Below are 56488 nucleotides of genomic sequence, written 5' to 3' on the forward strand. Positions count from 1 at the left end.
CGGCGAGCAGGATGAATCGGACGCCGAGTCGGACGAGCAGCGGGTAGAACAGGAGCTACTGGAAGAAGAGGCACACCCTGCTGCGGAGAGTGAGACTGTGCTCGACGAGCAGCACGAGCACGCTGGGCACGAGGGCGAAGGACACGACCACGGTTCCCATGAGGGCCACGGTGAGGGGCATGGCGGGATGCACGAGGGCCACGAGCAGATGTTCCGCCGGCGCTTCTTCGTCTCGACGCTCCTGTCGATCCCAGTCCTGCTATACAGCGAAATGCTGCAGGAGTGGCTCGGGTTCTCCGTCCCCGCGTTCCCGGGCAGCGAGTGGATCAACCCCGTCTTCGCGGTCATCGTCTTCGCGTACGGTGGGATGCCGTTCCTCCAGATGGCGGTACCGGAGCTGAAAGATCGGTCGCCGGGGATGATGACGCTCATCTCGATGGCGATCACCGTCGCGTTCGTCTACAGCCTCGCGAGCGTGGTCTTCCCGACGCAGTCGGCGTTCTTCTGGGAACTCGTCACCCTGATCGACATTATGCTGCTGGGGCACTGGATCGAGATGCGGTCGGTGCGACGGGCCTCGAGTGCGGTCGACGAACTGGCGAAGCTGATGCCGGACACCGCCGAGCGGATTACCGACGGCGGCGACACTGAGGAGGTCCCGGTGAGTGAACTCTCCGAGGGCGACCTCGTACTCGTCCGGCCGGGCGCAAGTGTCCCTGCTGACGGCACCGTCGAGGAAGGTGATTCGGACGTCAACGAGTCGATGATCACTGGCGAGTCCAAGCCCGTCTCGAAGGAGCCTGGCGACGAGGTCATCGGCGGCACCATCAACGGCGATGGTAGTCTCCGCGTGCGCGTCGGTGCGACGGGCGAGGAGACGACGCTCGCGGGAATCATGCGCCTCGTCGAGGAAGCCCAGCAGAGCAAATCCAAGACACAGGTACTGGCCGACAGAGCGGCAGGCTGGCTGTTCTACGTCGCCCTCGCGGCGGCAGTCGTGACAGCAATCGCGTGGACGCTCGCGGTCTCATTCGACGCAACGGTCATCGAGCGCGTCGTCACAGTGCTCGTCATCGCCTGCCCGCACGCACTCGGGCTCGCCATCCCCCTAGTGGTCGCAATCAACACGTCATTGGCGGCTCGCAACGGGATGCTGGTCCGGGACCGTATCGCGATGGAGGAGGCGCGGAACCTGGACGCCATCATCTTCGACAAGACGGGGACGCTCACCGAAGGCGAACACGGCGTCGTCGACATGGCGACCGTCGAGGGCGTGGAAGAGGACGACGCTCTCGCGCTGGCAGCAGCCGTCGAAAGCGACTCCGAACACATGATCGCGCGAGCCATACGCGAGGCCGCCGACGAGCAGGACCTCACCGCACCTGACGCGACCGACTTCGAGGCGATCAAAGGCCGGGGCGTCCGTGCGAACGTCGACGGAAATGAGGTGTACGTCGGCGGGCCAAACCTGTTAACCCAACTCGATAGCGAGATACCCGACCATCTCCGCCGCTTCGCTGACGAGGCGGGACAGAACGCTCAGACGGTGGTATACCTTGTTCGTGAAGGCGAGCTGATTGCCGCGTTCGCGATGGCTGACGTAATCCGTGAGGAGAGTTTCCGCGTCGTCGACGCGCTCCACGATCTAGGCATCGAGGTGGCGATGTTGACTGGGGACTCCCAGGATGTCGCCAACGCCGTCGCCGACGAACTGGGCATCGACACGGTGTTCGCGGAGGTCCTCCCCGAGGATAAGGACGAGAAAGTCCAGGAACTCCAAGACCAAGGGAAGCTCGTGGGGATGGTCGGCGATGGTGTGAACGACGCGCCGGCGCTGACGCGGGCCGACGTCGGTATCGCGATCGGGAGCGGCACCGACGTCGCCGTCCAGTCGGCGGACGTCATCCTCGTCCAGAACAACCCGATGGACGTCGTTCGGCTCGTGAAACTCAGCAAGGCGAGCTACCGGAAGATGCAGGAGAACATCGTCTGGGCGGCCGGCTACAACGTGTTCGCGATTCCGCTCGCAGCAGGCGTCTTGGCACCGATCGGGATTCTGCTCTCCCCCGCTGTGGGTGCGCTCCTGATGTCGTTGAGTACGGTCATCGTCGCCATCAACGCACAGTTGCTCCGACGCGTGGACCTGTCCATCCCCGAGCTTCCAAGCGGGACACCAGCGACCGACGCACAACCTGCAGACTGAAACGCTCTCGATCGCTTCGGAGCTACTTTCAATTGAGTTCGGTTGATGGACAGCAAATGGCGACACTGCGTAATTTCGGTGGGTATCGCTACGCGGTCACCGATTCCACAGTTTTCCCGAGGGGTACGTAGTTCGGTATACACAGACGCTTCCTCTGATGGGCGACATTGTTGCGCCAGCACTAGGTTTATACCGTTAGACGGACTTCATTCCGATATGAGCCTCGAAGAGACGGTTGACTACCTCGCCGAGGAACTCGACCTCGAGCGAAGTGAACACGTCCGTGAGGTTGGTCAGTCGGTCGCCGAGCTTCGCGACTGATCAAAACATTTCTCTGAAGTCTCGTTCGACCAGTCCGTTCTCCAGATACGTGATGAACTCTTGTTTCGTTGGTCCTTGACGGTCAAGTAGATCGTCCCGTCCTGCTCGTTCGAGAACTGCCTGCGCGAAGTCCGTACAGTGAGATTCGTGCTGCCCAGCATACTCTGTGAGGGCTTCTCGCCAGTGCATATCCAGCTCGAACTCGGCTAATCGGATTTGGATCCCATCTTTCCGTTCGACGAGGTCGACGTCCAGCTCTTCGAGTTGCTTGAAACGGAGGTTGTTTCGGCGGACAGTAATGAGCCGCTTGGAATCGACGATATAGGGATCGACCCACTCTCGCCAGGAATCGTCGTCGACGTGCGTTCGTGGCATCTCAAAATCCGGGTCCACACTCTCAATACAGAACTGCAGCATCGCGATGCCAGTTCGATGATTCGCATTCGGGAGGGAATGTCGGAGAATCAAATTCGACATCACCTCTCCAGCGACGTTCGGAAGTGAGGCTCCCCAGGATACGTGATCAAGTGCCTGCTGGATCTTTTGTGGTTCGAACTCCTTGTAAAGCCGAAACTCATCCTCATCTCGAACATCGACAGCAGCTTCGAGCAATTCCACTAACCGGAAAGCGACAACTTGCCCAGGACGGGGGAGGTCACGAATACGGTCGCTCAGCCATTCCTGATCAAAGTCAATATCTTGGGCTGATTCAATCTCTGAATCGCCCTCGTAGAGCACATATACCGGTGTTTCGAAGGGGTACCCGATGAGTTTTGTCGACTCGTCGGATTGCTCTCGCTGAGATTGGATTTCTGTAACCGATGCCGAGCTATATTTGAGTGAGAAATTCTCGGCCTGTGGGTGGTGATAGAAGACGAGCCGAGCCATCTCACTCGATCTTCGTGGGGAATCGGTAAAGCAGTCTTGCTTCTTCTATCGTAATCTACTGACTTGGCTCTATGTCGCCGTGGCTACTTGCTCATCCTCAAGATACTGATTTTCCCACTCTCGTCGTGCCTTGATCTCCCGTAGTCCACGTTTCGTGACCGTGTACACGTTTGTCCGTTTGTCGAGCTCTCCTTTTTCAAGAAGGCCTTTGTCGACGAGGTCGTCGAGATTCGGATAGAGCCGCCCGTGATTGATCTCTTGCTCGTAGTAGTCGTCAAGTTCATCCTTGACTGCGAGCCCGTGTGGCTCCTCGAGCCCGGCAATCACGTACAAGATGTCCCGCTGGAACCCAGTTAAATCGTGCATCCGTCTGTTCCCCTACTTTTGACGGGTCGCATATGTGCTCTCTGGTGCGCGTAGGCGGATTATCAGCTCCTATTAGCCAGATTCTTGCGTGAAAAGTTCGAACATTTATATGGTAAACAAGAGAAGTTCGCGATGGAATGTCTGACCTAATCGTCAAAGCAGCCGTGAAGGACGCACTCTCGGACCAGAACGTCTCGGCAGATTTCTACGACGCCCTCGACGAAGAGGTCGCCGACCTGCTCGACGACGCCGCAAAGCGTGCTGAGGCCAACGACCGGAAGACGGTCCAGCCCCGCGACCTCTAATTCGGAAGGTACCACACCGACGCTCGAAGTCACTCCCCGTTTTAAGGGGGTTGTGACTGGAAGGTACTCCTATGAGTGTCACAGCCGAATCAATTCAAGTCGAGAATGTGGTCGCGTCGTCCGATATCGGTCAAGAACTCGATCTGGAAACGCTTTCTGAGGATTTAGGAGCCACCGACTACGATCCCGATAACTTCCCTGGACTCGTATATCGGATGCACGATCCTAAAGCCGCAGCGCTCATTTTCCGCTCGGGGAAAGTCGTCTGTACGGGTGCAAAAAGCGTCGACGATGTGACGACTGCGTTGGAATACGTCTTCGACGAGCTCCGTGAATTGGGTGTCGATGTCGCTACCTCTCCAGATATCGAAATCCAGAATATTGTCTCAAGTGGGGACCTCGACCACACACTCAATTTGAATGCGATTGCGATCGGCCTAGGTCTCGAACACATCGAATACGAACCAGAGCAGTTCCCGGGGCTCGTCTACCGGCTTGACGACCCGGACGTCGTCGCACTCCTCTTCGGGAGTGGAAAGCTCGTCATCACGGGCGGAAAACAGCTTGACGATGCTGAACAAGCGCTTACAGTGATCGAAAACCGGCTCACTGACCTCGGGTTACTGGAGTAATTCAACGACACAGAACAGTTGGCAGGGTACACTGGCACTGGTGAGTACATTTTTGAATCTGCTCTCCCCGTGTTAAGTTAGTGCGATGGCTGATGCCGAACGGGAGGTAGATGATGTCCTGTCCGGGAATGTTCTTTCAGTCCAAGAGCTGAACGACCGAATTGCATCGGTCGTCCAGGACACGCCTGCCCTCAACGGCGTCCGCTGTATTGGCGAGGTCACGGATCTCCATCAGAACAGTACCGCCCTCTATTTCACCCTGACTGACGGCGACGCCGAGCTTCCCTGTATGCTCTGGGCGAACCGCTATCAGAAGATGGACGCTGACCTCGAGGACGGGACCGAGGTCATCCTCGAAGGCGATATCGACTACTGGACAGAGGGCGGGAAAATCGACCTCAAGCCGTGGGAGGTGATCGTCGTCGGCGACGGCGATCAAGCAGCTGCCGTCGAGCGACTACGAAGCGAACTCGAAGAGCGTGGCTGGTTCGACGACGAGCAGAAACAGCGCCCGCCGGCGTTCCCAGAGCGGGTTGGGGTCGTAACCTCCCTCCGTGGCGATGCCCGTTATGACATCCAGAACGCGATCCACGAACAGGACCCTACCGTCGACATCCTGGTGAAGGACGCCACCGTCCAAGGGTCGGAGGCGCCCACATCCATCGCGAACGGCATCCACCATCTGGACCGCTCCGAGGAAGTCGACTCGATCATCGTCGGCCGTGGCGGCGGGAGTGATTCGAACCTCCAGGCGTTCAACACCGAGCGGGTCGCGGAAGCTATCTTCACCGCGAACACCCCGACCGTCACGGCGATCGGGCATACTGACGACCGGTTAATCGCAGATCAGGTCGCAGATGTGGCAACGATCACGCCGACGGCCGCTGGCGAGTATATCGTGAATTCCCGCGAGGAGTTCTTCGCGGGCGAGGTCAAGCCGCTGGCACAGCAACTCGACGCTGCGTACGAAACCTTCCAGCAAGAGCTCGAACATGAACGGGAGCTTGCCGAAGCAGTCGACGAGGCGGCCGTACCCGAGGGCCTCCCGCCGGTCTATTACAAGGCCGCAATCGCTGTGCTGTTGTTGCTGTTGTTGGCTATCACTGGGCTTTGGTTGGGGGTGATCTGAGCGTGGCAAACGACCAAGAGATTCACGACCGGCTGACCCGTGTCGAAGAAATCATTGAGCAGCTCGATGCGGATGAGTGTGATCTCGATGAAGGGACAAGGCTCCACGAGGAGGGTCAGGAACGCTTGGCCGAGGTACGAGAAATCCTTGACAACGGGCGTGGAGAGGTCGTGGAACTCGAGTAGAGGCCATCCTAACCTTAACCAACAGACAACGGAATCTAGCCCCATTGTTGGTTAACCGTACCCTTGCGAGGTGAACGAGCTATCCGGTTATAATTTACTTTAGATTTTTGCGCCAGTTGGTGGCCAGAAAGCATATACCGATCTTCTAGCTATCGCACCACCATGGACCGGGGCTCAACCGGTGCATACCCACCCCGCACATATGATCACACGGGCAGTCACCATCGAAGACATCGATGACCTGTACCTGACGTGGAACAGCCATATCAACGGGTCCGCCCTCTACCGCCGCGCCCTCCGAGATGAGATGGAGCTTCGCGACGTTGACCCTGACGAGCTTCGAGATCTCTTCGAACGGGCTCGCGAACAGGGCTACACGAAAGACGAGATCGTCGACGAGACCAACCGCTACGCTGATCTGAAAGCACTCGTCGACGACGCAGAGGAGTAACCCGCTATGTCACAGGACAATACGCCCTCCGAGACGGCTTCGAATCGCCCCGACAGCCAGTCCACGGCATCGAGTAGGCTTCCCAGGCAAGCTATGTTCATCGTCGTCGCCCTGAGCCTGTTCGCTGTGGAACCCGCCGCCGCACAGACGAATGCCGTCTGTAGTGCGGACAACCTTCCCAGCATGATCGAGGGTTTCTTCCAGCTTACCACGGCGCTGGGCATTGTCGGCCTCGCAGTCGTGTGGCAGGCTGACTCCCTTATCGAGATGTTCACGATCACGCCCGAGCAGAAGAAGGGCCTCAAGCGGCACAAACGGTCGGCGATGAAGTCCGCGGTCGTCCTCGTCGCCCTCGGCCCACTCTACACCGTCGCTGGGTCGATGATGAACCTCCCGCTGGCGCAGTGCGTCGACCTCGCCCCCTGGTAGGCGACTACCACCCCCGTCGCGAGCCCCCATGAAACAACGAGAGCTCTCCGTGCTAATGGCCGCCCTGTTCGTGACGAGCCTAGTCACTGGTCTCGTCACTGCAAGCCCGCCACGGCCAGGCACGGAGGGGAATGGACTCACTGAGAATGAATCAGCGACGCTGTGGTCTCGTGACGCGGACAACTACATCACCCAGGAGGAGTACCAGCAGCGCTACGGCGAGAGCCGGACCGCGATGCACCAACTCGCAAACGGGACAGACATCACGTTCACGCGCCCGCCGGCGACAGCTGCAACGTGGACGCGAAACGATTTCGCTGATCTCGAACCCGGTGGGTCGGATACGTCCGTGCATCCGCGCCACGCGCCGCTCGAAAATGGGGTATTCATCGAGGACGCTCACGCCACAGTGTTCGCAGTGCAGCCGTCGACGCGAGGTCACTTGGAGTCGGGTGAAACCCCGCTCTATATTGCACCGAACGGCACGATGCGTGGGTTCGTTGACTATCGTGTTCGCGTCCCGAACGGAAGTTCTTCAGGGAACACGACGATCGAGTGGTCGCTCGCGAACAACGAGGTCGAGGAGGTTCGATTGCAGAAGGACGGCGAAACCATCGTCGAACGTGATGGCTCGCACACGCCGGCCCTCGACTACCAAATCGAGGATGACTGGAGTGCAAACCTCACGCTCGAAGCCGAGATCAGCGTCCGGTTGAAGAAGACCACGCGAATCGACCGAGGCGACGAGACCGATGTCGAGGTCACGTATCGTACCGAGTCGCTCAACGTCTCGGACTCGATCGCCGTCGAGATCTACGACCTCTCGGCGTACCCCTACTACGCCGAGTATCCCAATGGTGACGCCGGTGTGGCTATCTTCCAGTCCAGACCGTGGCAGGGGTACACGCTGACGGAGAATGGAAGCGCACGAGTGCGTGGCGTCTGGCGGTTCTACACCGCTCGGAACACCAACTGGGATACACTCGTCAGGTCGAACCGGACTGACAGCGCCACCGTCGAGTCTGACGCGATTCCTGTGTACGTCCACGCGTATCCGTCGCGAATCGGCCCGCGTGCTGAACCAGTTCGCGATGGCCCAGAGATCATCGACACCTGGGGCACTGACCGACCGTCTCCGGACGGAACGCTCGGTGAGAACATCAACATCGACATCGTCAACCAGTCGTACACGACAACGTACGGTGTTGCGGTTCGCGCGGAGACCGTCGACCGCAACGCGCTCCAGGTAGCGGGGATCGTACGGGGTGTGAACGCCTCGATTGTGGCACCTGACGCTGGCTCTGAGCGGCAGCTCCGGCGCAGTAATTTGACTGTTGAGGTGCTCCAGCAGAACGAAAGTCAGGCCACACTCCGCATCGAACTCCGGGATAACGAGACCGGCGCACCAATCGTGCTCAGCGATCCCGACCGACGATATCCAATCGGTGGGAACACTCGCAACGGGTACATCACCGTCGCGGAGCAACGCGTCGAGACCAACGCCTCCGGGGTGGCGATCGTGACGATCGACGAGCCGGGCATCTACACGGCTCGGTACCATCCGGGTTCGTGGCTCGGGCACGACCCCGCGTATGTGAGTGCGACGGCAACTGCTCGGTGGCATCCGCTCGGCACCATCGACGGTTGGTTCGCATTCATTTTCGAGGTCGGCTGGCAGCTCATCCCGTTTCTTGTGATGTTCTACGCTGGCAAGCGGCTCCTCCGAATGCTCGGTCCAGAAGACATCTTCCAACGGAACCCATAGTCCATGACTAGAAACCACCCACACATCAGTCGGCGAACCGCCCTCCGAACTGTCGCAGGTGCTGCCCTCATGAGCGTCGCTGGCTGTCTGAACGACAATGGCGGTTCTGGGACGCCTGGTGACGGAACGACCTCTCCAGATGGTAACGGCCCACTCACGCGTATCGCTGTCGAGGGGACAACACTCGTCGTCGAACTCTCCGGAGAGGCCGACATCGACCAAGTCAATCTTATCCAACCGAACGGCGAGCTATTCGGGAAGCGTGACGTAGCCGCAGGTGCTCAGCAGGTCTCATTCGAGATTGGCACCGCGTATGCGCCCGGTGAGTACCGCGTACTCGCGTTGAAAGGCGAGGAGACAGTAGTTGAGACCACGACTGAACTCCGTCCAGAGATTCAGATACAGGATGTTGGACTCTATCGGAATAATCCAGATAAGCCGTGGGACGAAGTCTATGGTGAGAGCGAGACAGACCGGATCAAGAATGGCGAGGCATTCGTCACGGTAGAGAACACAGGAAGCGGTCCGGAAGCGATAACTGAACTAATCTTCTCCGGGGACGTTCCCAATCCAATTGAGAACCCCAGAGGCAGTGGAATGCACGAAACCGACCGGGTAGTAGTCTCCCCTGGCGAGACGGCCGACCTGTTCAGTAATTCGTTCCCGTTCGGTTCTGAGAGTGAGGACGGAATGGGGTGTTCCCCAGATGGTAACAGCGGGCAGTTCACGGTTATCGTCGAGACTCAAGTCAGTGGCAATCGGGTCACGAGTACCTACGATGTCCAGTATTCCGGGTCTGACGAGATGACTGACTGTGAGGTCACGATCACGGAGGCCTGACGATGGTTGATCTCATTGACGTCGTCCTTGAGGGTATCAAAGGCGTCGTTGATTGGTTCATCGGGCTGTTCATGGACGGTCTCAGGTCGGGGTATGAGACTCTGACTGAGGGGATGTTCGGAACCCCGACCCCAGAGACGAACGGAGCATTTGTCTTCGGTGAACCAACCAACGCACCCTGGCCAGCGATTCACGATGCTCTCATCGGCGGCGAAATCATGCTGATTGCCCTTTTGCTCCTTGTAATGAGTGTTCAGGGCCGTCACACGGTTCGGATCTTCAATATTGGAAGTACCTACGAAGCCCGAAAAACGAAGAAGACGGCCTGGGTCGGGGCCTTTCTAATCATTACGTGGTATTGGGTTGGAACTCTTACGCTCTACCTCGTCGACGGGTTCACCATTGCACTGATGCCGGAGCTTTCCTCCGTAGCCTCGGCAATGCTTCAGTTCTTGGGTGCAGCCATCACAAACCCAGGGCTGGGGCTATTGTTCGCCGTGATTGGTGGAATCTCAATGTGGGCGTTGGAGGCGCTGTTCTACATCCGGATGATCCTGCTCTATGTCTACCTGTACGGAATGCCGATTGCATTTGCACTAGCCTACGGAAATATTCCGGTCGTATCCGATATCGCAATGGGATTCTGCAAACGGTTTGTCCCGTTGGCTGTCCTCCCGCTTCCCGCAGCGATGGTTCTCAAGGGATACGACTTGATCTACTCCGGTGGGACGCTCACACCAGGAACAGCGTTCCTCAAATATCTCGTCGCTGCGTCCCTCCCACTGGTCGCACTCTACATCACGTGGAAGACGTTCAAATACGCGACCCCGTTGACGGCCAAAGTCGTCGGCGGTGCAACGAAAGGCGCAGCACTCGTTGGCGGTGTCGCCGCTGGAGCCTACGTCGGTGGCGCCGGCGTCGCGACGACCGCCGCTCGGTGGGGGCCGAAAGCCGCCGCTGGCCACGCCGTCGCGCAAAAAGCGGCTGCCCGCGGTGGTCATGGAGGAGACGATGGCGGGACGCCATCGTACCGTCGAACAGAGAATGACCCTGGTGGAGCGACAGCCGAATCGGCGAGTGACGACCGTGGGATGGAGTTTGATCGAGGAATCCACTAACAATGTCAGCAGATCAAGACGCGGCCGCACGGCGCATCATGGATCAGTTCGGCGAGGAGAGTCGCATCCCGTATCTCAATATCGAGGAAGGAGACGTCGGCATGCTCATCGCCTTCCCCATTATTGGGCTGTTTATCGCTGGCCTCACCGGGATCGAGTCGCTTGCCCTCCCGTTCGTCGCTGGCGGGCTTGGCTTTGGCGTCGCCGTCATCTACGTCTCACCAACCCACCTGAACGCCTGGACGTGGACCAAAGACGTCTACCGCTACCTCAAACGGCCTCAGGTCACGTTCAGTGCGCCCGCCGACGCCGACACGAGTACCAACGAGTCAGAGCGGAACCAGGGCGGACTCGCGAACTACACGCCATTCAAGCCCGACGAGCGAACGCAAGACCTCACGAACATCAAGCGGGCGTGGCCGGGCGCTGGTGCTATCCAGCGTGAAGACGGCGCGATGGAGGCGTTTATCGAGATCGATCCGGCCAACATGGACTTTGCGATGTCCGACGACTGGGCGCAGCTCCAGGATGCTGGCGAAGAGTTCGCTAACAAAGAGCTGGACTCGAAGCTCAAACTCCACGCCACAACCTGTTCATTTCCGGTCGAGCAGATCACCGAGACCATTGAGGAGCGCCTCACTGACGAAGACGTCACGGAGAACCCGATTTTCCGGGAACTCCTCGAAGAGTACCGGGAGACACGGCCGAAGGAGATGCGTGACCGGGGCATCCAGCAGGTCCGGTACTACATCGGCGTTGAAGTTAGCCCGATAGAGGTCTACGACCGCTTCCGCGACGAGGGCACCCCCGCCGAGAAGCTGACCCAGTTCCCGGTCATCGGCTTCCTGTTCAACCCCTTTGTTACCCGCCGCGAGGACCTTACTGACGTCGAGCGCCGCGCGCAGATGTTCGAGAAGCTCGACAGTCGCGTGAACGACGTTCGATCCGAGTTCATCCAGCAGGCGTCTGGATGGTCCGCACGCCGCCTCAGCACGGTCGAGTTGTTCGTTCTGAATATGGACTTCTGGAACGGTCGCGAACACGACTACGACGAGGCGGAACGTGTCGTTCGAGACCAATCGATCATCGGCCACTCGCGCCGGGAGGATCCACACGATGCGTAATGTGATCCTCCAGACTGGTGGTGGTGCGCTTGGCTCCGTCGTCGGGTGGCTCCAGAACCTGACGCCAGCAGAGAGTGCAGTACTTGCCCTTGTGATGGGTCTCGGCCTTGGCGTCGGCAGTAAGTACCTCTGGGACCGCGTCACTGCGGATGATGAACCAGACGTGGACTTCACCGATGTCCTCGACGAGGAGACACTCGAAGAAGGCGAGGCCGAACGCAAGCTCCTCGACGACATCTCCGAGTCACACAAGACAGTGACCGCACCCGGAGCTGTCGAGTGGGAAACGCGAGCCGCACGGGTCGGCGAGCAGTGGACGACGACGCTGTACATCGCTAACTATGCCGACTATCCCAACGATGGGTATCTGAGCGACCTCTTCGAGATGACCGATGTCCAGTTCGATCTGACGGCCCACATCACGCCGAAGAATCAGGAGCGTGCCCGGAACGAACTGCAGGACATCGCTGACGACCTTCAGGTGGATGCTGACCTCGAACAGAGTATCCGGAGCGCGTATCTCCAAGAGCGCGCCAACGAGGCCGCAGCGACGTACAAGGCCGTCGAGAACGGCGCGAACGTCTTCGACCAGGGGATGTTCATCACGGTTAGAGCCGACGAGAAAGACAAGCTCAGAGATGCCGTCCAGACGGTCAAGAGCGCGCTCCGCGACGACCCGGCGAACCTCACGCCGAAGACGGCTATCTGTCGGCAGGATCTCGCTCTCCAGTCCGCCGCGCCCATCGGCGACAACAAGTTCGGCCGGACGTCGATCGCGCTCGGCGGCGCCGTCGGCGCGTTGCTGTCCTCGCCGCACAACGCGACGATTCTCGAGGAGGGCGGCGTCGAGTTCGGGATTCACAAGGACAACCAGAGCCCCGTGGTCATCGACCCGTTCGCCCGGGACAACGGGTACGCGATGTTCACCGTGGGCGATACCGGCTCGGGGAAGTCGTTCAGTTCCAAGCAGAACTTCATCCGCTCCATCGAGCAGAGCAAGGACCGTATCGGCATCATCCTCGAGCCGCTGAATAACTGGGCCGGCGTCTCAGAGGCACTCGACGCCAAGCGAATCACCGTCGGTGGGACGCTCGGCCTGAACCCCTTGGAGATCCGCGAGACGCCCGAACACGTCCAGCGCGCGATGGGCGAGGACGCGAGTCCGTTCAACGAGAAGCTCGACGACGCGATGAGCTTCCTCACGAACTTCTTCGCTCTCCGCGGCATCTCGCTGGGCGACCGCCGGACAACGCTCGAACTCGGGCTCAAGCGGGCGTACAAGCGCCAGGGCATCACCGACGACATCTCGACGCACGACAATCCGAGTCCGACCATCCGCGAGATGATGGACGTCTTCGAGGATATGGTCGACGACCCTGAGGAGTTCGTCGTTCGGTCCGACGAAGAGGCAGGGAAGATCAAAGAGGACGCGACGTGGCTGCTCGATCAGCTCCGCCCCTTCGAGGACGACGGTCGCCACGCCAACCTCGGCCAGGAGTCCGACTTCGACATTCGGGACGAGAAGGTCATCTACCTCGACCTCGCTCAGCAGGAGGGCAGCGTCGACAGCAGCACGGCACTGACGATGCAGTTGCTGATCTCGCTGGTGTACGAGCGGGCGAAGGTCTCGGAGAAGGAGGTCGTGTTCTACATCGACGAGGCGCGCTACATCATGCAGGACGCCGCGAGTCTGGCGTTCCTCGAGACGGTGTTCCGGCACCACCGCCACCACGACCTCTCGATCCGGCTGGTCACCCAGACCGTCGACGAGTTCTTCGAGCACGCCGAATCTGAGGCCATCCTGGACCAGTGTGCGGTCAAGCAGTTCCACCGCCTCGACGGGATGGATGATGAGTGGGCCGACGAGTTCGGGCTGAACTACGCACAGATGCGGTTCGTCCAAGACGCCGTCCCCGGCAACGAGGACGCCGGCTTCTCCGAGGCCCTCGTGGGCGTCGACGGCGAATGGCGTGGGATCCAGGTCAAAGCGATGCCCAAGGAGAAGCAGGTCATCGACTTCGAGCCAACCGAGCAACGGCGAGACTCACTCCCGGGGACTGGTGAGAATGCTGTGGACGCGGAGGTGCAGGCGTTCCAAGACGATATTGAAAGCCGAACGACCGACAACGGACAACGCCCACCTGAGCAGACGCCAGCAGAGACTGATGGTGGCGCAGCGGGAGGTGACGACGATGCGTGAGTACCTTCGCGTGACGCCAACCTCCGAACGGCTCAATTCGGAGCGTCTGCCGCAGGCACTGGAGAGCCTCCACAAACTGACCTCAACGGACTCGGCAGGGCTAGCTGACAAACTCAATCCGCTACATAGCGACACACCGCTACGATTCGAGTTCCTCGCGCTCAGCGAGGGGAAAGATGACCCCGTCGAATTCTACTACGGTGCCGACGACCATCTGGATACCCTTGAGAAACGGCTCCGGTCGGTCTATCCCGAGACGTTCGACATCGAGCGTACCGAGGTCGATATCGCATCCCGACTCGTACAGCCTGTCGAATTCGATCGCGAGACATTCGTCGAGCACTATGACTCAGGCGAGCTCACGTACGAGTTCGGCCCTGACGAGCAATACGAGTGTGGTACTGACGACAACAGTCAAGCGGGGCCAGGGGACGCCGAATCAGTCGCGGATGGAGGGACGGTCGGCGACCAGTCTCCCGACCACTTCATCGAGATCGGTGATACTGCCCTCGAACTCGCCCCACCAGATGCGATTCCCGAGGATGAGCCACTCACGACGCTTGCCAAACCAACGGTAACATCGGAGGGGACGATACTCGCCCGGCCAGCGACCGAGACCGTCTCCCCACTCGGCGTGCGGTGGCAGGGGTCGGCGACCCGGAAGCAGGACTGGATGACCTCACTCTCGCCATTTACTGCCAACGACGAAGCGGAGCTCCCAGCCGTCGATCAGCCAGGAGGTGCGCTCGCGTCGCTCGTCGACCACCTGATGGAGGCGACAGCACCAGTAGCGTTCCAAGTCGTCTTCCAACGACGCGAGAGCTGGCAGTCCGATGCCGACCTTCGCAAGGAGGACGTCATCGACGGACGGGACACACTCGCCCAGGAGATTATTGGCTCCCTCTTCGAACTCGATGATCAACCGGAGAGTCGGGATAGAAACCAGCTGAGCGACGCGGTTGCAAAACGTGTCGCGGCAATCGAGGCGAAAAATCCGAAGCGGTCGTTCACCGCGAACATCCGCGCAATCGGGATTCCATCCGGTAGTGACGGTCGCGATGATCTCGATGAGCGGATGCAATCACTGGTCCCGGTATTCGACCCGCTTGACGGGCCGTACTATGAGGTGGAGGCCGAACGGTTGCGCGACAGCGGCTTGCGGGCAGCCACGAAAGAACGGAATGCACGAGCGGCGCTGCAGCGGCTCTTGGATCGTGAGATCACGACCGGCCGTGGGAAGAGCCGACCGGAGTTCGTCCTGAGCGGCCGAGAACTCGCGCACTTCGTCCTCGTCCCCTCCTCGGAACAGCTTACTGTCGAAGGGGCACGGGGGACGCGTGCGGAACAGCAGAGTCGGAATCCGTTGCCCCGTCCGCACCAGGACCTCATGCGTGAGTTCCGAGACGGGATGGCAATCGGGTATGCTCTCGACGACACTGGCGAGGCCGAAGACGTGCCGACACACATTCCACCCGGACTGCTGCCCACTCATTACGGCCGGTTCGGAACAACCGGCTCTGGGAAGTCGAAAGCCCTCATCAACGATATGCTGTCGCTGTACGACAACACCGAGGGGCCGACGATCCTCATCATCCCGAAGAACGACGATATGGCCCAGAATTACATGCGGGCTCACGCGCGTCGGTTCGGAATGACCGACCTCGAAGAGAACGTCGTCCACTTCCCGATTCCGGACGTCCTCCCCGGGTTCTCGTTTTTCGATCTCGAACCGTCGATGGAGAGCGGACGACACCGCGAAGACGCCGTCCAACGGAAGGCCGACCACTACGAAGAGATTTTGAAGCTCGTGATGGGAACCGACCGCTACGAGCGGGCGACTGTGGCCCCGACTCTCATCAAGACACTCATCAAGGCCATGTTCGACGAGGAATACGGCCGTGAGAACGGGCTCTACCGAGCGTCGACGGACTACTTCGCCCACCGACAGCTCGAACACGTCGTCGACCAGCTCTGGGAGGCCGGGCCACCGAACGAGAACATCGCCGACGCCCCACGGTCGAGCGACGAGGAAGTCACGCGGACGATTCGACGGCAGCTCCAGTTAGATTCGAACACCTTCGCGAACGTGATGGGTGGTGTCGGAAACCGCCTTGCGTACATCTCACAGGATACGCACCTGCGGCAGATCTTCAACAATACCGAGAACCAGTTTGACTTTCGGGATGTCCTCGACGAGGATACGGTCATCCTCTTCGACCTCGGAGACCTCCGCGACGACGCCGCCCGGATTATGACCGGTGTGATCCTGACCAATCTCGATGCAGCCCTCAAGGACCACAAACAGGCCCTCTCCCAGCACCCGGACGACTACGTCGTGAACTTGCTCGTCGACGAGGCAGCATCGGTTGTGGTCTCCGACATCATGAATGATCTCCTCGAGAAAGGCCGGGGATTCCGGCTCTCTGTTGGCCTGTCGATGCAGTTCCCCGAACAGATGGAGGCTGAAGGTGGGCGGAAGATCTACCTGAATGCTCTGAACAACATCGGCAGTTCACTCATCGGGAAAATCAACGTCGACCGGGAACTGGCGCGAGCGATGGCCCACGAAGAGATGGACCCCGCGGATTTCGCCAATCGGATTCGTTCGTTGCCACGAGGGGAGTGGATCGCCAGCTTGCCAAGCCCGACGTTCGGTGAAACGGGGCCGTATCCGTTCAGTCTCGAACCACTCCCGATTCCACCGGGCCACCCCGAGAGTGAATCGCCCCTCACAGCGCGTGAAGAGGAGCAGTTCACTGAGACGCTCTCCTCGATGCACGAGCACATCAGTGACGAACACGGCGTGCCGGCTGCAACAGACGCCTCAACAACGAGAACACCGACCGACGGACACGAGGTGCTCGATATCGGGACCGATGACCTGGACGTCGCGATTGCGAAGGTGGTTCGGAGTCTGCAGCTTCGAGAGGGGTGCCGCGAGGAGAACGGCTGGGTGGCCGTTGAAGCAGTTGACGACGAACTCAGACGACTCTTTGACGACGTCGACGCCGAGCCGCCATCGTATGATGCACTCGCGGATATTCGAGAACGATCACGATACCTCGATACGACCGTCGATATCGACGCCGACGAGCTCCGCATCCGGCTCACTGAATCCGGAGAAAAGGTCGCGAGGCCCGATACTGGTGACGTGCAGGCCGCCGGTGGGAGTGCCCACGACGCAGCACTCCGCCAGATCGAAGAAGAACTCACTGCACTCGGTTTCACCGTCTCGATTCTCGCACAGGATGGCAGCGAGAAACCTGACGCGAGGGCGAGCCACCCCGACGTTGCCGATCGATTCGCCATCGAAGTCGAAACGACGACACCCGAGAATCCCGCGAAGGTACTCACGAATCTCCGGAAGGCCCAAGACGAAGGGGATATCCCGCTGTTTGTCGTTCGACCAGGAAACGACGAAACTGAGTGGGCCGAGCGCGTTGACGGCATTCTCACACCACCCGTCCGTACCCTCCAGAATGGTGAGACCCGGTTCTACACGACTGACTCGAATCTCACGTTCAACGGTGGAGCGACCGAAGAAGGTGGAGTGACGGCCGTGCGACCGGCGACCGACGACGAGAACGGGACCCAGAACATCTGGCAGCGTGATGGCGACGAGATCGTCCTTCGTGATACCAGCGGGACGGAACACATCCGCCTCCCGTCGCTTGGAACACTCTCGAAAGATCGTGTTCCAGCCATCTACAGCTACGACCACGCTGCCGACGAGTACGTCGTATACGAGCACGGTGAGCAACACATCTACGAGACGAAATCGGCGTTCGAGGACGACTGGGTACGTGTCAAGAAGCCATTCGTCCCCGAAGCCGACCTCCCCGTACCAGACTACACACGTTCGACGTACGGCATCCTTATCCTTCACGATGAGGCGAAATCGGTCGTGTATGAAGACGGTGAGAAGCGGCCACTCTCGGCAATCACTGACGGGGCATTCCGTCCCGCATCGCCTGAATCAGCGGCCGCTGACGAACCACCCAGTCAGACCGACCAGGCCGATGAGACAGTCGAGGAAGACCAATCGCCACCGTCGTTCGAAGCGTTTGTCGACGAATATCTCGTCGAAGACGCGGATGAAGCCGTGCCGAAAGACGATGTATTCGGTCTCTACAACGACTGGGCAGAGGCACACGGCATCGACGATCCGCTGAATAAGAGCTGGTTCACCCGGAAGCTCAACACCCACATCAAGGTGGACTCCACGAAGAAGCGAATCGACGGGGAACCCGTCCCGCATTACACTGGTGTCCGCATCCGGTCTGAAGAGGACTTTCAGCCATGAAATGGACGTACACGGTCCAATTCCCGATATCATCGGGACTTCTTGAGACCTGTTCCACCCAAGCTGAATCATGACCTCATCCAATCAAACTCGAAGGTCGGAAATCACCCGACTGCGGCATGTTCCACCCAAATCTTCAATGGGTGGAACAGCTACGAAACGGCCGAAATGGGTGGAACACGCTCACGTCCAGCGATTTTTAACCTGCTATAGCGGGTGTTCCACCCAACAACCAACTAGGATAGAACGGGGGGTCCCCGTTGGGACCAAGGGATTGGATCGCGACGTACAGCAGAGAGCGTTCTGTGCTGGCTCAGAGCCAGTGAGAGCTATGCGAGGTGCTACGTGAGGATGAGTGAACCTATGATCGACGAGCCGGAGGCGATTCCGGAGACGTTACGCGAACGCGACCAGTGGGTGTGCTGGCGGGAGAAGGAGCGGGACGGCAAACCGACGAAGATTCCGGTGACACCAGGGGCTGGGGGGTTCGCGTCAGCAACCGAGTCGGAGACTTGGTCAAGTTTCGAGGCAGCACTCGACTACACCGAGACGGAGCACGCCGATGGCGTCGGGTTCGTGTTTACCGACGACGACCCCATCGTCGGCGTCGACTTGGACGACTGCCGTGATCCCGAGACAGATGACGTCGACGACGCAGCGCTGGACATCATCGAACGGCTCGACTCCTATACGGAGGTGTCACCATCCGGCACCGGCTATCACGTCCTGATCACCGGCACACTCCCAGACGGGCGGAACCGTCGCGGGAGCGTCGAACTGTACGACACGGCACGCTTTTTCACCGTCACTGGCGATCACGTCGAGCGGACACCAACGTGCGTCGCACGCCGGCAGGACGCGCTCACAGCGATTCACCGTGAGTACGTCCAGGAGGCCGGTGACACAGCCTCCGAGTCCAAGCAGCATGAGGCCGCTGACGACGAGTCACCGACGACCGGTGCAGCCGACGTTGACGTCGACCTCAAAGACGAGGACCTCCTCGAGAAAGCGCGAAACGCATCGAACGGCGAGAAGTTCGAGCGGCTCTGGAACGGGAACACAGCCGGCTACGACAGTCAGTCCGAGGCCGACATGGCGCTGTGTTGTTTGCTGGCGTTCTGGACCGGCGGCGACCAGTCCCAAATGGAGCAGCTGTTCCGCCAGTCGGGACTCCACCGCGAGAAGTGGGACGAGGTCCACTACGCTGACGGGTCGACGTACGGCGAGAAGACCATCGAGCGAGCGATTGCGACCACGTCGGAGTTCTACGACCCGGACGCCGGCGGCGATACTGAAGATTCTCACGACCCACCTGACGGGGTCGCAACTGGCGGGACGCCTGACGAGGCAGACCGGAGTCGTGCGTATCTGGCGGAGAAAAACCGCTTGTTGAGCGAGCGCGTCGACGAACTCGAGGCAACACTTGAACAGAAGACTGAGCGGATCGAGACCCTCGAAACAGAGATCGAGCGCCTCACCGACGAACTCGCAGCCCGTGACAGGGAAACTGAGCAGTCCCACGAGGAAGGCTCCGGTACTGCGAGCGAGACCACTGATGACCCAGAGCCAGCCTCTCTGTTGAGTCGATTCTTCGGTGGCCAATCTTAGTAGCGGCGCCGCTTCACCGCCATCCGAAAAGCTCTCCCTCGAGCATTCTGTTTCCGTAAGCCAAGATGGTTAACCAACAAACTCGCCATATCACGCTATTTGTTGGTTAACTACGCTCAATCTCGCCACAAAACGGGGGCTACCGCAGGATACTGCAGTCAGGAAACTATTCCCCGAAGTAAGAACTATATCTTTCGCGCTGCAATCCTGAATATGTCCGAGACAGACGCCCCCGATGGGCCGCCCCTCTTCGAGGAGCCGTTCAGCAGCGACGACGTCGAACAGCGCATCTACGGCACCATCCTGCAGACCCGCGAGCCGACGACGGCGAGCGCGATCGCCGACAGCGCCGACTGTGACCCCAAGACCGCCCGGAAGTATCTGGGGTGGTTCGACGACCTCGGCATCGTCACCCGACACGATGGCCATCCAGCCACCTACGAGCGCAACGACGCGTACTTCGAGTGGCGACGCACCAACCAGCTCGCAGCCGACCATTCCGTCGAGGACCTGCAGGATCGCGTTCGTGAGCTGACGACGCGCATCACCGAGTATGAAGAGACGTACGACGCCGCGTCACCGGCCGCCGTCGATGCCGTCGCCGCCGCGGAGGGCAGCGACGAGCGGACCATCGACGACGTGTACAGCGACCTCGGCGACTGGGCGACCGCCCGCGAGGAGCGAGACCGCTACGAACGCGCACGCCAGCAACGCACGGGTGGCGAGCGCGAACAGGCATCCGGGTAGCCCGCTCGATGGTGCCACCGACAGGCGATGGCGGGAGCCCTGCCCCCATCGATCGTCCCATCCTCGAGTTCCTCCAGACGCGGCTCCAAGCGACGAGGCAGGTCTCCGAAGCGGTCATCACGGATGCAAGCGGCCATCTCGGGCTTCAGGTCGTCTTTGCCTCATCGTACTACCCAGCACCCGTCGACGACGCAACCCTGACTGTCCGCTGGTACACGAACGACGACTTCACAATCCACTATCGAGAGGTCCATTCGGAGCACACCTGGGAATGCCGATGGGATCGGCATCCGAACCCCCACAATACGCGCGACCACTTCCATCCCCCACCCACCGCCCCGACGCCCGGTGACGATGACTCCTGGCCGACCGATCATCGTGATGTCCTGCGACTCGTCCTCGACGAGATCGAAGACCGGATCGCAGTACTGTGGGACGACTAGACGACTCCCCCGCAGTGGCGTTTATCGCGCCGACCAAGGGTGACGGCGCTCAGCGCGATGGGCACCACCAGGAGAGTCGTCGTGGTGTCCAGCCTGGAGTCAGCTGAGTGCAGTCACAGGTGAATCCATGTCTACGTTTAGTAACTCCGAGACAGCGAGTGCATCGCCGTCAGAAAACCACACGAGCCCACCCCGAGAGACCGAGGACACAGAGCCACAGAGATCCTGGCCAGACGATACGAGCAGCGAGGATGGAACACCAACGCTCAGGATGGACCAATGTCCGGAGTGTGGGAACCGTCGCTTCGTCTCAAAACTCCTCGTGTACGAGATCACAGGCTACGACGAGGGCGGCGAGCAAGAGTTCCGCCGCCAGCACGTCCGGGCAGAGTTCGAATACACCTGCAGCGAGTGCCAGACGACACTCCGGACGCTTCCCGCAGATCGCCGCGATTACTACGACGAAGTCGCGGTCCTCGAAACAGAACGGCGGGCAGCCCTCCGTGATCAACTCCGCCAGCTGGGGCAGCGGTGCTGGCGGCGTCTCGCAGCGCGAACGACGTGGCTGGCACTCGGACTCGTAATATTCGTGACCGGCCTCGTGATCGCACTCTAACAGTCCGAAAGAAGAGAGCCTCCCCGCTATCGACTCTTGCAATCCGCCGAAATACGCAGTGTGCCATCGACGGTGGAGAGCTAGCCCATCAGCAGCAGGAGAGGAACGGGTTCGGCGTACGTGCCCGGGAAGAGCAGGACGCAAACGGCCGGGCGAGCTGGCCGCACGTGATCGTCGTTCGCGCCCGCAAAGGGGCGAGGCGCGCTCGAAGCGCGTCCAGTGAGAGCTTCCATGACTGGACCTGATATCCTCGACGATACGACAGACGACTACGAACGACTCGAAACCGAACTCGTTGCCCAGGACCGGGATGGGGCCCGGGTCTCGACGGCGGACGTCGACGAGCGGAGTGCCCGCCGTCTCGTGGGTGATCTCATTGAAGACGATGTGGTGACGCCGGTCCCCGACCAGCGGGTCCTCGTTCACGGGCCGAGTGGCGAGGCCTTCGACTCGATCACCCAGCTCGCCGTGTTCCATCGCGGATGGAGAGCCGCCAGAGACGCGGAGGACAACTGATGCAACAGACGCTTTCCGGGTGTGCGTTCTGCGAGACGCTGCCAGGGTCAGAAATGGGCGAGGCGCATACGTGGGGGCAGGACGAACGGGTCACCCACCCAATCTGTGTCGACTGTGCCGTCCAAGAACGGCCGGATCCCGAGGAGCACGATCACCACGCCTGCGACGGGTGTGGGCTCGTCGTTGACACGCTCGCAGCGCTCACCCGGTTCCGTGTGGAACTGGGGCACCTCGAAGGCCCGTTGCAACTGTGCGAGCACTGTAGTCCAGGGGGGCTCGCAACGTACTGGACGCGTGATCTCGAGGAGCATCTCGTAGCCGAGTGACGCTCGACCGAGTGACGCTCACATCGTACACACGAAAACGACTAAGTGCGTTGGCTCACAATGTACACATCATGAGCACCGATAAGAAGCGCGTGCAGTTTCGGGCCCCCGATCGGCTCATCGACCGGGCCGACGCACTGGCCGCAGTCCTCGGGGAAGACCGAACAGACGTCCTCGTGACCGCGCTTCGGGAGTACCTCCAAGACGCCGCTCACGACGACGCACTCACCCAGGAGATCGCTGCCGCCTATTACGACGATGAGATCACCTTCGAGCAACTCAAAGTGCTCGTCGGCGCCGAGGAGGCGGCAAACCTCCGCGTGTTGAAACAGCAACTGGACGAGGACTTCATCGACGGGGTCGCCGACGCATAGATGTCGCGGCTTATCGCAGACGCCTCCGCCCTCGTGAGTCTCGGGATCGTTACTGACGACGACCCCGATCCACTCGCACTCTGTCTCTCCCGGTACGAGGTCGTCGTCCCAACGGCGGTCATCGATGAACTCCGAGAGATTGCATCCTACGAGGACGTCCATGGACACGCCGCGTCCGCCGTCCTCGACCAAGCGGAGTCATTCACGACACAGTCGGTCGACCTCGATGCCGAGTTCCCCCTCGACGACGGTGAGAACGCGGCGGTCACGCTCGCGAACGATCTCGATGCTGCGCTCTTCCTCTGTGACGAGTTCAACCAACTTGGCTTGATCCACGCCTCACTCGCAGATACCCGACTCGTCACGACACCGACGCTACTCTCAGTTCTCGTTCGAACTGAACACCTATCAGCTGCCGACGCGCGGTTGCTCCTCGATGCGATCAGTGACGCCCGTAGCTGGGGCGCGAACAGGTACGTGCAGCGAGCTCGCTCGTTGCTCGAGGGGACCTAACACCGTGGAGGATCCTTCGAAGTGAACAGAAATGCCCGATAACGACGCTCTCTACGACGTTCGTGAACGAACCAAGACTCCCGAGCACGCATCAGTTGATGACGTGGTCGAACTCATCCTCGAGCGCGCACAGCATCCCCGGACGGAGCACCGGGACGCGCATCTCGACGAGATGATGGCTACCGTCGTCGACAGATACGGGACCGACTCCGTCAAAACCGTTATCCATCGTATCCTCGTCGACCACTACCCCTTTCGGACTGCCACGCACGACCTCGAGATGCGCAACGTAGATGGCATTCGTATCGGGACGGCAGCCGGCCAGTTCCTGACAGAATTGAACGCACAGGACGACGGTTGAGACCGGTGTGAGCGATTCGTGTCTCCAAGAGCGACACCGCACCCGCCCGGTTTACACCGATCGAGCTTGTTCATGCGACCGATGACTGCCTCCAGACCCTACACTGGGACGCTAGAACAGCTATGGCGTCCAAAACAACTCGGCTTAGTTAATACGGAACCGGAGGAGCGCTCCAAGGCCTCCGAATGCAGTATCGAACTGGGCACCTCGATCGGTGTCAGTCGACACAACGAGACACTCACCGCCTTGGTCGGTCGTCGTTTCCTCGAGCTCACGAATCTCCGCTGGTGGCCGTGCGTCGGAAACGAGAAGGACGTCGACTGCTCCATAGTCGAGGGCGGTTTGCGTTTCATCAGCTCCGTAGGCGACATCTCCACCCTGTCCCAGCGCCGTGAAGAACCGATCGAGGGCTTCCCGTTCCCGTCGGCGCTCAGCATCAGACAGTACGTCCTCGGCACGCTCAACGAGCTGCGAGAGTCCCTGCTTGGTTGCGTACTCAATCGGATAGACGCCTAGTATGTGGTCCCGCAACTCGTGGTGGAGATAGTCACCCTGCTGGAACTCGTCGACGGTGATCGTCGTCCCGCCGAGGATGACGCCATCGACGGTGGGCTCATCGAGGAACGTCTGTTCGGCAGCGTCGGCGACCTGCTCGAAGAACTCGTGTTTCTGTCGGTCGCGCTCGCGTTCGAATCGTTGCGCACTCTGGCCGCCAGCACGGGATTTTCCCATCACTTGGCTCTCGAAAGTCCGGCTGGAAACGATGCGTTCGCCGGCGAGGCGACCGAGGGCGGCACGGCCCCGTTCGAGGACGACCAGACCGTACACCTCTGACGGGGTGAGCGCCTGCTCGACGGGGGCGGTCTCGAATTCAGCCGCACAGCGATACAGCGAGACGTCGACGTGGATGTCGAGATCGTCGAAGACGGCGTCCTGCAACTCACCGTCGACGACACCAGCGTAGATGACGAGGCCGCTTGGTGGTGTCTCTTCGTACGCTTGGAGGAGGCGTCGGATGCGTCCGAGAGCGTCCTGGACGTGAGTTCGTGTCTGATCGGATTTGATGTTCGCAGCCTGTGCATATTCTCGGTCAATACGCTCACGAACCGCATGGAGTGATTTGTCTGGCGGGATGGCCACGGTGATGAGCTCGGTGCCCTCGCCACGGTAGTTTGTGAGCTGGTCGATTCGATCGCGGAGTTCGTACTCGGTAGTCTGCATTTGTCTCGGTGAAAGCGGCGTCGCTGCTCGATGAGAAGGCGATACACCCGCCGGCGCTGCTACTAACTACGAAAGAACAGAGCAAGCGCTCATCGTCCGCACGTTCACCCGTTGCACCGGCGGTGTGTGGTGCATACTATGTAGTTCGTGACGGTGCAGGATAATGCTTACGTCGAGACGGCAGGGGGTGGCCGAGAACGAATAGAAAGCCCTCGGCCGCTCGGCATCCCGCGACCCACACTGCGCTCCTCGTGCCTGTGGTGCTTGCGGGGTCGGGGGACGACCGAGACGACCTCGCCCTTTCTGAGTCCACCAGGATATCGGCTGTGTCACTGAGCGTCGAGTCCGGTTGAACAGGTTCTTTGTTACGGCACGCCCCGCTCGCCGCTTCCGCCCTCCGCGTCGCTCGCGACCGACCATTCCGGGCGTGCGGGCGCTCTCCGCACCGCGAGCGCCCGTTCCGGGCTAAAATGAATCTGGTCTCGACGCCAGCGGGTATCCCCGTCGGTTGCGCCCCTTGCGGGCTTTCGCGTTCCAGGGCTTGGTGCCGCCTGCGCTGGCGCGCGCCACACCGCGGCGCGCGTTCGCGGCGACAGTCGCCCTGGACACGGGCCCGCGCATCGGGCCGGACACGAGCGGGCATATCGGCACACCTCTGCACTGACTACGTCGCCGGTGGTTCTTTTTGCGCCTGCAATGGGTGCAGGCGCGAAGCGATCGTGCCTGCATGGTAATACAGGTGATATCTGATGGAACAACGCCACCAGCGACAGGTGTATCGTCAATCAGCGGGGGACTGGCCGGATGTCCGTTGACCTTAACGAGATTGAGCAGGCCGAAGACGAACTGGAAGACTGGCTGGTCAACCAAGCCGAATCCGGCGTTCCCGAAGTCGTCCTCATCGGACTCCTTCGTGACTACGCTGACGACATCGAGCATCTCGGCTATGTCCCGCGGGTGTGGGGCCACAGCAACCGATGATGTGACCCCAACTCGACTTTCTTGTGTTGGTTTTTCGCGCCCGGAACGGGCGGAGGCGCGACGTGATCGGGCCTTCACCAGAGAGGAATTGAAAATGAGACGACGTTGCCAGACCAAATCTGACAGTAGTTTTCCGAGAATCGTGCAGTCAACCGGAATCGGCGAAGGCGTGCCCTGGATGCAATATCGTTCAGAGTCATGAAACGAACGAATACGTTTGATATCGCTCCCGACTCTGAAACAACAGAAGAGATCCTTACGCGGGTGCTGGACGCGTCGGCAAGCCTCTGGAATAAACTCACCTACGACCGCCGCCAGCAGTTCTTCGACGGCGAAAGTGTCTGGGAGTGCGATGGCTACTACGACGAGTACGTCGACGTGCTAAGCGGAGCGACGACCCAACAGATCGCTCGCGTGAACGATACCGCGTGGCGATCCTTCTTCGAACTTCTCGACAAGCCAGAATACGACCCGAGTCCTCCCGGCTACTGGGGGAATCAAGACGATGGCCGAGAGCTCCGAACCTACATTCGAAACGATTCGTACACCATTCAGTGGAATAGGCGGTCACGACTGGAAATCCGCATCGGCATGGATCTCAAAGACGAGTACGGATTCGGAATGTACGAACGGCTTCGGTTACCGGTTCGGGGCAATCCGAAATGGCATGGGGACAGTGGTCGACTCGAAATCTCGTACGACTCGGTCGAAGAGACGTACCGCGTGCATCAATCCGTAACCATCGACGATGTCGAAGAGAGCAGATTAGATGGCTTTGAGGCCGCTGCACTCGATCTCGGCGCAAACGTGCTCGTTGCCTGTACGACAACAACCGGTAGGCAGTATCTCTACAGTGGCCACCAACCGTTCGAGCAGTTTCGAGAGACGACTAACGCTATCGCCAACGCCCAAGCGAAACTCCCCGACGGACAACACTCCAGTCAGCGAATCAAGCGTCTCTATCGCAAGCGCTCTCGACGGCGCGATCATGCGGTGAACGCGCTCCTCCGTGACGTAGTTGAACGGTTAGACGAAGCTGGTGTTACAACGCTCTACCACGGCGATCTCACCGGAGTGCTCGGTGAGTACTGGTCGGTGGAGGCGAACCTCAAGGCAAGGTCGTTCTGGGCTCACCGACAGTGCATTGATCGACTCTCATCCGTCTGCGAAGAGTACGGGATCGACGTAGAAACAATATCCGAGGCGTGGACGTCCCAGACCTGTCCGAAGTGTGGCGAGCGGGACCGAACACGCCGGCATCAAGAGACACTCACCTGCCCGTGTGGCTTCGAGGGACACGCCGACCTCGTTGCTTCGAGAACATTGCTCGAACGAGCAACGAACACAACAGTCAGGCCGACGGCACGGCCCGTGCGGTTCCAGTGGGACGATCACCAGTGGTTTCCCGTGGAGGGTGCCGCAGTGTCGCCCAACGAATAGCGCACAGACCCGCGAGGTGTCGCCGTAGCGTCCTTGACGCTAGCGAACGGACGCTTCCATTGTGTGGAGTGGATGTCGACCCGCTGGACGCTCGCATTACTCGGACGTACTCTAAGTACAGCTCTATCTCCAGAATAAGGCTACTGACTAGAGAACACCGAACTGCAAGCGCGTGATACTGGCCTCCTCGGAAACGACGCGCCGTCGTGTCCGATAGCGCTCCCCAACGGTCTATGTTTGGTTCTTTGACGGAAGGGTGGCACCGATATTTAGTGAATTGCTTAAACCCGCGGCCTTGAGGATTCAGCCTGGATGACCCGAAGGAATATAGTCATACGAGTGGAATCTTTGGTATATGAGCGCCCTGAAAAACCTCCACAAGCCAGGCAAACCCCCTCAAATTGGTTATCGTGGTCTCTCTGCAATCATGGGAGTTGTAACGCTAGCAACATTCGGGATCGACCGATTTCTGTTTGAAACGGCTGGTCAATCACTTGGAGAACTACCGGCGTATGTGATGGGTGGTGTCCTCCTCGTCGTCGGGATGAGTGCCTTCTACGCGTCAGCAACCGGTCACGACATCAGAACGGCAATTCTCGTCTCGTTAGGGCCGGTTGTCGGACTCTTCGTGTATTTAATCGGGTATCACCTCGTCTTGCCTCCGAGTACTGACTCTCCGACATGGCTCATATTCCTCGCTTTTACCGGGGGGCTCCTTGCGATTGGGACTGTCGCACACCTTTGTGGTCGTTTAGTTAAACGAGTATTCTAAACCTGTTTGGAGCGTCCTCCTTCCGTACGCCGGCAAGATTCATCGTCGTCAGCGACACAACATGGCCCCTCCGAAGTTGGTCTAAAGGGAGATCACGTATATCTCCCAATCAGCCAATCGTACTAGTCTGCGAGAATTCACGACCACGGAGCCAGTATTCTACCGACGCTAGAATCCCATAGGCAACGAGATAAAATGGTGCCCACACAAACACAAAGAGGAACCCGGGCGAATCCCCTTGTCCACTTCCAATTGGTGGGATATACACGAGTATATGCCAGAAAACGAGGATACCTACCAATAGTGCCCCCGGGCTACGGATTTTATATCGAAGCCAGAGAAAAACGGGAATCCCTATTGTTACCAACCCAAACGCCATAGATAGCACAAGTGCGTCCCAAAGCGTTCCTGAGATTGAAACATTCGAGGTTGGGAGGAGGCTATACGCGAACACACCGAGTGAATAGAGGACGGTGACTGCGATACTGATAGCGAGAGGACGCTTCCATGTTTCCGACACCGAGAACCACCGATGGAGGACCGACATACGGCACTATAGTGCTTGACCTAACATTACTCTTTACCAGTAGGCCAACGTTTGATTCTTTGACGGATAAGTCGGAGTGAGATTTAGAACCCTATGACAGTAGTTGGCAGTACGGATTCTTTATCCAGAACGCTGGCTGAAACGACCGTTACCACAGGTTCTTCTGGAGAGACAAACAGTTGCTAGCGTTTGGTGCGATCACCTCGAAAGCCTCCGAACGCTCGCCGGCCGCGACTCGCTGTGCGCCTCATGCCTTCGGTGCTTGCGTCGTCGGGGGACGACGAGCGCCCGGCCCCTTTCAGTCCCGCCCGGGGGTTGTTGTGGCTCTACCTCTTCGGAGCAGTCCTCCTCGATCAGCCTGCTGTCGTCAGAAATACGTCGCGCTGGACGACGAGCGTCGTCCAGTACACGTCGCCCTGGTACCGAACCAGATATGTGCCGCTCAGGTCGCCTTCGCCGTCCTCGTCGAGTCCATGAGCCTGTTCGTGCCCTCGGAACCGGTCGGCGAGCGCTACAAGTGCATCAGACGGCGGCTCGTCAGGGCCGACAATGTACTGTCCGTCTGCAATTGCCGTCTCAACGATCTCTCGCTGAGCCTCCGGAAGCCCTGAAAGTTCGAACGTAAACCGCTCGCGCATCTGTTGGCCGTAGTCGGCGGCCGTCGCTACTTGTTCAGCAGTGTATCGATAGGTGTTCAACGTCGTGTCGTAGGCGTCGTCGACGACCCATTCGGCTTCAGTCCCGTCGTCCCAGGTGATATACGAGTACTCCGACTCGGGGACGAGGACAGACTGCTCGCGCTCGGTGTCCGTATAGAGGAACGTCGTTCCGATACCGACCGGATCACCATCAGCGAGCCCATGTTCAGCAAATTCTTGTTGATCAAGCTCGGGGAGATCGGCGAACTGAATGGCTTCTGCCTCGATTACTGAGTCTGTGACGATATCTACTTTCACGGAATATCTGGTGGCCGGCGTTTCCTCGACCACTTCGTATGATAGCTCGTAGACCCCCTCTTGGTAGGCAATATGTTGCTGTTTGGGGAGTGGCGGCCGGGTTGCCTTCGTTTTCGTGCCGCCATCAAGGATACGGTCGAACAGTTGGGCCGTTGCGTCGTTGCCTTCCGCTGGACGGACGGTATAGAGGACTTTCGTCGGGAGTTTCGCGTCTGCGATCGTCGTCAGTTCGAGCCGCGCTGTTGGGGCTTCTGCGGCGGCGTTGCTACCACTGAACCCACCGGGGCTGGTGCAGCCAGCGACTATTGCGGGGAGAGACGAGGCAGCGGCCGCGAGGAGGGCGCGTCGGCGCATAGTCATAACCTATCAGAGATGCTCGAAAAGCTTTGTGTCGCACAGAAGAGGGCAGCCAAAGCTCCGGAAGTGGTGGAGTAAGTCAGATGAGTAACCAACAGAACCGAGGTTAAACCCGGGGTGTTGGTTAAGGATGGATACTGGAGGCGAGTGCGCTCGAGAACACCGCGTATCAGCTCTCCGGTTACGTCGATGTCGAAGCGCTCAAGCAGTTGACTACCTCATCAGATGGGAACATCACGGTCAAGTTCATCATCCAGAGGATTCGGCTCGATGTGTCACCGAAAGGTGTGGACGTCCTCATGGGGAATAACCCGACGTTGTCGGTGGGTGGCAATTTTCGTCTCGCAGGCATAGACCCTTCTCGAAATCCCTCGGTCGCTCGGCATCCCGCGACCCACGCTGCGCGCCTCGTTTCACTCGGTGCTAGCGGGGTCGGGGGACGACCGAGGCGGCCTCGCCCTTTCTGAGTCCGCCAGGACGTCAGCTGTGTCACTGAGCGTCGAGCCCGGTTGAGCGGTGTTTCTTAACGGCACGCCCCGCTCGCCGCTACCGCCCTCCGCGTCGCTCGCGACCGACCATTCCGGGCATGCGGGCGCTCTCCGCACCGCCCGCGCCCGTTCCGGGCTAAAGTGCATGTGCCCTCGGCGCCAGCATTAAGCGCGTTTTCGGTTGCGCCCCTCGCGGGCTTTCGCGTTCCAGCGCTTTGGGCCGTTCCGCGCGGCGAGTCACACAACGACTCGCCGTGCTCACGACCGTCGCCCTGGACACGGACCCGCAGTTCGGGCCGGACGCGAGAAACGGCTTAAAGCTGGCCGCTCGCTCCGGGCGGGTCGGCGCGCGGTTCTGGTTGGGTGACCTTCCTTTGGCGCTCTCGCTCGCGCCCCAGGGGGCGCTCACGAAGGCGCGAGCGAGAGCGCGTAGATGGTTCTGTCGGGCGTTGTCGTCGAAGAACCGCGATGTAGCAGCATCGCGGTGTCGGGCGCGTGAGCGCCTTCGGAATCAGGTCGATTCCAATGTCAAGTAAGAACGTCTCCAGTGAAGTAGTTTCGGTCGATGAACAGGCTTTCGAGAAACACGAGGAAACGCAGGTCGACGAGGACGGATTCGAGGTCGTCGATGAAACCCCGGAGTTCCGGGCGACGGTCGACATGGAAGTGCAGGCGAAAGTCGATTCCAATCATCCAGATGCGCGGATCGAGGAAGGCCCGGATCACCTGTACGGGAAGACCCTCGAACAGGAGGAGCGCATCGAGGCCCGGGAAGCCGAGTTGGAGCACATCAGTGTCCAGGCGGAACTCAGTCAGCAGGAGGGACGCGCAAAGCGGACGCGGGAGGTCGTCGTCGAGCAGTGTGGCCGGGACGAACCCGAACCGGTGGAGCGCACGGATCCCCGAGAGAAGCTGACGCAGGAGGAACTCGCGGCGGTGAACAAGCAGGCGATGCGGATCAGCGACGAAGTGCAGGGCGGCTGGTCGAGAGCGGTCGTCGCGAAGCAACTGGCCGAGAAGGTGCAGCGCGGCCAGGACGTGACCAAGGCGGTGCTGGAAACGTTGGAGGAGCAGAAGGCGGTCCCCGGTGCAATCGTGCCCATCGCAGATGTGCCGGACGTGCCCGTCGGGGAAGTGACGGTCCAGGGTGAAATTACCGAACTCTGGACCCCAAGTGACAACTCAATTCAACAAGTCGGGCTCATCGAAGATGAGAGCGGGCGCACGAAATTCACGGTCTGGGAGAAGAGCGGGAAAACGGTGGTTCGGGAGGGGCAGACGGTCAGGTTCAGAGCGGTCAAAAAGAACTGGTACCAAGGTCGGTGCAGTCTCGCGATCACGGGCTGGAGCAGGATCGAGTTCCCGGAGCGCGGTCGGTGGTGGGAAGAATAGCCAGTTAGCGCAGCCTTCTTTTTTGCTGTGTGCCGGACCGACCCAGACCCCGCCACCCCACCCTCCGCTCCCGGCCTCCCGCTGGTCGGCCGGCAGCCACGACCGGGCTCCCACGCTTGAGAGGAGCGCAGTGAGACGGCTGTCCAGGGTTGAGAGAGTGGTGTTTGTGTGTACCCAGAGGAGCAGTGGGGGCACAGACAACGTGCCCTGAGCAACGATGTCCAAGGAACATACTCTCACAGCCCGCGAACGGCTTCACATTCCACCTCCGCGAAGCTCACCGGACGACCGACTCACCGATCGTCGAAGCACAGTTAGCCGCCGCACTGGACGCCTGAGAAGACCTACCGCTGATGCACCTGCAGGAGGGGATCTCGGTCATAGACTATGCAGGACACCTAACACCACCAGACACTGAATGGGCTCGACGGGTCGGGACACAGGAGGTGCACAACGTCTCCGAACGCGCCGATAACGGTCCCGAGCGTTCCGGTGAGGACCAAGAGGGCAAGTAAGATCAAGAACGGCCACAGTTCGTCGGCCATCTCAGTCTCGAAGGTGGGAGTCTTCGACCCGAACCAGTTGGAGGGACGGGAAGGGTGCGAAGGGAATTTCCTCCTCGACGAGTTCTTCGAGTGGGATTGCAGCTTCCCGGTCGCCCCATCTCGGGATGTGCTGTTCGAGCACATCGAGTGGGGTAACTACGATGATCTCGTCGTCATCCGGGTACTTCGGAGTCTTGTCGGCCAGCGTTTCCCCGTCCTCGAACTCCCACTCGTCGAGTTCGAGTCCAGGAATGTTCACGACGACCAAGGCGATCGGTTCGTCGGCCTCAGCATCGTGGACGATATCGCCGTAGATGAACTCCGGGTCTTCCTCCTCATCGTCCAGTTCAAGTTCCAAGGCCATATCGAGTGACCGTTGGAGTGGTTCCTCGCGTCCCGGAGGCTGCCATTGTTCTTCGTCGGTACGTCCGTCAGGTGGTCCGCCGCCTTTGCGTGGCATTAGTTGATCACCATGAATTCGTCAAGTGCTGTTTGCGAGCTGTGCAGGGCCTCGATCCTCCAGTTGATAGTCTCGGTCAACCGTTCGGGGTCGTGTTCCCCGTTTGGTTGCCTGCACTCGTCCAGGATCGACGTCTTTCCGGAGAACGCAACGACCTCGTCTGGGGCGTGGAGGAGGTGTTCGTGTGAGACCCGACCGTTGAGGTAGATCCGATCCGGGCCGAGCGTCTCGACCAGGGCCTCCAGGTCGTCCCAGAGGTTGAACTTCGAGTTGTACTCGGTCCCGTCGAAGGCACACGACTTCGTGCCGAAGACCTCGAACAGCTCCCGGCAGTGCTCGTAGTGCCACGGTTCCCACCCCACGATGATGGGATAGAGTTCGACGTCGAGTTCGGCATCCTCAACCATACGGTAGAGCGCCTTCTGCCCCTCGACCGATCGCTCAATCTCGCTCAGGAGTTCGCGACGGTCCATCTCGTCGCTGTCCATGACCCAGCGGTCGCCTGGGAAGTAGACGTCGACGATCCCGTCCAGATCCTGTAGCCGCTCGAACTCGTCCTCAGGAGTCCGACCGACCAGGAACTTGTTCTGCTCCATCGAGTTGATGATGAGCGTCTGGTCGGGATGCATGAACGCCTCTCGTGGTTGGTTTACGAACCAAATCGACCGGCGGAACGGTGCTTGGAGGGCCGGGAACTCCTCGACGTTGTAGCCGAAGAGGCGTCTATCGGTGGAAGCACCAGGTTTGGTCTTCGGTACGAACTCGTGCGGGAATCGGTCGCCGGGCATGTCGGATCTCTCTGGCGCGGTTGTGTCTCGGTGGCGCCTGTCGTGACACTACTCACCGCACAGGGATAAGTCTTGTTCGCTTTTGTTCACACAACCACTATTTATTAGGCTTGCCAAAACACAAACTGTCCGAAGAAGCCATAATTCGTCCCACATACGAAGCGTATAACGAAGGTCTTTAGCCTAAACCGCAGACAGAGGGAACTATGACCGAACGAGTCCATATTATCCCAGTTGGATTCGACTTCGAGCGTCTCATCTATCCAATTTCGCAGGGACAGATGGAGGCCGACCGAGTCGTGCTCATCACGCACGAAGGCGATCCAGACGATGAGGCAACGAGTAAGGCCGCGCAACTCGCATCGAATATGACTCGCCGATTGGAAGATTCGTTCAAACTGATTGACGTCGAGGTCCAGCTCGAATCCATCGAAATCGAGGGCATGTTCGACTATGAGACCCTCTATCCGATGGCGTACGACTACATCCTCGACGAACTGAAGGCTGATAACGAGGTTTTCGTCAACATCTCTTCGATGCCTCGCACGGTCGCCTTCGCCTTCGCTACTGCGGCCGACTCGATAATCGCCGAGTTCCAGGAGGATATGGATGAGATTCGAGACCGGCTCCACACCTACTACGTCTCGCCGGAGGAATATCTCGTGCACCGGATGATGGAGGTTCTGGAGAACGCCGCGGACACGCTCGATGATCTGAAGCAGTACGAGGATCTGACCGTGCACAGCCAGTACGAGGAGATCGTGCAGCTGCTCGACCGAATCAACGAAAGCGGTGTGACGGAGGGTGCCCGAGACCTCGACGGGCAGATGTACGTCGAGTTCCCGTCGTCGCCTGGCAGTGACGTTGAGGATTTCGAGAAGACCATTCTGAACTTCCTCTTTGGGAAGGATCCGATTGCGTCGACGTCGGCGCTCGCCGAACAGCTGGCTGAAGAAGAGGGTGAGGAGTACGACGAGTCGTTCCGCAGCCGCGTCCAGTACAACGTCTCGAAACTCGACGAAAAGGGGTATGTGGACCGCGAGAAGGTCGGAAATAGTCTCGAAACGCAGCTCTCGACGATGGGGCGGATGTGGGTAGAAACTCACCGGGGATGAACAGGATCCTCGCATAATGGACACTCCGCGTAGACCGCTCGGTGGTCGTCCTTCTCGTACTCGATGAGGAGCATACCTGCGGGTATCTCGGTGTCGCAAGCCGGACAGGTTCCGAGGATCGATTGTTCCGACGACATGGGGGATGAAGCGCTGGAGCGTGTGACACTGTATTCCAGGCTCCAAGTGTAATAACGGAGTATACGTTCAAAAGTTCGATCCAAGCGAAGTGAAAGTGGAACCCGGAACAAGACCTATGCTGGAACAGTCTGATTATCCGACAGTGTTCGACGACCTCCATCAGACCATCAACAAGATCCGAGGTGACTTCTCCGGTAACAAGGACACCTCTATCGCTGTGGGTCGGGAGGCCGTTCTAGAGAACCTCGAATGGATCTACAGTGGCGTGTGCCTGCTACTCCTCTTTGGCGTGCTGAAGTTCAAGGACGCCGTCCTGCTCGCCGTCTACGGTGGTACACCATTCGTTCTCGACTCAGGCCTCTTCCTGCAATCCGTCCCGTTGCTCAGTCGTGTGCTGCCGCGTGTGACGATGTTGATGGAGCTCGGGATGGAGTTCGGGGCTGTAACCGTCGGTATCTCCCTTGGCGCCGTCTACGGCATCTACAGACTCATTGGCGCGGTGAGGATGGGCGTGCCGTACTACGCAGCACTGAAGCGGGACGATTAGTCCTGCCCCATCATATCCTATGAGAAAGGACTCGATCTGGAGTACAGGAGGTCTAGTGACATTTCGTCGTAGCCCCAGTCGCGGACCTTGTTCCACTTCTTGCCGTTCTTACGGCAGGCATCGAAGTTCCCCCGACTCCCTGTGTAGGCACTTCAGTCCAGCATAGAGTCTATTGTCCCCTCAATGGGTGAGGGGCTCGCCGTACTGGCGAGTTCCCTGAACACGGTGAGAACCATGGCAATCAGAGACATCTACGAAACTGACTTCGACGAGGACGTCCAGACGGAGTCGAGCGCTAATCTGTGTCCCGAGTGCGACGGGCGGGTCACTACCAACGCAGTCGAAACCGTCTGCGAGGACTGCGGCCTCGTCATCGACGAGCAACGGATCGACCACGGGCCAGAGTGGCGAGGGTTCGACGAAGACGAACGGGAGCGCACGGGCGCTCCGTTGACGGCGGCGCGGCACGATCGAGGGTTGTCGACGGAGATCGGCCGCGGGACCGATGCGAACGGGAACGAACTCTCAGGACAGAAGCGACGGCGGCTCGCTCGGATGCGGCGTGAACAGACCCGTGGGCGGTTTCAGTCGAAAGCTGAACGCAACCTCGCACACGGGCTTAGTGAAGTCCGCCGGATCAGTAGTGCGCTCGAACTGTCCGAGACGCTTCGTGACCAGGCCTGCCAGCTCTTCCGGAGTGCCCAGAACGAGGACCTCCTGCAGGGCCGGTCGATCGAGGCGATGGCCGCCGCGAGCGTCTACGGCGCGTGTCGGTGTAACGGACGACCACGAACGCTCGACGACATCACCGAGTCGGCGCGCGTCGAGCAATCGCGGGTGACGAACGCATACACGACGCTGAATACGGAACTTGGCCTGCCGGCCCAGCCGGTGACGCCCAGTGCGTTCGTTCCGCAGTTGGCGTCTGAGCTCGACGTCTCCGATCAAATCCGGCAGCGGGCTCGGCAGCTGGCAGAAGCATCCGAATCGACCGGAGCAACCACGGGGGTTCGACCATCCGGGTTCGCCGCAGCCTGTCTGTACAAGGCCGGACGCGAAGACGGGCGGTGGCTCACCCAGTCGGACATCGCTGAAGTAGCGAACGTCTCAGTGGTCACCGTGCGGACCCACCGTGACACACTGGACGAACTGGCTGTCTAACGCCCACACTGCTGATTTTCGGTTGTATGTCTGTAGGCTGATTGATGTGAGAGCCATTATTTAAACCCGAAGACGAAGCATGATACGGCCAGCTCACTCTATGACCGACCAGTACGCCGACTACGAAGCCCTCCGACCGCTCGGCGAAGCGACCCACGTTCCCGACGACCAACTCGCCAGTAGTAGTGGCGAGCCCCGGCGGCAACGCTCTGGTGGCGTCGACACGGACTATCCAGACGACCCGACAGCAGATGCGACCGAGTGCGCTTCCTGTGGAGCGTCAATCCCCGCTGGCCAGTCGAAGTGCCGGTTCTGTCTCACGAACCATCTCGAAGGAGCCGACGACCAGGACACATCGAATGTCGAACGGACTCTCCTCCACGTCATCCAGCTGCTCGTAGAGGCGTCGACGTTCTACGGCGCCGTCGCGAAGGGATCTGCTGCGGCCACCCTCCTCGCGAAGGGAGATGATGACCCAGTAGTCGATGACTGCAAGCTAATCTATGATCTCGACGAGGAACCGGCCCCACGGCTTGTCGATCAGTGGCCCTCGCTCCCCTCGGCGACACGGGTCACGTCTGAATGTGGTAATCAGCTGCTCGCGGCTGCTCGTGAGCGGACGGCGTGGACAGAGACGACGCAGTCCTGTCACGACGGCGAGCACACGACGTTCCTCTACGAGGAAACCGGGAGTGGGGTTCACTCCGAAGATCGTCTTGCAAGCCTACGTGAGGACGCAGACGGCGACCTCTGGCTGGTGCCAGCGATTGCGGTCCAGGAATCCGTTGACAAGACCGATACCGAACAGCCACGACGCGAGCGCCCGAAGAGAACTCACCTCGAGTGTCGGGAGTGTGATCGGAAGACTAAGCATCGATTCCGCGAGTTCGAGGCTGTCCCCGATGACGAGTGGACCGGGCAGCCAATGTGGGGCTGTCAGCGGTGCGGCACGCCACGCTACGGGCCCGAACCCGAAGCCGATCAGTAAAGACGACGTCAAATTAACCAACAATTCTGGTGTCGGCTCGGAGTTGTTGGTTAACAGAAGCCAGCTCGCGACCACCCGACGATACCACACCTGCTGACTGCCCGCCGGTGTTTTTCGGCGCCGAGAATTGGCGGAGGCGCACACATGGATCCACGAGACACCCCCGGCTATCGACTCCACCGCGCGCTCAGTAGCCTCACCAGTATCGACAGCGACCAATTGGAGCCCGCTGATCGAGAGCGAATTAGCACCGCGACGACGCTCCTCGAGCAGGTAGATTTTCTCACCCAACCGAATACGACGAGGGACGGTGACATCAACAGAGAATCCTGACAGCTCGACGCATCGGCAGCGCAACGTCATGTGGCCGTCACAGCGTGAGCAGTTGCTCGCCCCCTGAAAGGGTGCGGGGGCGCGAGACCGCTCCCGAGAACAATCCATGGCAACATTGCAAGCCGCAACGACATCGACCGGCGCGCTCGTATCGGATCCACAGGCAGTCCGCGAGCTCTGTGAGAACCACTGCTTCGGGACGCTCAACTGGGAAGTGGACGACGACGGCGAACTCGTTATCTGGGGCTACGACAGCTTCGAAGTGTACGAGGCCCGTGAGAACGGTCTTCCTGACTACGACGGTGGCATCGTCACTCACGAGTTCCTCCGGTCGCTCGCGGAGTATCTCGAACCGAACGAAGAATTCGACATCCAGACAGCCGGATTTACCAAGTGCCGGTTTCCCGTGCTGGCGAAACGGTACGTCGTTCGCGACGGCGAAGTCCTCCACGCGGACCTCAGTTCCCCCGACCCGATCGACGAGTAGCGTTGTTCGTCCCCCGGGAGGGGTGCGGGGCGATCCAGTCGTGGGTCGTCCTGCAAGGAGATTGTTCAATGGGCCACCGCGCACTCGTTGCGTACGAACGCACAGACGGACAGTACACGCTCCACTACTCTCATTGGGGTGCAGCGAATCTCAAGCTCAAGCACCGAATCTCGGCCGAAACACCGTTCGGTGGCGACGACACCGACTCGAAGTGGGCGAAACAGCTGCTGGCGGAACTGGCCGATGGCCTCGAAGCAGATGGCGTCGACGGCTACCTCGCCGGCGAGGATCGTCCGTCGTCGGTCGTCAAGCCGAAGCCCCGTGCCACCGGGCTCACCCTCGACGAGATCGTCGCGGACCACCTCGACTATCTCCACCACGAGGCGATCTTCGTGGTGTCACCCACCTTCGAGGTGACCGCCTATCGGACGCTGTGGTTCGGGCTGCAGTACGACTCGGAGACGGTCGAACAGGGAGAGACCGTCGGGAACGGCGCGCTCGCGACGGTGCGCTGGTACGACGGCAAGCCGGTCGGCGACGGCCACCTACAGGGACAGTTCGCGGCCCTCAAAGACGTCGTCGGCGACATGCTCGATAAGGGCGTCTTCACGCCGTCAACGGCGATACAGTATCTGAAACGGAAGCTCGCTGAGCGGGTCGGAGACCGACAGGAGCTGCTCATTCCGACCGGAGAATCACCCTTCGAGACAGCGAGTCTCGGCAAGCCGTAACACCAATCCCTTAGTGGATATCGGGGGACGTCTAAGTATGTCAAATCAGTCTGAAGATGACGTTCGTGTTTGGCTTGTCGAACGGACGTACTCCGATGACGAGCAGAACCTGATCATCCTCACCTACGCAACACCCGATGGAGAACAGTACTATCGGAAGGAACGCGCACTCACGTCCTTCACCGACGTCCGAGATACGACAGCAGCAGTCGATGCTGAACCCGGCAATCTTGGCATGGTCGATGACCCCGACCTCCAGGAGCAATACGCGGCCGAAGCACAGCGAATGCAGGAGGTTCACGACCCGGACGACGTGATCTGATACCCGCCAGTAGACATCGCCCCAAGCCATGGGTTATGTCGTGGCAGGCCTTAGTCGGGGTATGCGCGAACTCGTCTTCGCTCTCGAATACGAGCCCGGCTGCAACAGGGTGGCGGACGCCCTCGCAGACCACCCCGACGCTCGCGTTCGTTCACTCTCGCTGCACGCCACTGCCGACCAGCTCTGGCGAGTCGACCATGCCACCGGCACTCCGGACGCACTCGACGCCATCGAGGACGCGTTTCGCAACAGCGACTACTACGCCGACTGTCTCGCCACCGAGGACTGCGGCGCAACCCAGACCACCCGTGTCCTCGACCGCACGGACGACACGCTCATCCTCTACTCCGACTGGGAGCGGACCCCTGCCTGTGCCTCAGTCCCCCACATCGCCCGCGACCACCTCGGCGACGGTGTGCTGTTCGAGACCCGTCACGAGGGCCGCCACTACACGTGGCGGCTCATTCACTCCGACGAGGGCGATGTGGCGGCGTTCTTCGATTCCCTCGGGGTTGCCGTCGGGGAATGCGCCCAGATGGAGATGCTCCGCACCGCGGATACGACGACATCAGCTGGGGGAGGCGACGGGACACCGAGCGGCCTGCCGCCAGCACAGGAGGCCGCACTCCAGGCCGCTGTCGAACACGGCTACTACGAGTCACCCCGCGAGGTCGACGTCGGCGAACTCGCCGAGCATCTCGACGTGCCACGGTCAACACTCACCTACCGACTCCGTCGGGCGGAAGAACATTTGGCGAAGCAACATGTCGCCGGCGAGCGGGTAGCGGAAGAACGGCTGGCATCGCACTGAGGGCCGCAGTTGGAATATTCCAACAAAGACATATGGAACTCCCACTCCTACCGTGAGGTAATGACAGAGAATCCGGACGCAGCAGGAGAAACGAGCGGCGGCGGACAGCGACGTGAGCTGACCGCCCGCCTCGCCGTTCCCGAGATGGACTGTCCCTCTTGCGCCCAAAAGGTGGACAAGAGCCTCCAGCGTGTCGACGGCATTACTGACGCCACGCTCCAGCCGACCACCGGCACGGCCAACGTCACGTACGACCCTGATCGGACTAGCGAAGCCGACGTAATCAAGGCGATTGAAGGCGCCGGCTACGAGGTCGTCGGGGGCTCGGACGCTGAGGGCGATGATGAGGACAACCAGGCGACCGACGGCGTCGACATCGCGCCACCATCGGAGGTCTGGACGAGTCCTCGCGCGAAGAAGACGTGGCTCGGCGCGGCGTTCGTCACGCTCGGCCTCCTCTTCGAATTCCTCCTCACCGGACAGAACGTCACGGTGGCGAGCGTCCTCGAGTACCCGCTCCACATCGCAGATGTCCTGTTCCTCGGCGCCGTCGCCGCCAGCGGCATCCCCGTCGTCCGTAGCGGGTACTACTCCGCGAAGAACCGAAGCCTCGACATCGACCTGCTGATGGGGACGGCGATCATCGCGGCGACCGGTATCGGCTACTTCGTCGAGGCCGCCACGCTGGCCGTCCTATTCAGCATCGCCGAGCTGCTCGAGGACTACGCGATGGACAGGGCACGGGACTCCCTGCGCGAGCTGATGGAACTCTCGCCCGACGAGGCGACCGTCCTTCGCGATGGTGAGGAAGTGACCGTTCCCGCCGAGGAGGTCGACGTTGGCGAGACCGTCGTCGTCCGCCCCGGCGACAAGATTCCGCTCGACGGAACGGTCATCGACGGCGAGAGTGCAGTCGACCAGTCGCCGATCACGGGCGAGAGCGTCCCCGTCGACAAGACTGCCGGCGACGAGGTCTACGCCGGCGCGATCAACGAAGAGGGGTACCTCGAGGTAGAGGTCACCTCGACCGCTGGCGATTCGACGCTCTCGCGCATCATCGAGATGGTACAGGGCGCACAGGCGAAGAAGACCGAGTCTGAGCAGTTCGTCGACCGCTTCTCCGGCTACTACACACCCCTCGTCGTTGTGCTGGCAATCCTGACCGCCGCTATCCCGCCGCTGGTTATCGCCGACCCCATCTCGGTGGACGTGGCCGGGTACGGGTTCACTTTCGCCGGCGACTGGCAGACCTGGTTCATCCGCGGGCTCACCCTGCTGGTAATCGCCTGCCCCTGTGCGTTCGTCATCTCCACACCCGTCTCGGTGGTGTCGGGCATCACCAGCGCCGCGAAGAACGGCGTCCTGATCAAGGGCGGCAACTACCTCGAAGCGATGGGCGAAGTCGATGCCGTCGCGCTCGACAAGACGGGGACGCTCACGAAGGGCGAACTCGCCGTCACCGATGTCGTCCCGGTCGGCGACACCACTGAGGATGATCTGCTCCGTCGCGCCGCCGGGCTGGAGCGGCGCAGTGAGCACCCCATCGCTGCGGCGATTCTCGCCCGTGCTGAGGAGGCGGGCGTGGGCGACCTGCCCGACCCGAGTGGCTTCGAGAGCCTCACGGGGAAGGGCATCCGGGGCGAGATCGACGGCGAGACGTACTATGCGGGCAAGCCCGCGCTCTTCGAGGAGCTGGGCTTCGACCTCGCTCGAGCACGCCGCGAGACAGACGGCGGCGTCGTGGCGGAAGAGGCGACCGAGGCCGACGACGGGGCGTTCGCCGAGGACGCGCTCACCTCACTGGAGCGGGAGGGCAAGACGGTCGTTATCGTCGGGACGGAGTCGGAACTGCTGGGTGCAATCGCCATCGCCGACGAGGTGCGCCCGGCCTCGAAGCGGGCTGTCGAACGCCTGCACGAGCTGGGCGTCGAGCGCGTGGTGATGCTGACCGGGGACAACGAGGGCACCGCCCGCGCCATCGCCGAGCAGGTCGGTGTCGATGAATATCGCGCCGAACTCCTACCCGACGAGAAGGTCGACGCAGTCGAGGAGTTACAGGCGGAGTACGGGGAGGTCGCGATGGTCGGCGACGGCATCAATGACGCCCCCGCGCTGGCCACTGCGGAGGTCGGCATCGCGATGGGCGCGGCGGGCACCGACACCGCCCTCGAAACGGCTGATATTGCGTTGATGGGCGACGACATCGGGAAACTCCCGTACCTGTACGACCTGTCGCATACGGCCAACGGCGTGATCCGGCAGAACATCTGGGCGAGCCTCGGCGTGAAGCTTCTGCTCGCGTTAGGCGTGCCGCTGGGCCTGGTCAGCGTTGCGCTGGCAGTCGTTGTCGGAGATATGGGGATGAGCCTCGGCGTCACCGGGAACGCGATGCGGTTGTCACGAATCGAGCCCGATCGAATCATCGACGCCTGATTCTGCGGCGGGAAGTGCGGGCAGGACGCTCTTCTTTCGGGACTTACCTCCGCTACATCGAGACTAGTTGTGGTTTGTCTGGGGCAGAAAGGACTGAGCCCCACCGTTGGCTCGTGATTTGATGCCCGAGAATTCAGACGACGATCCATTCCACGATTGCGAGTTAGATCCCGACGCAGTCCTCGGGACGCGCACCTTCCACGATGTCCTGTTCACCGATGAGACGGAGACACCGGTGAACGTGCTCACTGGCGAGACGCCCGCACATTCACAGGCGACCGTCGAGGAAGCGAAGGAGTTCGCTGCGAGTATTGACACCGACACGCCACAGATTGCACTTCCGGCGTCAGTTGAGACGCAAATCGAGACGCAGAGTAAGCCCTACACGTCGGCTGCGTTCTTCCACTTCAAGGCGACGGGCTCGCTAAGGCGTCACCGCGCCTACCACGCCGCATATGACTCGGATGCGTTCACCGTCGACTTCGAAGCTGACTACGAGTCCGGAAACCTGACCATCACAGTCGATCGAACGAACGAGTCCTAAGAATCGACCGCTAGATCAGGGTTTTTCGAGCGCCGGCGATGGGTGCCGGCGCAGCAGGAGCGAACGATCAACCACTCCCGGTGCGTCGGCGTTTCGAGGTGTTCGAGATGCACATGGTAATTTACGCTCTGGTAGAAGAATCGACCCACGACGACGCACTGGCCAGCGGAAAGTCGGTGTTCGACCGCCTGGTCGGCGCGGACCCACACGCCGGCGCTGTCTTCGACTACCACGTGACGTTCGATGAGGAGGACACGTCCGTTGCGGGGAAGGCGCGATGGGGTGAGTTACCGACTGCAGCCCCCGTCGACTCCGATGACGGCCAAGACCTGCTTGAGCGTGGCTGGGAGGCGACGAAAGAGGAGTTCGAGCGCAATCTCGAACGGGTGAGGGAGGCACTTGACGAACTTTCCGATGAGGAGATCATGCGCGACGAAGATCTCGCTCGGCACGCCTTCCACCAGGTCGGCGCCTACGACGGGCCAACGATCTTCCTGTACAACGAATATGCGAACGGGATCCGTCACCGTGAGCAGCTGGATCGAGTGCTGGAGGAGAGCGAGGAACTCTGGATCGTGCCCGCCGACGTCCACTTCTAACAGATGTCCCGGATCACAAATTGGAAGCGCGAGAGTCGGTCGCCCACACTCGCATACCGGAACACCGAGACCGGAGCTCGGGCAGTCTTACACCGAGCACCGGACTCGTACCGCTACAAGTGGCGTGGCGTAATCCTCGTCGACGGCTACCCAGTGTGGTCGCGGGGGTACGAGACGAAAGACGCGAAATCGTTCCGTAACGAGCTCCGGGAACGGCCAGCGCCCGAACTGAGTTGTCCCGAGTGTCCGAACAGCGATGTGGCAATCGGCGGAAAAACGGCTGACGGCGCGAAGGTTCAGCGCTGGGTCGAGTGTCGGAACTGTGGGTACGAAACATCCTCGCGAATCGTGTACGGCGCCGAGCGCTGATTGATAGGAGCGTATCTGCGGTGACGTTTATTTTGGGCCGGAATGGGTGGCCCGTCTCAATCGGGCCAGATTCACAGATGAGTCTGGAAGTCATCGACCGCCACAGCGAAGCACTGTTCGAGTTCCTCTGGTGTCCCGTCTGCGGGCACGAGATATTCAGTCACATTCCGTTCGAAGGTGTGTTCTGCAAGAACTGCAACACACAGGTCGAACTCCAAGAATCCCGAGAGACACGCGGCTACGAGGAGGCCGTGCTCGCCTGCTTCGACACCCACTCAACGTGGAACCTCCACGTCGACGAAAAGCTCCGTCGCGATCTACCCGATGGGTCGGCACGGGTGAAGATCCTCGGCGCACCGGGTGCCTACGAGGTCGACTGGTGGAGTCCAGCACCCGGCGATGACTGGCAGCCGGTCGAGCGTGGTGAATTCGATGAGGTCGACGAACCAGCCGATATCTCCCATCTCGCGTAGGGGCAAGCAGTCCCTGTGACTGTTTTTCACCCCCTGAGGGGTGCGGGGGTGCTCGAACGAGTAGCTCCCGAACAGACCAATGAGTAGACCTAGCGACACACACTCGATTGAACAGACACACCCAGCGAGCGACTGCGACATCGCCTACGTCGGGTATCGGCAGAGCGGGCAGGCTATCGTTGAGAAACGTCCCGGCCAAGAACGGCTCACACCAGAGCGGAGTCTCGCGCTGGTGAATCACAGTCCCTCGGGATTCGAATGGGGATATGGTGGTAGTGGTCCGGCACAACTCGCGCTCGCACTCCTCCTCGACTACACAGGTGACGAAGCGTTCGCCCTCGACCACTACCAGGCATTCAAAACCGAGGTCGTGAGCCAACTGGACTGTGCTGGGTCTGCTGGACGCTGGCGACTCACCGGGGCCGAGATCGACGCAATCCTTCACGAAACACCCGGCGAGCCGGCCGCACCGTCCATCTGAATATCAATCACCGAAGGTAACCCATGTCAGAACATACCCAACCATCTCGTGCGGATGACGAATCGACCGCAGCCAGTGAACAGACGACACGAACGGAGTACGTCGAACGCAGTGACGTCGGCGTCTCCCTCACCGTGAAGCTTACTCGCGGGACGGGCACCCGCGATCAGGACAAAATCGTGGCCAAAGCGAAAGGCAAGACTCTCGAAGACGCTCGCGAGGACATGGAGATTCTTCGGGAGTACATCCACGATCTCGCTGAGGACGCCCGCCAGATCCAACCCGAGGAAGAAGACGAGTAACGGCGGGGGCTGTTTTTTGTCGCCTCAGCAGTGACGGAGGCGATCATCAGTGAGCAATCCAGACGGTCAAACAACAGACGCAAGCGATCTTTCGCCAGAACAACGGCTCGAGCCATCGAATACGCGACTCATCAACGCTGGTATCGTGACGATCAACAATATGGAGACGCTGCGAGCCTGCGTCGCCTACGAGAACGCGAATCAGCAACGGGTCCAGATCCTCCGCCAGCTTGAACAGCGGGCCAGCGAACTCCGCGCACAAGACGATTGACCCAACGCCCGGAGGTGTCTGTCGGAGCCTCGGTGGGTGGAGGCTCAATCCAGATGAGCGATCGACCAGAGATCGAGATTCAACGACAGACCGCATTCGGTGACGATGGCCAACTCGAAGTAACCGAAACAAGCGTCGAGACCTCGCTTGAGGACTTCGGCGCTGACGTGGATCATCGTGACCGGGATTCACGTCTTGATCAGCCCGAGGCGTGTGAGTTCGGCGTCGACGATCGACCCGAAGTTGAGCAAACATCCGAGGGAGATCAGTCAACACTCTTCGCTGATACGGACGAGGATCAGCAGACCCTCGCTGGCGACGATGCAGCCGCTCGCTGTCTCTTCGAAGAATAGGCTTGCCTCTATCAGTTGGTTGTCTGATGAATTGTTATACTGAATTCTAACTTTGAAGCGACGTTGAGGGTCTAATAGCCGGTGGTGGTTTTTCGACCCCCAGCAGGGGTGCGGGGAATCCGAACGCCCGCATTCAACCGATGGAGACGAATTCGACTACCGACCCACGAGCAGTCGTACAGGATACGGATGAGCGATGTCAGGCGAGTACAGACCGCGTCGAGTACGTCGGGATGCGTGTCGACGGAACGCCAGTTGTCCTGAACCTCACCGCACACGAACGCCTCTCCCCCCATCAAAGTCTCGGTCTCGTGCGGCATAGCCCGGCGGGATTCGACTGGGGCTACGTCGGGAGCGGACCGGCACAGCTCGCCTGTGCGCTCCTCCTCGATTATACCGACGACGAAACTGTCGCCCAGCATCACTACATCCAGTTCCGCAACGACGTGGTCAGTCAGCTGGTGTGTGATGGCCCGGCCGACTGCTGGCACCTCACCGGGGAGGATATCGAGGCGGCACTCGCTGAATTCGAAGAGTACCGAGCACTCACGCCAGATGGTGGGACGCCGTCATCGTCACTACCGGCGAACTGGAGTGCGGTGAGCCGGACAGATCGGACAGTCTTCCAACGTCGGGATATCGACCACTACGTCGTCCTCGCCGAAGGGAGCGAGGAGTGGTTGATCATACTTTGTGCGCAGGGGGACCGGGCGTATCCCGCCCCACTCGACCATCGAACACTTCCGGTCGAGAACAATCCTGCTTCAACCGTGCAGGCACTCGTCGCTGAGAGTAACGATCTCGTCGAGCCAGAGGAGGACATCTGATGGAGAACATCCGACTCTCGCGGGCCACGTACCAACTCATCGAACGCGCCGTCACGGCGCTGGAGTGCATCGGCCGAGAACTCGAGCGATACAACGACCGGCATGAGCGAACAGCTGGGAAAGACACAGATGAGACGAATCCCAGCGAATCATGACTGACGAAGCGACGCTTGACTACTTCGAGGGCGAGAATTCAGCCGGTGAGTCTCGCTCGCTCACGCTGGAAGAGCGACTCCTCGCCCCGATATCCCCGTCCATCGGTCTGCGGGTGATTCCCGGTCGCGAGGATCCGCTCTATCTCCAAAATCGGGGAACAGAACGGTATCTTTTCCGCGACGATCACGACCGGTGGTTCATCCTTCAACCCTCGGCGAAGGACTCAGAAGAGGCGTTCGTCCGCTGGGTGTATCTCCCAGCAGACCGGCCCGAACGGCTGGCACAGTCAGCGCTTCGTCGACGGACAGTGACCGGCTATGATTATGTTCAGCGGTCGGCCGCACCAGATCCAGTCAGGTCGACGGTGACGGCGATGTTCGTCACGGAACGCTGGCCTGAGACCGCCTACGAGTGTGGGTCGTGTGAGACGCTGTTCGACACGTCACGAGAGCACGCCCTCCACTGCTGGGACGACCATCCGTGGGTGCCAAATCCTGAACAGGTGCGCCGTCGACGCGAAGCCGACGAGTGAATTGAAGAGCCGAAGCCAGGTGTCGGGACCGTCCAGATGATTAACCAACAGTACTGGATTTTTGGGTAGAATGTTGGTTAAGAGGTTGTTTTTGCGCCCGTGAGAGGGGCGCAGGGCGCGTGATGAGAGCGCTGTCGCGGGTGACGAATTCAATTTCGAGGAGACAAGATGAAAGACCCAGAATCCAGAACCGTGTTCGCCGGCGTCGACGGACGAACCGATACAGAACTACCCGACTGGTACCGCCGGAAGAAAACGGTCGACGAACCGAAGTCCTTCGCCGAGACGATTCGTGACCTCCCCCAGGCCGTCGAGACGACAGTCGCATACCGGAATCCCTACTCCGACGAGTGGGTCGAAACGGATCGCTTCAACGCCTTAGTCGAGCCGACGAGAGCGCGCGACCACGCGACAGACGATGAGCCCGGCGCAGACCCATTATTTCACGTCCCCACGGACAGTTACGCGATCATCAACCCGGTGGACGTGTACAGGCCCTTGGAAGAGGTCCTTCGCGAGGAGACCATCGACGGGACGCCGCTGGATGACGTGATGTTCGGCGAAATCCGGCGCTACCGGGGCGGTGGCGAGGTCCATATGGACGTGATGTTCGACGGCCTCGAAGTCCGGCTTCCCGGCCGGGCGGACCCGATCACGATGGGCGTGACCTCCGGCTACGACTTCTTCGGTGAGCACGCAGTCTACGTAGAGGGATTCGCTCAGGACGGGTACTGCTCGAATTCGATGCGCTCGCTCACCGATAAGGAGGTCATCAAGCACGTCGGGGACGTTCGGGACTTCCGGACCTGGTGGGAAGAGATTCTCGCACAGGTCGAGCTCGTCGCCGACGACCTCTTCGAATTCATCCGTGACGCCCAGGACATCGACCTCGACTTCTCCGAGCTCCCGTTCACCGTCACCGAGTTTTACAGCCTGCTAGGATTCCCGGACTATCTCGCAGAGCGTGCTGCCGAAGATGCCGAGGCGAACGCAGCGTCGCCGTTCGAGATCGATATGTGGACACTGCACTCCGGCGCGACATACGCGCTCACCCACTTCTTCCAAGGCAAGGAGGGTGCGTCGCTGGACGGCTACGTTCGCACGGCCAACGACATCCTGTTCAACCCGGAGGGCACCATCGAGCGCGTCGAGCGAGCCTACGAGGAGCAGCTGGAAGCAGACGGAGACGACGGGTCCCAGGCGTCGCTCGCCGGCGAGCGGGCACTCGCGAGCATCGAGCGCGTCAACGATGATCTGCAGGAGAAGGTCGACCAGTTCGAGGAACGTGAGGACGCGCTCCGTGAGAGATTCCAGGATGCGATGGGTTGATTGTCGGAGCGGCGTTCACTGAAACGATCCTCAAATAGTAGTTTACGTGAGCTGTTCCGGTTCCTCGTTATATTCGACTACTAATTCGACATCCTCAGGACCGAGTTCATCGCGTTCCGCTTCCAGCGTCTCAAGAGCGTCTTTGACAGGGAAGAAATCCGGCTTCTCGAGTGCATCTTCTGTCGCCCAGGCGTATCGAATCGTTCGCTCGGAATCGATAAGGAACACGGCACGCTGCGGGACGCGCTCGTGGTTCTCCCATTCGTCATAACAGACATCATACAACTCGGCAACCCGCCCGGAGCTATCACTAAGTAACGGGAAATTGAGGCCGTATTCCTCGGCGAATGCTCGGTGGGCGTAGACGCTGTCACCAGAAATTGCCCAGACATCGAGCGCCGGCGTCAACTGAAACCACTCTGCATCGCGAATCGCACACAGTTCGTTTGTACAAACAGGACTGAAATCAAACGGGTAAAAAACTAGCAACGCAGCCCGATTATTGGCAGTTGTCTCATCCAAGCTGTACTCGGTTTGTTCTCCGTCACGGAGACCTGGAAGAGTAAATGACGGTGCAGACGCTCCCTCGTTTATCATGCGCCACAGTAGCACACGAAGAAAGGATAGTCTTGGGGTTAACACCCCCACCTGAATGGAGGAGCTTCAGATGTGGGATGTAATTCACTGGAGTCCGTACGTCAGGAGTTCGCCGTCGCCCACTCAAGAAGCGGTTCTAATCTCGAACGAATCTCATCCCCCTCGTCAGTTAGCGCGTATTCGACGCGTGGCGGAATTTCGTTGTACTGCGTCCGTGAAACGAGGCCCGCCTCCTCAAATTCGTCGAGGCGTTTCGAGATCGTGGACGTACTCGCAGTCGGGAGGTGCTCCTCGATCTCCGCGAACCGCAGTGCATCGTGTGCGCCGATGATGCTGACGAGTTGCATCGCGTATTTCCGGCTCAACGTGTTGATCACTCCTGTGAGCGGGCAGTAGCACGTCCCGTCGACCTCGCACGCGGGCGCCGATGAAGTAGTATCTGCCATAGCTTCGTGGCCTCCAACCTACTCTATAGCTTTGGACTCTGGAGTATAATAACTTTCCGTCGTAAAGTATAGACACAAATGACCCACACGTCCGACTATGATCTCGTGATCCTCGGCGGCGGAGCCGCTGCCTTCGCCGCCATCACCGAAGCGAGCCGGAGAGATCTCTCGACGGCGATAGTGAACGCGGGACTACCAATCGGCGGGACCTGCGTGAACGTCGGCTGTGTCCCGAGCAAGCATCTGCTCGCCGTCGCCGAGAGCGGCGCTGCAGCGTCGGAGAATCCTTTCGATGCCGTCACATATCCCGAGGCACCGACCATCGACTGGGCCGATGCACTCGATGGGACCGACGAACTCGTCGAGCGGTTCCGGCAGCAGAACTACGTCGACGTCGCCGAGCACTTCGAGACCGACATCTACGAGGGCTACGGCCAGCTGGTCGACAGCGAGGGACGCAGTCCCTCGGGCAACCGGAACGCGACGCGTTCCGGTGACGACACGACCATCGAGGTCGTCGACGGTCCCGACAAAGGGACCCGAACCACCGGCGAGAAGGCTCTCGTCGCGACGGGGAGTTCGCCCTGGGCACCGCCCATCGACGGCCTCGACGACGTCGACTACTACACCAGTGAGACGATCCTCGAAGAACGCGACCTTCCCGAGAGTATCGTGATGCTCGGCGGTGGGTACATTGCCCTCGAATGGGGTCAGATTCTTCACCGCGTCGGCGTCGACGTGACGATCCTCCAGCGCTCCGAGCGCGTCCTCTCGGATATGGAAGGCCAACTCGCTCAGGAGCTCCAGCGGGCCCTCCACGAGGAGGGTATCGACATCGTGACCGGCAACGACTTCAAACGAGTTCGGACCGCAGCGACCGACGGCAGCTCCCAGCCGAGCCAGCAGGACGTCACGGTGGAGACCGTCGTCGATGGCGAGGAGCGAGCGGTCACCGCCGAGGCGCTGTTCGTCGCAACTGGAGTCCAGCCCAATAGCGAAAATATCGGTCTAGAGAGGGTGGGCGTCGAGACGGAGCCTGACGGGGCGATCCGCGTCGACGAGTACTTCCAGACCACAAATCCCGACATCTACGCGGCGGGCGACGTAATCGGCGAGCCCGAACTGGAGACGGTCGCCGCCAAGGAGGGCAACCACGCCGTCAAGAACGCCTTCGGCAGCGCGGAGCTACGCTCCGTGGGCCGTTCGAGCGGGCAGAGCCCGCGAGAAGACTACGAAGGTGTCACCATCGACTACGACACCGTCCCGGCGGTCGTCTTCACCAGCCCCGAGGTCGCAGCCGTCGGGACGACAGAGCGCGAGTATATGAACAAACACGGCATCTGTTCCTGCCGGACAGTTCAGATGGAGGACGTACCGCGGGCGAAAGCCGTCAGCAACACGGATGGGCTCGTCCAGGTCGTCAAACACCACGAGACCGACGAGATCGTCGGCGTCCACATAGTCGGGCCTCGTGCCGCAGACATGATCATGGAAGCGACGTTGGCGGTGAAGTTCGGCCTGACCGTCGACGACATCATCGATACGGTTCACCCCTTCCCGACGTTCTCCGAGGCGTTCAAACAAGCCTGTCAGGCCTTCCGCCGGGATACGTCCAAGATGAGCTGCTGTATCGAGTGAGCCTTAGTCGTCGGTCGAGAATACGTCGTCAAGTGTGCCGCTCTCGCCCAACTCAATGAGGGCACGGTTCAGGAGTTCGCGAACGATGAACTCCTCGTAGTGCTGGGTGTCGCAGTACTCACAGGGCTTCATTTCGCGGGCGACCGCCTCGATCTCAGTACCGTGTTTCGTATACAGCGTCTCAATGAGGGATGCCAACTCCTCGGACGTGGTGGACTGCGCCCCCGCAAGGGTTTCGTCTGCTTCTTCCGGGAGCTCATAGGAGAAGACCCGCGTGTTCGACTTGTAGAACTTCCGCGTTCCGCCGCCAGCTTCCTCGAGCCGGGCGATCTCGACCATTCCCGCATCCTTCAGGACGTTCACGTGGTGGCGCACCGTCGTCTCGGCCTTCTCCTCACCGCGACGATGCAGTTCGTCGTGAATCTCTTCGATCGTCATTTCTTCGGCAGCGAGCATATCGAGGATCTTCGCCCGGACGTCGTTCTCCAACGCTTTCGCTTTCTCCGGGTCTGTCGTCACGACTTCGCGGATCGGCACGTCGGATTCGAGGAGCGCCATTCTTGTGAGGACATAGGGGAACGACGATAGTAAGAGTAACGCCACACACTCGACAGCAGTCTTAGTTATTCGATACCGCTATAATCATAGTCGTAATGGTTATCCACTTCGCTGGGTAACTAGCGACCACGATGGGAACGACACAGGAACAATTCAACGTCGGGGGGATGTCCTGCTCGTTCTGTGCCGAGAGCATCAAGAAGGCCTACAGCCGGACCGACGGCGTCGAGGACGTCGACGTGAGTCTCGCCCACGAGGAGGTCCTCGTTCAGTACGACGACAACATCCTGAGTGAAGTCGAAGTGAAGGACACGCTCCGGGATCTCGGTTATACCATCCGCGACCCGGACAAAGCGAAGCGATACGAGCAACAGCAGGCCGAACTCGCCGACGGCAAGCACCGTCTCCTGCTCGCCGGCGGCGCATCCATCGTCGTTGCCGCGCTGATGGGCTGGATGATCGTCGTGATGGGACGCTTCGAGTCGGCATCTCTCGTAATGGATCTGGTGACGCTGGGGCTGGCGCTCGGGACGATGTTCGGGCCTGGCCGCTACATCAAAAAGAAAGCCTTCCAGAGCCTCCGCCGGGGGATCTTCAACCAGCACGTCCTCCTGGAGGCAGGCGCGTTCGCAGGGTTACTTGGTGGGTTGCTCGGTCTGTTCGTCTTCCCGAGCTTCCCGACCGTCCACTTCTTCGCCGTCTCCGTGTTCATCACCACCTACCACATTCTCTCGGAGTACACCAGCCTCATCGTCCGTACACGGGCTTCCCAAGCCGTCCAAGGCCTTCTCGACCTCCAGCCCGACACGGCACGCCGAGTCACCGACGACGGTGATGTCGAGGAAGTCCCAGTCGACGACCTCGACGTTGGCCATCGCGTCCGCGTCAAGCCCGGCGAGAACATCCCCGTCGACGGCACCGTCGCCGAGGGTGAATCGACAGTCGACGAGTCGGTCGCTACCGGCGAGTCCATCCCCGAGGAGAAGTCCGAAGGCGACGCGGTGATCGGCGGCAGCGTCAACGAGACCGGGACGCTGCTCATCGAGGTAACTGCAACTGGCGAGGACGCGTTCCTGAACCAGGTGGCACGCGAGATTGAGGAGGCGCGGGCGATGAAACCCGGCATCATTCAGCTCGCCGACCGCGTCCTCAAGTACTTCGTCCCAGGCGTCTTGACGATTGCTACGCTCTCGTTCCTCTTCTGGGTGGTCGCACCGCTCGCGTGGGGGGCAGCCCCCAACGTCCAGCACGGGGCGTTCGCAGCGCTGGCGGTCCTCGTTCTCGGCTATCCGTGTGCGCTCGGGATGGCGACACCGCTCGCCCTCATCCGGGGCGGCGGAAAGGCCGCCGACCGTGGCATCCTGATGCGGTCGGGCGACGCCTTCCAGATCTTCCCCGACGTCGACCACATCGTGTTGGACAAGACTGGCACGATCACCGTCGGCGAACCCGCCGTCAGCGAGGTCGTCGGGTTCGGTGCCGACGAGGTGGATGTACTCACGACTGCGGCCAGTGCAGAGGCCTTCTCCGAGCATCCTCTCGCTGATGCGATCCTCGAGTTCGCTGACGAGCAAGATGTCGAGTACGCTGACCCCGATGATTTCGACTCTGTGACCGGCAAGGGCGTCCGGGCAACCGTGGCCAGCGACGACGTGCTGGTCGGGAAACCGGGATGGCTTAGCGGCGAGGGAATCGACCTGTCGAAGGGGAGCCACGACATTGAGCGACTCCAGGGCCGCGGGCTCACCGTCTCTGGGGTCGTCCGTGGTGGTGACCTAGTCGGCCTGATCGGCATCGGCGACGAAATCAAAGCCGACGCCGCCGAGACCATCCGGCGGATGCGCGACGCCGGCATCACGCCCGTGATGATCACTGGAGACAACGAGCGCACCGCAAACGCGGTTGCCGACGAGGTCGGCATCGACCGCGTCATGGCCGACGTGTTGCCCGACGAGAAACGCGAGGAGATCGGTCGCCTGCAGGAAGCCGGCCACCGCGTTGCGATGGTCGGCGACGGCATCAACGACGCCCCCGCACTCACGCAGGCCGATATCGGGATCGCCATCGGCGCCGGGACCGACATCGCCATCGAGTCAGCGGATATCGTCCTGATGGGCGAACGGCTCGGTGGCGTGATGGACGCCTACGAAATCGGCACGGAGAGCTACCGGAAGACTCGCCAGAATCTCGTGACGGCCTTCGCGTTCAACGGCGTCGGCGTCGCCGCCGCGACCACGGGACTTGTTCACCCGGTGTTCGCGATGCTTGCGATGGTGTTGTCCGTCTCGGCCGTTCTCGCCAACAGCTTCGCTGGCCAGCTCCTCTCCGGTGAGGGTGTCAACACCGAATTCGCTCTAAAAGAACGCACCGACGGCGAGCGGGAAGACGGTCGAGTGACGGCCGATTAAGCCTTTACGTCGTAGCCAGCCTGTTCGATTGCCGCGTTCACGTCGCCGTCTGCGACTCCATCCTCGAGAACCACGTCGACCGTGTCAGCTTCGTGGTCGGCCTCGACTCGACTCACACCGTCGAGGTTTCGCAGGGCGGTCTCCACGTTCTGTTCGCACCCGTTGCACGACATCCCGGTGACGGAGATCGTCTTTCGCTCCATACGGGCCTGTAAACACTCGCGGGGGATGACCATTACGGTAGCTGTTATACCGGTATTATCTCTATTAGAGATGGGGCGTCATCGTCCGGAGAGTTGTTTGTGTCGGCCCCAAAGGGGTGGAGGCTCTTCGAGATGGGGACCACTGACGACAAAGAGAGCGACGAATTCCCTCCAGAGAAGCGTCTGGAAGCACCGAACACGAGCCTAATCAAGGCCGGGATCAAGACGATTCCGGATATGGAGACACTCCGTGAGTGTGTTGCCTACGAGAACGCGCACCAGAATCGGACGCAGATTCTGCGCCGGCTCAAGTGGAAAGCTGAAGAGTTACGTGAGGACGAAGGGTAAGCGCTGTTCTTAACCAACACACTCTGCGTGAGTTCCCCTATTGTTGGTTAATCCGCTGTACTTCGGTTTTTCGGGCCCCTGAAAGGGTGCGGGGCAGCCAGCAGCGGCCTCGCGAGCCTAATCATGTCCCTCAAGCTGAGCTCCAGCGCCAGCACCGCCCGCGAAATCGCCGCCGCCAGACAAACAGAGTTCGTGGCGTTCCTCCACCGAGCTCCCTTTGCCGGCGATGCTCTCGCCCTCGGGTTTCTCCCCGGGTTTCGGGAAGACTGTGGGTATCAGACGGATCAGTACCTGAACCTCGAGATTCCCGTTGGGATGCTCGACAACGATTTCCGGAATCCCGATCTGGAGCGGTTCGTCGACCGCTTTTTCGAGTACAAACCAGAGGTCGGGGTCATCGGGGACGTCGACGATATCGACGACGTCGACGCCCACGTCGCTGCTGCTCGTGAGATCCAAGCGAGCTATCCTGAGGCCGAGCTCATCGTCGTTCCAAAGTCACGGGCGGTGATCGACGCGATACCCGAGACCCTCGTCCTCGGGTATTCACACGGGTACGCCGACCGTCTAGCCCAAGAGTTCTCCGATCCGGCTGATTGGAGAGGACGGCGCGTCCACATCCTCGGCGGGAGTCCGCCCAAGCAGCTCCACGCCATTCGACAGCTGACCAGGCCGACACTCACCGACGAGCCACCAGCCGACATCGTCGGCGTTGACTGGAACGGACTCCATCGTGGCGCACAGTTCGGTGAGTTCTGGACGGCTGACGGCTGGGACGACAGCGGTCGCAACGCCGACCACGTCACCGTGCGAAAGACGGTGCGCCATAGTCTCGCTCGCATCCGCGAGTTCTGGCAGTCACATGGGATCTGGCCCGAGACGACACCAGAGGACGCTGGGTTACACTTCGAGTACGAGGGACCGAGTCCTGCCGATCTCGAAAAGGGAGCTTGCACCGAATGCGGAGCGAACGTCTGGCGAACACGTCGCGGCCCCTTCGTCGCTGAATACGATACCGGTGCAGTCTGTGGGTACTGCAGTTACGAGTGCTACTTCACCCATCGCCATCGGAAGGACCTCGAGGAGATCGCTGGCGAACAGAGTGTCTACATCCCCCCAGCGTGACGCAGCGTGCTGTTTTTCGAGCCCGGGGAGGGGGCGGAGGCTCGGTCGTGAGCCTTCGTCCAGAGGTGACTTTCCGTGAGCCAGCAACAAACTGTAGACGACGTTTCAGTCGATGAGATCCCGATCGATATCTCGAACACCCAGTCCGGAGAG

At 60.4% G+C, this 56488-nt stretch carries 64 protein-coding genes (1 of these 64 cut by a window edge); 53 read left to right on the forward strand and 11 right to left on the reverse strand.

Features of this window, described 5'->3' with window-relative positions; genetic code table 11:
- Positions 1-2203: copper-translocating P-type ATPase (locus EAO78_RS15250; RefSeq protein ID WP_238987727.1), on the forward strand; the 2203-nt coding region annotated here is incomplete at its 5' end.
- Positions 2204-2524: 321 nt separating this feature from the next.
- On the opposite strand, the gene EAO78_RS15255 is transcribed toward EAO78_RS15250, so the two are convergent.
- Both EAO78_RS15255 and EAO78_RS15260 read right to left on the reverse strand, forming a co-directional pair.
- Entirely contained in the window at positions 2525-3412 is an 888-nt protein-coding gene (locus tag EAO78_RS15255; protein WP_122106696.1) for a hypothetical protein, read from the reverse strand.
- 69 nt (positions 3413-3481) lie between these two features.
- Positions 3482-3778, reverse strand: coding sequence for a helix-turn-helix transcriptional regulator (locus tag EAO78_RS15260; protein ID WP_122106697.1), 297 nt, complete (start codon positions 3776-3778; stop codon positions 3482-3484).
- A 137-nt stretch (positions 3779-3915) separates the two neighbouring features.
- Here EAO78_RS15260 and EAO78_RS15265 point away from each other — a divergent pair, with 137 nt between their 5' ends.
- From EAO78_RS15265 to EAO78_RS15365, 21 genes are all read left to right on the forward strand, one after another.
- Positions 3916-4083, forward strand: coding sequence for a DUF1931 domain-containing protein (locus EAO78_RS15265; protein WP_122106698.1), 168 nt, complete (start codon positions 3916-3918; stop codon positions 4081-4083).
- A 71-nt stretch (positions 4084-4154) separates the two neighbouring features.
- Positions 4155-4715, forward strand: a complete 561-nt coding sequence (locus tag EAO78_RS15270; RefSeq protein WP_049987858.1) for a TATA-box-binding protein — start codon at positions 4155-4157, stop codon at positions 4713-4715.
- Between the two features lie 85 nt (positions 4716-4800).
- Entirely contained in the window at positions 4801-5844 is a 1044-nt protein-coding gene (gene xseA, locus EAO78_RS15275; protein WP_122106699.1) for an exodeoxyribonuclease VII large subunit, read from the forward strand.
- Positions 5845-5846: 2 nt separating this feature from the next.
- The gene (gene xseB, locus EAO78_RS15280) at positions 5847-6029 is read left to right on the forward strand and encodes an exodeoxyribonuclease VII small subunit (RefSeq protein ID WP_049987856.1); all 183 of its coding nucleotides are present in this window, start codon (positions 5847-5849) and stop codon (positions 6027-6029) included.
- A gap of 202 nt (positions 6030-6231) precedes the next feature.
- Positions 6232-6480 (forward strand): hypothetical protein, encoded by a 249-nt coding sequence (locus EAO78_RS15285; RefSeq protein WP_049987855.1) that lies wholly within the window; start codon positions 6232-6234, stop codon positions 6478-6480.
- 6 nt (positions 6481-6486) lie between these two features.
- Positions 6487-6909: a hypothetical protein gene (locus EAO78_RS15290; protein ID WP_122106700.1), complete on the forward strand. Its 423-nt coding sequence runs from the start codon at positions 6487-6489 to the stop codon at positions 6907-6909.
- Between the two features lie 28 nt (positions 6910-6937).
- Complete coding sequence (locus EAO78_RS15295) at positions 6938-8674, forward strand: hypothetical protein (RefSeq protein WP_122106701.1); 1737 nt, start codon at positions 6938-6940, stop codon at positions 8672-8674.
- Between the two features lie 3 nt (positions 8675-8677).
- Complete coding sequence (locus EAO78_RS15300; RefSeq protein ID WP_122106702.1) at positions 8678-9514, forward strand: hypothetical protein; 837 nt, start codon at positions 8678-8680, stop codon at positions 9512-9514.
- 2 nt (positions 9515-9516) lie between these two features.
- The gene (locus tag EAO78_RS15305; protein WP_122106703.1) at positions 9517-10632 is read left to right on the forward strand and encodes a hypothetical protein; all 1116 of its coding nucleotides are present in this window, start codon (positions 9517-9519) and stop codon (positions 10630-10632) included.
- 2 nt (positions 10633-10634) lie between these two features.
- On the forward strand, positions 10635-11756 hold the full coding sequence (locus EAO78_RS15310) for a hypothetical protein (RefSeq protein ID WP_122106704.1): 1122 nt from the start codon (positions 10635-10637) through the stop codon (positions 11754-11756).
- Positions 11749-13956, forward strand: a complete 2208-nt coding sequence (locus EAO78_RS15315) for a VirB4 family type IV secretion system protein (RefSeq protein ID WP_122106705.1) — start codon at positions 11749-11751, stop codon at positions 13954-13956. The genes EAO78_RS15310 and EAO78_RS15315 overlap by 8 nt, the downstream gene beginning before the upstream one ends.
- Complete coding sequence (locus EAO78_RS15320; protein WP_122106706.1) at positions 13922-18259, forward strand: primase-like DNA-binding domain-containing protein; 4338 nt, start codon at positions 13922-13924, stop codon at positions 18257-18259. The genes EAO78_RS15315 and EAO78_RS15320 overlap by 35 nt, the downstream gene beginning before the upstream one ends.
- 351 nt (positions 18260-18610) lie before the next feature.
- Positions 18611-19867: a phage NrS-1 polymerase family protein gene (locus tag EAO78_RS18270; protein WP_203227905.1), complete on the forward strand. Its 1257-nt coding sequence runs from the start codon at positions 18611-18613 to the stop codon at positions 19865-19867.
- Between the two features lie 213 nt (positions 19868-20080).
- Positions 20081-20614: a DUF7342 family protein gene (locus tag EAO78_RS15330; RefSeq protein ID WP_122106707.1), complete on the forward strand. Its 534-nt coding sequence runs from the start codon at positions 20081-20083 to the stop codon at positions 20612-20614.
- Positions 20615-20622: 8 nt separating this feature from the next.
- Complete coding sequence (locus EAO78_RS15335; protein ID WP_121513380.1) at positions 20623-21057, forward strand: hypothetical protein; 435 nt, start codon at positions 20623-20625, stop codon at positions 21055-21057.
- A 322-nt stretch (positions 21058-21379) separates the two neighbouring features.
- Positions 21380-21673, forward strand: coding sequence for a hypothetical protein (locus EAO78_RS15340; RefSeq protein ID WP_238987728.1), 294 nt, complete (start codon positions 21380-21382; stop codon positions 21671-21673).
- Positions 21674-21904: 231 nt separating this feature from the next.
- Positions 21905-22189, forward strand: a complete 285-nt coding sequence (locus EAO78_RS15345; protein ID WP_122106709.1) for a hypothetical protein — start codon at positions 21905-21907, stop codon at positions 22187-22189.
- Positions 22189-22515 (forward strand): DUF7558 family protein, encoded by a 327-nt coding sequence (locus tag EAO78_RS15350; protein ID WP_122106710.1) that lies wholly within the window; start codon positions 22189-22191, stop codon positions 22513-22515. Before EAO78_RS15345 ends, EAO78_RS15350 begins: the two co-directional genes overlap by 1 nt.
- 71 nt (positions 22516-22586) lie before the next feature.
- Positions 22587-22889: a hypothetical protein gene (locus EAO78_RS15355; RefSeq protein ID WP_122106711.1), complete on the forward strand. Its 303-nt coding sequence runs from the start codon at positions 22587-22589 to the stop codon at positions 22887-22889.
- Positions 22890-23402 carry a PIN domain-containing protein gene (locus tag EAO78_RS15360; RefSeq protein WP_122106712.1) on the forward strand — a complete coding sequence of 171 codons (513 nt, stop codon included), beginning with the start codon at positions 22890-22892 and terminating at the stop codon, positions 23400-23402.
- A 31-nt stretch (positions 23403-23433) separates the two neighbouring features.
- Positions 23434-23763 carry a hypothetical protein gene (locus EAO78_RS15365; RefSeq protein ID WP_122106713.1) on the forward strand — a complete coding sequence of 110 codons (330 nt, stop codon included), beginning with the start codon at positions 23434-23436 and terminating at the stop codon, positions 23761-23763.
- A 144-nt stretch (positions 23764-23907) separates the two neighbouring features.
- Here EAO78_RS15365 and prf1 read toward each other — a convergent pair whose 3' ends face one another.
- Positions 23908-24984, reverse strand: a complete 1077-nt coding sequence (prf1, locus tag EAO78_RS15370; RefSeq protein ID WP_122106714.1) for a peptide chain release factor aRF-1 — start codon at positions 24982-24984, stop codon at positions 23908-23910.
- Positions 24985-25788: 804 nt separating this feature from the next.
- Here prf1 and EAO78_RS18275 point away from each other — a divergent pair.
- The 3 genes from EAO78_RS18275 (at position 25789) to EAO78_RS17765 (ending at position 28177) form a co-directional block, all read left to right on the forward strand.
- Positions 25789-25965, forward strand: coding sequence for a hypothetical protein (locus EAO78_RS18275; protein WP_203227906.1), 177 nt, complete (start codon positions 25789-25791; stop codon positions 25963-25965).
- Between the two features lie 198 nt (positions 25966-26163).
- Positions 26164-27405, forward strand: a complete 1242-nt coding sequence (locus EAO78_RS15380; protein ID WP_122106716.1) for an RNA-guided endonuclease InsQ/TnpB family protein — start codon at positions 26164-26166, stop codon at positions 27403-27405.
- A gap of 355 nt (positions 27406-27760) precedes the next feature.
- Positions 27761-28177 (forward strand): hypothetical protein, encoded by a 417-nt coding sequence (locus tag EAO78_RS17765; protein WP_136516523.1) that lies wholly within the window; start codon positions 27761-27763, stop codon positions 28175-28177.
- Between the two features lie 900 nt (positions 28178-29077).
- On the opposite strand, the gene EAO78_RS17955 is transcribed toward EAO78_RS17765, so the two are convergent.
- Positions 29078-30034, reverse strand: coding sequence for a hypothetical protein (locus tag EAO78_RS17955; protein ID WP_162498083.1), 957 nt, complete (start codon positions 30032-30034; stop codon positions 29078-29080).
- A 1016-nt stretch (positions 30035-31050) separates the two neighbouring features.
- Between EAO78_RS17955 and EAO78_RS15405 the strand changes: the two genes are divergently transcribed.
- The gene (locus tag EAO78_RS15405) at positions 31051-31917 is read left to right on the forward strand and encodes a DNA-binding protein (protein ID WP_122106720.1); all 867 of its coding nucleotides are present in this window, start codon (positions 31051-31053) and stop codon (positions 31915-31917) included.
- Between the two features lie 546 nt (positions 31918-32463).
- Here EAO78_RS15405 and EAO78_RS15410 read toward each other — a convergent pair.
- Both EAO78_RS15410 and EAO78_RS15415 read right to left on the reverse strand, forming a co-directional pair.
- Positions 32464-32826: a hypothetical protein gene (locus EAO78_RS15410; protein WP_122106721.1), complete on the reverse strand. Its 363-nt coding sequence runs from the start codon at positions 32824-32826 to the stop codon at positions 32464-32466.
- 95 nt (positions 32827-32921) lie between these two features.
- A complete protein-coding gene (locus EAO78_RS15415) occupies positions 32922-33710 on the reverse strand; it encodes a hypothetical protein (protein ID WP_122106722.1) in 789 nt (262 codons plus the stop codon).
- Between the two features lie 206 nt (positions 33711-33916).
- On the opposite strand from EAO78_RS15415, the gene EAO78_RS15420 reads away from it, so the two are divergent.
- Entirely contained in the window at positions 33917-34825 is a 909-nt protein-coding gene (locus tag EAO78_RS15420) for an HFX_2341 family transcriptional regulator domain-containing protein (RefSeq protein ID WP_122106723.1), read from the forward strand.
- On the opposite strand, the gene EAO78_RS18800 is transcribed toward EAO78_RS15420, so the two are convergent.
- Positions 34813-34962: a DUF7837 family putative zinc-binding protein gene (locus EAO78_RS18800; protein ID WP_363463562.1), complete on the reverse strand. Its 150-nt coding sequence runs from the start codon at positions 34960-34962 to the stop codon at positions 34813-34815. The genes EAO78_RS15420 and EAO78_RS18800 overlap by 13 nt on opposite strands.
- A gap of 143 nt (positions 34963-35105) precedes the next feature.
- Here EAO78_RS18800 and EAO78_RS15425 point away from each other — a divergent pair, with 143 nt between their 5' ends.
- From EAO78_RS15425 to EAO78_RS15520, 21 genes are all read left to right on the forward strand, one after another.
- Positions 35106-35510 (forward strand): hypothetical protein, encoded by a 405-nt coding sequence (locus EAO78_RS15425; RefSeq protein WP_122106724.1) that lies wholly within the window; start codon positions 35106-35108, stop codon positions 35508-35510.
- Between the two features lie 234 nt (positions 35511-35744).
- Entirely contained in the window at positions 35745-36671 is a 927-nt protein-coding gene (locus EAO78_RS15430) for a transcription initiation factor IIB (protein WP_122106738.1), read from the forward strand.
- Between the two features lie 100 nt (positions 36672-36771).
- Positions 36772-37659, forward strand: a complete 888-nt coding sequence (locus EAO78_RS15435; RefSeq protein ID WP_122106739.1) for a biosurfactant protein 1 — start codon at positions 36772-36774, stop codon at positions 37657-37659.
- Positions 37660-37803: 144 nt separating this feature from the next.
- Complete coding sequence (locus EAO78_RS15440) at positions 37804-37992, forward strand: hypothetical protein (RefSeq protein WP_096396460.1); 189 nt, start codon at positions 37804-37806, stop codon at positions 37990-37992.
- Between the two features lie 106 nt (positions 37993-38098).
- A complete protein-coding gene (locus EAO78_RS15445; RefSeq protein ID WP_006183452.1) occupies positions 38099-38479 on the forward strand; it encodes a hypothetical protein in 381 nt (126 codons plus the stop codon).
- Between the two features lie 68 nt (positions 38480-38547).
- Entirely contained in the window at positions 38548-39210 is a 663-nt protein-coding gene (locus tag EAO78_RS15450; RefSeq protein ID WP_006183451.1) for a DUF6735 family protein, read from the forward strand.
- A 37-nt stretch (positions 39211-39247) separates the two neighbouring features.
- On the forward strand, positions 39248-39532 hold the full coding sequence (locus tag EAO78_RS15455) for a hypothetical protein (RefSeq protein WP_006183450.1): 285 nt from the start codon (positions 39248-39250) through the stop codon (positions 39530-39532).
- Between the two features lie 61 nt (positions 39533-39593).
- On the forward strand, positions 39594-40343 hold the full coding sequence (locus EAO78_RS15460) for a helix-turn-helix domain-containing protein (RefSeq protein ID WP_006183449.1): 750 nt from the start codon (positions 39594-39596) through the stop codon (positions 40341-40343).
- A 60-nt stretch (positions 40344-40403) separates the two neighbouring features.
- On the forward strand, positions 40404-42776 hold the full coding sequence (locus tag EAO78_RS15465; RefSeq protein ID WP_015299293.1) for a heavy metal translocating P-type ATPase: 2373 nt from the start codon (positions 40404-40406) through the stop codon (positions 42774-42776).
- 121 nt (positions 42777-42897) lie between these two features.
- Complete coding sequence (locus EAO78_RS15470; protein WP_006183447.1) at positions 42898-43320, forward strand: hypothetical protein; 423 nt, start codon at positions 42898-42900, stop codon at positions 43318-43320.
- Positions 43321-43427: 107 nt separating this feature from the next.
- A complete protein-coding gene (locus EAO78_RS15475; protein WP_119712887.1) occupies positions 43428-43919 on the forward strand; it encodes a hypothetical protein in 492 nt (163 codons plus the stop codon).
- Between the two features lie 3 nt (positions 43920-43922).
- Positions 43923-44288 carry a DUF7568 family protein gene (locus tag EAO78_RS15480; RefSeq protein WP_094530896.1) on the forward strand — a complete coding sequence of 122 codons (366 nt, stop codon included), beginning with the start codon at positions 43923-43925 and terminating at the stop codon, positions 44286-44288.
- A gap of 77 nt (positions 44289-44365) precedes the next feature.
- Positions 44366-44761 carry a DUF7567 family protein gene (locus EAO78_RS15485; RefSeq protein ID WP_006183444.1) on the forward strand — a complete coding sequence of 132 codons (396 nt, stop codon included), beginning with the start codon at positions 44366-44368 and terminating at the stop codon, positions 44759-44761.
- 79 nt (positions 44762-44840) lie between these two features.
- A complete protein-coding gene (locus EAO78_RS15490) occupies positions 44841-45242 on the forward strand; it encodes a DUF6166 domain-containing protein (RefSeq protein ID WP_122106725.1) in 402 nt (133 codons plus the stop codon).
- A 23-nt stretch (positions 45243-45265) separates the two neighbouring features.
- Positions 45266-45544 carry a DUF7389 domain-containing protein gene (locus EAO78_RS15495; RefSeq protein WP_006183442.1) on the forward strand — a complete coding sequence of 93 codons (279 nt, stop codon included), beginning with the start codon at positions 45266-45268 and terminating at the stop codon, positions 45542-45544.
- A 49-nt stretch (positions 45545-45593) separates the two neighbouring features.
- Positions 45594-45815 carry a hypothetical protein gene (locus EAO78_RS15500; protein ID WP_006183441.1) on the forward strand — a complete coding sequence of 74 codons (222 nt, stop codon included), beginning with the start codon at positions 45594-45596 and terminating at the stop codon, positions 45813-45815.
- 53 nt (positions 45816-45868) lie between these two features.
- Positions 45869-46168, forward strand: a complete 300-nt coding sequence (locus EAO78_RS15505) for a hypothetical protein (RefSeq protein WP_006183440.1) — start codon at positions 45869-45871, stop codon at positions 46166-46168.
- Between the two features lie 140 nt (positions 46169-46308).
- Entirely contained in the window at positions 46309-46995 is a 687-nt protein-coding gene (locus EAO78_RS15510; protein ID WP_006183439.1) for a DUF6166 domain-containing protein, read from the forward strand.
- Complete coding sequence (locus EAO78_RS18280) at positions 46995-47150, forward strand: hypothetical protein (RefSeq protein ID WP_006183438.1); 156 nt, start codon at positions 46995-46997, stop codon at positions 47148-47150. Before EAO78_RS15510 ends, EAO78_RS18280 begins: the two co-directional genes overlap by 1 nt.
- Positions 47147-47683 carry a hypothetical protein gene (locus EAO78_RS18760; RefSeq protein ID WP_006183437.1) on the forward strand — a complete coding sequence of 179 codons (537 nt, stop codon included), beginning with the start codon at positions 47147-47149 and terminating at the stop codon, positions 47681-47683. Before EAO78_RS18280 ends, EAO78_RS18760 begins: the two co-directional genes overlap by 4 nt.
- A 168-nt stretch (positions 47684-47851) precedes the next feature.
- Positions 47852-49012, forward strand: a complete 1161-nt coding sequence (locus EAO78_RS15520; RefSeq protein WP_122106726.1) for a hypothetical protein — start codon at positions 47852-47854, stop codon at positions 49010-49012.
- Positions 49013-49054: 42 nt separating this feature from the next.
- On the opposite strand, the gene EAO78_RS15525 is transcribed toward EAO78_RS15520, so the two are convergent.
- Positions 49055-49609: a peroxiredoxin gene (locus EAO78_RS15525; protein WP_092893833.1), complete on the reverse strand. Its 555-nt coding sequence runs from the start codon at positions 49607-49609 to the stop codon at positions 49055-49057.
- 101 nt (positions 49610-49710) lie between these two features.
- Complete coding sequence (locus EAO78_RS15530) at positions 49711-50055, reverse strand: winged helix-turn-helix transcriptional regulator (protein WP_092893834.1); 345 nt, start codon at positions 50053-50055, stop codon at positions 49711-49713.
- Between the two features lie 78 nt (positions 50056-50133).
- Here EAO78_RS15530 and merA point away from each other — a divergent pair, with 78 nt between their 5' ends.
- Positions 50134-51693, forward strand: coding sequence for a mercury(II) reductase (gene merA, locus EAO78_RS15535; RefSeq protein ID WP_119712847.1), 1560 nt, complete (start codon positions 50134-50136; stop codon positions 51691-51693).
- A gap of 3 nt (positions 51694-51696) precedes the next feature.
- Here merA and EAO78_RS15540 read toward each other — a convergent pair whose 3' ends face one another.
- Positions 51697-52251, reverse strand: a complete 555-nt coding sequence (locus EAO78_RS15540; protein ID WP_092893836.1) for an ArsR/SmtB family transcription factor — start codon at positions 52249-52251, stop codon at positions 51697-51699.
- 131 nt (positions 52252-52382) lie between these two features.
- On the opposite strand from EAO78_RS15540, the gene EAO78_RS15545 reads away from it, so the two are divergent.
- A complete protein-coding gene (locus EAO78_RS15545) occupies positions 52383-54659 on the forward strand; it encodes a heavy metal translocating P-type ATPase (RefSeq protein ID WP_092893837.1) in 2277 nt (758 codons plus the stop codon).
- Here the strand turns inward: EAO78_RS15545 and EAO78_RS15550 are convergent.
- On the reverse strand, positions 54656-54862 hold the full coding sequence (locus EAO78_RS15550) for a heavy-metal-associated domain-containing protein (protein ID WP_092893838.1): 207 nt from the start codon (positions 54860-54862) through the stop codon (positions 54656-54658). The genes EAO78_RS15545 and EAO78_RS15550 overlap by 4 nt on opposite strands.
- A 132-nt stretch (positions 54863-54994) precedes the next feature.
- On the opposite strand from EAO78_RS15550, the gene EAO78_RS15555 reads away from it, so the two are divergent.
- The 3 genes from EAO78_RS15555 to EAO78_RS15565 form a co-directional block, all read left to right on the forward strand.
- Positions 54995-55210, forward strand: a complete 216-nt coding sequence (locus EAO78_RS15555; protein WP_119712890.1) for a hypothetical protein — start codon at positions 54995-54997, stop codon at positions 55208-55210.
- Between the two features lie 123 nt (positions 55211-55333).
- Positions 55334-56335 carry a DUF6610 family protein gene (locus EAO78_RS15560; RefSeq protein ID WP_092893726.1) on the forward strand — a complete coding sequence of 334 codons (1002 nt, stop codon included), beginning with the start codon at positions 55334-55336 and terminating at the stop codon, positions 56333-56335.
- A 75-nt stretch (positions 56336-56410) separates the two neighbouring features.
- Positions 56411-56488, forward strand: partial view of a hypothetical protein gene (locus tag EAO78_RS15565; protein ID WP_119712848.1) — the start only. 270 nt of this gene lie beyond the right edge of the window; only the first 78 of its 348 coding nucleotides appear in the window; its start codon is at positions 56411-56413; its stop codon lies off the right edge, out of view.

It is taken from the genome of Halobellus captivus (genome assembly GCF_003697845.1).
In the GTDB taxonomy this organism is placed as follows: domain Archaea; phylum Halobacteriota; class Halobacteria; order Halobacteriales; family Haloferacaceae; genus Halorubrum; species Halorubrum glutamatedens.

Coding starts and splice junctions, on each gene's coding strand:
- EAO78_RS15255 (WP_122106696.1), bottom strand. CDS start 3,412: ATGGCTCGGCTCGTCTTCTATCACCACCCACAGGCCGAGAATTTCTCA.
- EAO78_RS15260 (WP_122106697.1), bottom strand. CDS start 3,778: ATGCACGATTTAACTGGGTTCCAGCGGGACATCTTGTACGTGATTGCC.
- EAO78_RS15265 (WP_122106698.1), top strand. CDS start 3,916: ATGTCTGACCTAATCGTCAAAGCAGCCGTGAAGGACGCACTCTCGGAC.
- EAO78_RS15270 (WP_049987858.1), top strand. CDS start 4,155: ATGAGTGTCACAGCCGAATCAATTCAAGTCGAGAATGTGGTCGCGTCG.
- xseA (WP_122106699.1), top strand. CDS start 4,801: ATGGCTGATGCCGAACGGGAGGTAGATGATGTCCTGTCCGGGAATGTT.
- EAO78_RS15285 (WP_049987855.1), top strand. CDS start 6,232: ATGATCACACGGGCAGTCACCATCGAAGACATCGATGACCTGTACCTG.
- EAO78_RS15290 (WP_122106700.1), top strand. CDS start 6,487: ATGTCACAGGACAATACGCCCTCCGAGACGGCTTCGAATCGCCCCGAC.
- EAO78_RS15295 (WP_122106701.1), top strand. CDS start 6,938: ATGAAACAACGAGAGCTCTCCGTGCTAATGGCCGCCCTGTTCGTGACG.
- EAO78_RS15300 (WP_122106702.1), top strand. CDS start 8,678: ATGACTAGAAACCACCCACACATCAGTCGGCGAACCGCCCTCCGAACT.
- EAO78_RS15305 (WP_122106703.1), top strand. CDS start 9,517: ATGGTTGATCTCATTGACGTCGTCCTTGAGGGTATCAAAGGCGTCGTT.
- EAO78_RS15310 (WP_122106704.1), top strand. CDS start 10,635: ATGTCAGCAGATCAAGACGCGGCCGCACGGCGCATCATGGATCAGTTC.
- EAO78_RS15315 (WP_122106705.1), top strand. CDS start 11,749: ATGCGTAATGTGATCCTCCAGACTGGTGGTGGTGCGCTTGGCTCCGTC.
- EAO78_RS15320 (WP_122106706.1), top strand. CDS start 13,922: ATGGTGGCGCAGCGGGAGGTGACGACGATGCGTGAGTACCTTCGCGTG.
- EAO78_RS18270 (WP_203227905.1), top strand. CDS start 18,611: ATGAGTGAACCTATGATCGACGAGCCGGAGGCGATTCCGGAGACGTTA.
- EAO78_RS15330 (WP_122106707.1), top strand. CDS start 20,081: ATGTCCGAGACAGACGCCCCCGATGGGCCGCCCCTCTTCGAGGAGCCG.
- EAO78_RS15335 (WP_121513380.1), top strand. CDS start 20,623: ATGGTGCCACCGACAGGCGATGGCGGGAGCCCTGCCCCCATCGATCGT.
- EAO78_RS15345 (WP_122106709.1), top strand. CDS start 21,905: ATGACTGGACCTGATATCCTCGACGATACGACAGACGACTACGAACGA.
- EAO78_RS15350 (WP_122106710.1), top strand. CDS start 22,189: ATGCAACAGACGCTTTCCGGGTGTGCGTTCTGCGAGACGCTGCCAGGG.
- EAO78_RS15355 (WP_122106711.1), top strand. CDS start 22,587: ATGAGCACCGATAAGAAGCGCGTGCAGTTTCGGGCCCCCGATCGGCTC.
- EAO78_RS15360 (WP_122106712.1), top strand. CDS start 22,890: ATGTCGCGGCTTATCGCAGACGCCTCCGCCCTCGTGAGTCTCGGGATC.
- EAO78_RS15365 (WP_122106713.1), top strand. CDS start 23,434: ATGCCCGATAACGACGCTCTCTACGACGTTCGTGAACGAACCAAGACT.
- prf1 (WP_122106714.1), bottom strand. CDS start 24,984: ATGCAGACTACCGAGTACGAACTCCGCGATCGAATCGACCAGCTCACA.
- EAO78_RS18275 (WP_203227906.1), top strand. CDS start 25,789: ATGTCCGTTGACCTTAACGAGATTGAGCAGGCCGAAGACGAACTGGAA.
- EAO78_RS15380 (WP_122106716.1), top strand. CDS start 26,164: ATGAAACGAACGAATACGTTTGATATCGCTCCCGACTCTGAAACAACA.
- EAO78_RS17765 (WP_136516523.1), top strand. CDS start 27,761: ATGAGCGCCCTGAAAAACCTCCACAAGCCAGGCAAACCCCCTCAAATT.
- EAO78_RS17955 (WP_162498083.1), bottom strand. CDS start 30,034: ATGCGCCGACGCGCCCTCCTCGCGGCCGCTGCCTCGTCTCTCCCCGCA.
- EAO78_RS15405 (WP_122106720.1), top strand. CDS start 31,051: ATGTCAAGTAAGAACGTCTCCAGTGAAGTAGTTTCGGTCGATGAACAG.
- EAO78_RS15410 (WP_122106721.1), bottom strand. CDS start 32,826: ATGGCCTTGGAACTTGAACTGGACGATGAGGAGGAAGACCCGGAGTTC.
- EAO78_RS15415 (WP_122106722.1), bottom strand. CDS start 33,710: ATGCCCGGCGACCGATTCCCGCACGAGTTCGTACCGAAGACCAAACCT.
- EAO78_RS15420 (WP_122106723.1), top strand. CDS start 33,917: ATGACCGAACGAGTCCATATTATCCCAGTTGGATTCGACTTCGAGCGT.
- EAO78_RS18800 (WP_363463562.1), bottom strand. CDS start 34,962: ATGTCGTCGGAACAATCGATCCTCGGAACCTGTCCGGCTTGCGACACC.
- EAO78_RS15430 (WP_122106738.1), top strand. CDS start 35,745: ATGGCAATCAGAGACATCTACGAAACTGACTTCGACGAGGACGTCCAG.
- EAO78_RS15435 (WP_122106739.1), top strand. CDS start 36,772: ATGACCGACCAGTACGCCGACTACGAAGCCCTCCGACCGCTCGGCGAA.
- EAO78_RS15440 (WP_096396460.1), top strand. CDS start 37,804: ATGGATCCACGAGACACCCCCGGCTATCGACTCCACCGCGCGCTCAGT.
- EAO78_RS15445 (WP_006183452.1), top strand. CDS start 38,099: ATGGCAACATTGCAAGCCGCAACGACATCGACCGGCGCGCTCGTATCG.
- EAO78_RS15450 (WP_006183451.1), top strand. CDS start 38,548: ATGGGCCACCGCGCACTCGTTGCGTACGAACGCACAGACGGACAGTAC.
- EAO78_RS15455 (WP_006183450.1), top strand. CDS start 39,248: ATGTCAAATCAGTCTGAAGATGACGTTCGTGTTTGGCTTGTCGAACGG.
- EAO78_RS15460 (WP_006183449.1), top strand. CDS start 39,594: ATGCGCGAACTCGTCTTCGCTCTCGAATACGAGCCCGGCTGCAACAGG.
- EAO78_RS15465 (WP_015299293.1), top strand. CDS start 40,404: ATGACAGAGAATCCGGACGCAGCAGGAGAAACGAGCGGCGGCGGACAG.
- EAO78_RS15470 (WP_006183447.1), top strand. CDS start 42,898: ATGCCCGAGAATTCAGACGACGATCCATTCCACGATTGCGAGTTAGAT.
- EAO78_RS15475 (WP_119712887.1), top strand. CDS start 43,428: ATGCACATGGTAATTTACGCTCTGGTAGAAGAATCGACCCACGACGAC.
- EAO78_RS15480 (WP_094530896.1), top strand. CDS start 43,923: ATGTCCCGGATCACAAATTGGAAGCGCGAGAGTCGGTCGCCCACACTC.
- EAO78_RS15485 (WP_006183444.1), top strand. CDS start 44,366: ATGAGTCTGGAAGTCATCGACCGCCACAGCGAAGCACTGTTCGAGTTC.
- EAO78_RS15490 (WP_122106725.1), top strand. CDS start 44,841: ATGAGTAGACCTAGCGACACACACTCGATTGAACAGACACACCCAGCG.
- EAO78_RS15495 (WP_006183442.1), top strand. CDS start 45,266: ATGTCAGAACATACCCAACCATCTCGTGCGGATGACGAATCGACCGCA.
- EAO78_RS15505 (WP_006183440.1), top strand. CDS start 45,869: ATGAGCGATCGACCAGAGATCGAGATTCAACGACAGACCGCATTCGGT.
- EAO78_RS15510 (WP_006183439.1), top strand. CDS start 46,309: ATGGAGACGAATTCGACTACCGACCCACGAGCAGTCGTACAGGATACG.
- EAO78_RS18280 (WP_006183438.1), top strand. CDS start 46,995: ATGGAGAACATCCGACTCTCGCGGGCCACGTACCAACTCATCGAACGC.
- EAO78_RS18760 (WP_006183437.1), top strand. CDS start 47,147: ATGACTGACGAAGCGACGCTTGACTACTTCGAGGGCGAGAATTCAGCC.
- EAO78_RS15520 (WP_122106726.1), top strand. CDS start 47,852: ATGAAAGACCCAGAATCCAGAACCGTGTTCGCCGGCGTCGACGGACGA.
- EAO78_RS15525 (WP_092893833.1), bottom strand. CDS start 49,609: ATGATAAACGAGGGAGCGTCTGCACCGTCATTTACTCTTCCAGGTCTC.
- EAO78_RS15530 (WP_092893834.1), bottom strand. CDS start 50,055: ATGGCAGATACTACTTCATCGGCGCCCGCGTGCGAGGTCGACGGGACG.
- merA (WP_119712847.1), top strand. CDS start 50,134: ATGACCCACACGTCCGACTATGATCTCGTGATCCTCGGCGGCGGAGCC.
- EAO78_RS15540 (WP_092893836.1), bottom strand. CDS start 52,251: ATGGCGCTCCTCGAATCCGACGTGCCGATCCGCGAAGTCGTGACGACA.
- EAO78_RS15545 (WP_092893837.1), top strand. CDS start 52,383: ATGGGAACGACACAGGAACAATTCAACGTCGGGGGGATGTCCTGCTCG.
- EAO78_RS15550 (WP_092893838.1), bottom strand. CDS start 54,862: ATGGAGCGAAAGACGATCTCCGTCACCGGGATGTCGTGCAACGGGTGC.
- EAO78_RS15555 (WP_119712890.1), top strand. CDS start 54,995: ATGGGGACCACTGACGACAAAGAGAGCGACGAATTCCCTCCAGAGAAG.
- EAO78_RS15560 (WP_092893726.1), top strand. CDS start 55,334: ATGTCCCTCAAGCTGAGCTCCAGCGCCAGCACCGCCCGCGAAATCGCC.